This window comes from Streptomyces sp. NPDC030143 (assembly GCF_055573695.1).
On record NZ_JBVIAY010000025.1, the window covers coordinates 1 to 56,137 of the forward strand.

General features: G+C 71.4%; 53 protein-coding genes and 1 tRNA gene (1 of these 54 cut by a window edge). 35 read left to right on the top strand and 19 right to left on the bottom strand.

The window, feature by feature from the left end:
* Nucleotides 1-2: 2 nt before the first annotated feature.
* A tRNA-Arg gene (locus ACZ4YY_RS31245) sits at nucleotides 3-74 on the bottom strand.
* Between the two features lie 159 nt (nucleotides 75-233).
* Here ACZ4YY_RS31245 and ACZ4YY_RS31250 point away from each other — a divergent pair.
* The 25 genes from ACZ4YY_RS31250 to ACZ4YY_RS31370 all read left to right on the top strand — a co-directional run bounded on the left by ACZ4YY_RS31250 (nucleotide 234) and on the right by ACZ4YY_RS31370 (nucleotide 26,614).
* Nucleotides 234-671 (top strand): response regulator, encoded by a 438-nt coding sequence (locus tag ACZ4YY_RS31250; RefSeq protein WP_468298010.1) that lies wholly within the window; start codon nucleotides 234-236, stop codon nucleotides 669-671.
* A 134-nt stretch (nucleotides 672-805) separates the two neighbouring features.
* On the top strand, nucleotides 806-1,846 hold the full coding sequence (gene nrtL / locus ACZ4YY_RS31255; RefSeq protein ID WP_468298012.1) for an ArgS-related anticodon-binding protein NrtL: 1,041 nt from the start codon (nucleotides 806-808) through the stop codon (nucleotides 1,844-1,846).
* A gap of 14 nt (nucleotides 1,847-1,860) precedes the next feature.
* Nucleotides 1,861-3,252, top strand: a complete 1,392-nt coding sequence (lysA, locus tag ACZ4YY_RS31260) for a diaminopimelate decarboxylase (protein WP_468298014.1) — start codon at nucleotides 1,861-1,863, stop codon at nucleotides 3,250-3,252.
* A gap of 233 nt (nucleotides 3,253-3,485) precedes the next feature.
* Entirely contained in the window at nucleotides 3,486-4,775 is a 1,290-nt protein-coding gene (locus ACZ4YY_RS31265) for a homoserine dehydrogenase (protein ID WP_468298165.1), read from the top strand.
* Between the two features lie 6 nt (nucleotides 4,776-4,781).
* Nucleotides 4,782-5,840, top strand: a complete 1,059-nt coding sequence (thrC, locus tag ACZ4YY_RS31270) for a threonine synthase (protein WP_468298016.1) — start codon at nucleotides 4,782-4,784, stop codon at nucleotides 5,838-5,840.
* 239 nt (nucleotides 5,841-6,079) lie between these two features.
* The gene (gene thrB, locus ACZ4YY_RS31275; protein WP_468298018.1) at nucleotides 6,080-7,009 is read left to right on the top strand and encodes a homoserine kinase; all 930 of its coding nucleotides are present in this window, start codon (nucleotides 6,080-6,082) and stop codon (nucleotides 7,007-7,009) included.
* A 402-nt stretch (nucleotides 7,010-7,411) separates the two neighbouring features.
* On the top strand, nucleotides 7,412-9,400 hold the full coding sequence (rho, locus tag ACZ4YY_RS31280; RefSeq protein WP_468298020.1) for a transcription termination factor Rho: 1,989 nt from the start codon (nucleotides 7,412-7,414) through the stop codon (nucleotides 9,398-9,400).
* Nucleotides 9,401-9,821: 421 nt separating this feature from the next.
* Nucleotides 9,822-10,979, top strand: coding sequence for an LCP family protein (locus tag ACZ4YY_RS31285; RefSeq protein ID WP_468298021.1), 1,158 nt, complete (start codon nucleotides 9,822-9,824; stop codon nucleotides 10,977-10,979).
* Between the two features lie 160 nt (nucleotides 10,980-11,139).
* Entirely contained in the window at nucleotides 11,140-11,364 is a 225-nt protein-coding gene (rpmE, locus tag ACZ4YY_RS31290; RefSeq protein WP_031039396.1) for a 50S ribosomal protein L31, read from the top strand.
* Between the two features lie 108 nt (nucleotides 11,365-11,472).
* Nucleotides 11,473-12,540, top strand: coding sequence for a peptide chain release factor 1 (gene prfA, locus ACZ4YY_RS31295; RefSeq protein WP_468298023.1), 1,068 nt, complete (start codon nucleotides 11,473-11,475; stop codon nucleotides 12,538-12,540).
* A gap of 81 nt (nucleotides 12,541-12,621) precedes the next feature.
* The gene (gene prmC, locus ACZ4YY_RS31300) at nucleotides 12,622-13,461 is read left to right on the top strand and encodes a peptide chain release factor N(5)-glutamine methyltransferase (RefSeq protein ID WP_468298167.1); all 840 of its coding nucleotides are present in this window, start codon (nucleotides 12,622-12,624) and stop codon (nucleotides 13,459-13,461) included.
* Nucleotides 13,462-13,516: 55 nt separating this feature from the next.
* Nucleotides 13,517-14,164, top strand: a complete 648-nt coding sequence (locus ACZ4YY_RS31305) for an L-threonylcarbamoyladenylate synthase (RefSeq protein WP_468298025.1) — start codon at nucleotides 13,517-13,519, stop codon at nucleotides 14,162-14,164.
* Nucleotides 14,161-14,841, top strand: a complete 681-nt coding sequence (locus ACZ4YY_RS31310; protein WP_468298027.1) for an arsenate reductase/protein-tyrosine-phosphatase family protein — start codon at nucleotides 14,161-14,163, stop codon at nucleotides 14,839-14,841. The genes ACZ4YY_RS31305 and ACZ4YY_RS31310 overlap by 4 nt, the downstream gene beginning before the upstream one ends.
* Nucleotides 14,842-15,270: 429 nt before the next feature.
* Nucleotides 15,271-16,509, top strand: coding sequence for a serine hydroxymethyltransferase (locus ACZ4YY_RS31315; RefSeq protein WP_468298029.1), 1,239 nt, complete (start codon nucleotides 15,271-15,273; stop codon nucleotides 16,507-16,509).
* A 129-nt stretch (nucleotides 16,510-16,638) separates the two neighbouring features.
* On the top strand, nucleotides 16,639-17,952 hold the full coding sequence (locus tag ACZ4YY_RS31320; protein ID WP_468298031.1) for an MraY family glycosyltransferase: 1,314 nt from the start codon (nucleotides 16,639-16,641) through the stop codon (nucleotides 17,950-17,952).
* A 304-nt stretch (nucleotides 17,953-18,256) separates the two neighbouring features.
* On the top strand, nucleotides 18,257-18,691 hold the full coding sequence (locus ACZ4YY_RS31325) for a hypothetical protein (RefSeq protein WP_468298034.1): 435 nt from the start codon (nucleotides 18,257-18,259) through the stop codon (nucleotides 18,689-18,691).
* A 273-nt stretch (nucleotides 18,692-18,964) separates the two neighbouring features.
* Entirely contained in the window at nucleotides 18,965-19,735 is a 771-nt protein-coding gene (gene atpB, locus ACZ4YY_RS31330) for a F0F1 ATP synthase subunit A (protein WP_468298169.1), read from the top strand.
* Between the two features lie 77 nt (nucleotides 19,736-19,812).
* Nucleotides 19,813-20,046, top strand: coding sequence for an ATP synthase F0 subunit C (gene atpE / locus ACZ4YY_RS31335; RefSeq protein ID WP_031485821.1), 234 nt, complete (start codon nucleotides 19,813-19,815; stop codon nucleotides 20,044-20,046).
* Nucleotides 20,047-20,087: 41 nt separating this feature from the next.
* A complete protein-coding gene (locus ACZ4YY_RS31340) occupies nucleotides 20,088-20,636 on the top strand; it encodes a F0F1 ATP synthase subunit B (protein WP_468298036.1) in 549 nt (182 codons plus the stop codon).
* Nucleotides 20,633-21,448, top strand: coding sequence for a F0F1 ATP synthase subunit delta (locus tag ACZ4YY_RS31345; protein WP_468298038.1), 816 nt, complete (start codon nucleotides 20,633-20,635; stop codon nucleotides 21,446-21,448). Before ACZ4YY_RS31340 ends, ACZ4YY_RS31345 begins: the two co-directional genes overlap by 4 nt.
* 119 nt (nucleotides 21,449-21,567) lie before the next feature.
* A complete protein-coding gene (gene atpA, locus ACZ4YY_RS31350; protein WP_468298040.1) occupies nucleotides 21,568-23,157 on the top strand; it encodes a F0F1 ATP synthase subunit alpha in 1,590 nt (529 codons plus the stop codon).
* 21 nt (nucleotides 23,158-23,178) lie between these two features.
* Nucleotides 23,179-24,096, top strand: a complete 918-nt coding sequence (locus ACZ4YY_RS31355) for a F0F1 ATP synthase subunit gamma (RefSeq protein ID WP_468298042.1) — start codon at nucleotides 23,179-23,181, stop codon at nucleotides 24,094-24,096.
* Nucleotides 24,096-25,532 carry a F0F1 ATP synthase subunit beta gene (atpD, locus tag ACZ4YY_RS31360; protein WP_468298043.1) on the top strand — a complete coding sequence of 479 codons (1,437 nt, stop codon included), beginning with the start codon at nucleotides 24,096-24,098 and terminating at the stop codon, nucleotides 25,530-25,532. Before ACZ4YY_RS31355 ends, atpD begins: the two co-directional genes overlap by 1 nt.
* A gap of 116 nt (nucleotides 25,533-25,648) precedes the next feature.
* The gene (locus ACZ4YY_RS31365) at nucleotides 25,649-26,023 is read left to right on the top strand and encodes a F0F1 ATP synthase subunit epsilon (protein WP_189942660.1); all 375 of its coding nucleotides are present in this window, start codon (nucleotides 25,649-25,651) and stop codon (nucleotides 26,021-26,023) included.
* Between the two features lie 144 nt (nucleotides 26,024-26,167).
* Nucleotides 26,168-26,614 (top strand): DUF2550 domain-containing protein, encoded by a 447-nt coding sequence (locus ACZ4YY_RS31370; protein WP_468298045.1) that lies wholly within the window; start codon nucleotides 26,168-26,170, stop codon nucleotides 26,612-26,614.
* Between the two features lie 68 nt (nucleotides 26,615-26,682).
* Here the strand turns inward: ACZ4YY_RS31370 and ACZ4YY_RS31375 are convergent, their stop codons facing one another.
* From ACZ4YY_RS31375 to ACZ4YY_RS31385, 3 genes are all read right to left on the bottom strand, one after another.
* Entirely contained in the window at nucleotides 26,683-28,506 is a 1,824-nt protein-coding gene (locus tag ACZ4YY_RS31375; RefSeq protein WP_468298047.1) for a glycosyl hydrolase family 18 protein, read from the bottom strand.
* A 115-nt stretch (nucleotides 28,507-28,621) separates the two neighbouring features.
* On the bottom strand, nucleotides 28,622-29,263 hold the full coding sequence (locus tag ACZ4YY_RS31380) for a response regulator (RefSeq protein WP_468298049.1): 642 nt from the start codon (nucleotides 29,261-29,263) through the stop codon (nucleotides 28,622-28,624).
* A complete protein-coding gene (locus ACZ4YY_RS31385; RefSeq protein ID WP_468298051.1) occupies nucleotides 29,260-30,444 on the bottom strand; it encodes a sensor histidine kinase in 1,185 nt (394 codons plus the stop codon). The genes ACZ4YY_RS31380 and ACZ4YY_RS31385 overlap by 4 nt, the downstream gene beginning before the upstream one ends.
* Nucleotides 30,445-30,596: 152 nt before the next feature.
* On the opposite strand from ACZ4YY_RS31385, the gene ACZ4YY_RS31390 reads away from it, so the two are divergent.
* Together ACZ4YY_RS31390 and ACZ4YY_RS31395 are read left to right on the top strand one after the other, a co-directional pair.
* A complete protein-coding gene (locus tag ACZ4YY_RS31390) occupies nucleotides 30,597-31,193 on the top strand; it encodes a hypothetical protein (protein ID WP_468298053.1) in 597 nt (198 codons plus the stop codon).
* A gap of 52 nt (nucleotides 31,194-31,245) precedes the next feature.
* On the top strand, nucleotides 31,246-31,458 hold the full coding sequence (locus ACZ4YY_RS31395) for a DUF5708 family protein (RefSeq protein WP_468298055.1): 213 nt from the start codon (nucleotides 31,246-31,248) through the stop codon (nucleotides 31,456-31,458).
* On the opposite strand, the gene ACZ4YY_RS31400 is transcribed toward ACZ4YY_RS31395, so the two are convergent.
* Nucleotides 31,391-31,963, bottom strand: coding sequence for a cob(I)yrinic acid a,c-diamide adenosyltransferase (locus ACZ4YY_RS31400; protein ID WP_468298057.1), 573 nt, complete (start codon nucleotides 31,961-31,963; stop codon nucleotides 31,391-31,393). The genes ACZ4YY_RS31395 and ACZ4YY_RS31400 overlap by 68 nt on opposite strands.
* A gap of 428 nt (nucleotides 31,964-32,391) precedes the next feature.
* Here ACZ4YY_RS31400 and ACZ4YY_RS31405 point away from each other — a divergent pair, with 428 nt between their 5' ends.
* Both ACZ4YY_RS31405 and ACZ4YY_RS31410 read left to right on the top strand, forming a co-directional pair.
* Nucleotides 32,392-32,715 (top strand): STAS domain-containing protein, encoded by a 324-nt coding sequence (locus tag ACZ4YY_RS31405; protein WP_468298059.1) that lies wholly within the window; start codon nucleotides 32,392-32,394, stop codon nucleotides 32,713-32,715.
* 245 nt (nucleotides 32,716-32,960) lie between these two features.
* Entirely contained in the window at nucleotides 32,961-35,474 is a 2,514-nt protein-coding gene (locus tag ACZ4YY_RS31410; protein ID WP_468298061.1) for an ATP-binding protein, read from the top strand.
* A gap of 69 nt (nucleotides 35,475-35,543) precedes the next feature.
* Here the strand turns inward: ACZ4YY_RS31410 and nucS are convergent, their stop codons facing one another.
* On the bottom strand, nucleotides 35,544-36,215 hold the full coding sequence (gene nucS / locus ACZ4YY_RS31415; protein ID WP_468298063.1) for an endonuclease NucS: 672 nt from the start codon (nucleotides 36,213-36,215) through the stop codon (nucleotides 35,544-35,546).
* Between the two features lie 250 nt (nucleotides 36,216-36,465).
* On the opposite strand from nucS, the gene ACZ4YY_RS31420 reads away from it, so the two are divergent.
* A complete protein-coding gene (locus ACZ4YY_RS31420) occupies nucleotides 36,466-36,858 on the top strand; it encodes an SCO5389 family protein (RefSeq protein WP_468298065.1) in 393 nt (130 codons plus the stop codon).
* An 83-nt stretch (nucleotides 36,859-36,941) separates the two neighbouring features.
* On the opposite strand, the gene ACZ4YY_RS31425 is transcribed toward ACZ4YY_RS31420, so the two are convergent.
* On the bottom strand, nucleotides 36,942-37,970 hold the full coding sequence (locus ACZ4YY_RS31425) for an LLM class flavin-dependent oxidoreductase (protein WP_468298067.1): 1,029 nt from the start codon (nucleotides 37,968-37,970) through the stop codon (nucleotides 36,942-36,944).
* Nucleotides 37,971-38,194: 224 nt separating this feature from the next.
* On the opposite strand from ACZ4YY_RS31425, the gene ACZ4YY_RS31430 reads away from it, so the two are divergent.
* Nucleotides 38,195-38,527, top strand: coding sequence for an ATP/GTP-binding protein (locus ACZ4YY_RS31430; RefSeq protein WP_468298069.1), 333 nt, complete (start codon nucleotides 38,195-38,197; stop codon nucleotides 38,525-38,527).
* 15 nt (nucleotides 38,528-38,542) lie between these two features.
* On the opposite strand, the gene ACZ4YY_RS31435 is transcribed toward ACZ4YY_RS31430, so the two are convergent.
* The 7 genes from ACZ4YY_RS31435 to mce all read right to left on the bottom strand — a co-directional run bounded on the left by ACZ4YY_RS31435 (nucleotide 38,543) and on the right by mce (nucleotide 48,365).
* Nucleotides 38,543-39,415: an ABC transporter permease gene (locus tag ACZ4YY_RS31435; RefSeq protein WP_468298072.1), complete on the bottom strand. Its 873-nt coding sequence runs from the start codon at nucleotides 39,413-39,415 to the stop codon at nucleotides 38,543-38,545.
* Complete coding sequence (locus tag ACZ4YY_RS31440; RefSeq protein WP_468298074.1) at nucleotides 39,412-40,683, bottom strand: ABC transporter ATP-binding protein; 1,272 nt, start codon at nucleotides 40,681-40,683, stop codon at nucleotides 39,412-39,414. Before ACZ4YY_RS31440 ends, ACZ4YY_RS31435 begins: the two co-directional genes overlap by 4 nt.
* Nucleotides 40,684-40,793: 110 nt before the next feature.
* A complete protein-coding gene (locus ACZ4YY_RS31445; RefSeq protein WP_468298076.1) occupies nucleotides 40,794-41,564 on the bottom strand; it encodes an ABC transporter permease in 771 nt (256 codons plus the stop codon).
* Nucleotide 41,565: 1 nt separating this feature from the next.
* Nucleotides 41,566-42,516 (bottom strand): ABC transporter ATP-binding protein, encoded by a 951-nt coding sequence (locus tag ACZ4YY_RS31450; RefSeq protein ID WP_468298078.1) that lies wholly within the window; start codon nucleotides 42,514-42,516, stop codon nucleotides 41,566-41,568.
* 140 nt (nucleotides 42,517-42,656) lie between these two features.
* Entirely contained in the window at nucleotides 42,657-43,592 is a 936-nt protein-coding gene (locus ACZ4YY_RS31455; protein ID WP_468298081.1) for a cellulose-binding protein, read from the bottom strand.
* A 182-nt stretch (nucleotides 43,593-43,774) separates the two neighbouring features.
* Nucleotides 43,775-47,689, bottom strand: coding sequence for a polarized growth protein Scy (gene scy, locus ACZ4YY_RS31460; protein ID WP_468298083.1), 3,915 nt, complete (start codon nucleotides 47,687-47,689; stop codon nucleotides 43,775-43,777).
* A 235-nt stretch (nucleotides 47,690-47,924) separates the two neighbouring features.
* Nucleotides 47,925-48,365: a methylmalonyl-CoA epimerase gene (mce, locus tag ACZ4YY_RS31465; RefSeq protein ID WP_468298085.1), complete on the bottom strand. Its 441-nt coding sequence runs from the start codon at nucleotides 48,363-48,365 to the stop codon at nucleotides 47,925-47,927.
* A gap of 150 nt (nucleotides 48,366-48,515) precedes the next feature.
* On the opposite strand from mce, the gene ACZ4YY_RS31470 reads away from it, so the two are divergent.
* Both ACZ4YY_RS31470 and meaB read left to right on the top strand, forming a co-directional pair.
* Complete coding sequence (locus tag ACZ4YY_RS31470) at nucleotides 48,516-49,730, top strand: acetyl-CoA C-acetyltransferase (RefSeq protein WP_468298087.1); 1,215 nt, start codon at nucleotides 48,516-48,518, stop codon at nucleotides 49,728-49,730.
* A gap of 46 nt (nucleotides 49,731-49,776) precedes the next feature.
* Nucleotides 49,777-50,733 carry a methylmalonyl Co-A mutase-associated GTPase MeaB gene (meaB, locus tag ACZ4YY_RS31475; protein ID WP_468298171.1) on the top strand — a complete coding sequence of 319 codons (957 nt, stop codon included), beginning with the start codon at nucleotides 49,777-49,779 and terminating at the stop codon, nucleotides 50,731-50,733.
* Nucleotides 50,734-50,867: 134 nt separating this feature from the next.
* On the opposite strand, the gene ACZ4YY_RS31480 is transcribed toward meaB, so the two are convergent.
* Entirely contained in the window at nucleotides 50,868-51,500 is a 633-nt protein-coding gene (locus tag ACZ4YY_RS31480; protein WP_468298089.1) for a PepSY domain-containing protein, read from the bottom strand.
* Between the two features lie 131 nt (nucleotides 51,501-51,631).
* Between ACZ4YY_RS31480 and ACZ4YY_RS31485 the strand changes: the two genes are divergently transcribed.
* Together ACZ4YY_RS31485 and ACZ4YY_RS31490 are read left to right on the top strand one after the other, a co-directional pair.
* Nucleotides 51,632-52,300 carry a response regulator transcription factor gene (locus ACZ4YY_RS31485; RefSeq protein WP_468298091.1) on the top strand — a complete coding sequence of 223 codons (669 nt, stop codon included), beginning with the start codon at nucleotides 51,632-51,634 and terminating at the stop codon, nucleotides 52,298-52,300.
* Complete coding sequence (locus ACZ4YY_RS31490) at nucleotides 52,297-53,733, top strand: sensor histidine kinase (RefSeq protein WP_468298093.1); 1,437 nt, start codon at nucleotides 52,297-52,299, stop codon at nucleotides 53,731-53,733. Before ACZ4YY_RS31485 ends, ACZ4YY_RS31490 begins: the two co-directional genes overlap by 4 nt.
* A 58-nt stretch (nucleotides 53,734-53,791) precedes the next feature.
* Here ACZ4YY_RS31490 and ACZ4YY_RS31495 read toward each other — a convergent pair whose 3' ends face one another.
* From ACZ4YY_RS31495 to ACZ4YY_RS31510, 4 genes are all read right to left on the bottom strand, one after another.
* Entirely contained in the window at nucleotides 53,792-54,268 is a 477-nt protein-coding gene (locus tag ACZ4YY_RS31495) for a MarR family winged helix-turn-helix transcriptional regulator (RefSeq protein WP_468298095.1), read from the bottom strand.
* A 93-nt stretch (nucleotides 54,269-54,361) separates the two neighbouring features.
* Nucleotides 54,362-55,156: an AIM24 family protein gene (locus ACZ4YY_RS31500; protein ID WP_468298097.1), complete on the bottom strand. Its 795-nt coding sequence runs from the start codon at nucleotides 55,154-55,156 to the stop codon at nucleotides 54,362-54,364.
* Nucleotides 55,153-55,803: an AIM24 family protein gene (locus ACZ4YY_RS31505; protein ID WP_468298099.1), complete on the bottom strand. Its 651-nt coding sequence runs from the start codon at nucleotides 55,801-55,803 to the stop codon at nucleotides 55,153-55,155. Before ACZ4YY_RS31505 ends, ACZ4YY_RS31500 begins: the two co-directional genes overlap by 4 nt.
* A 1-nt stretch (nucleotide 55,804) precedes the next feature.
* Nucleotides 55,805-56,137, bottom strand: partial view of an AIM24 family protein gene (locus ACZ4YY_RS31510; RefSeq protein ID WP_468298173.1) — the 3' portion only. 300 nt of this gene lie beyond the right edge of the window; only the last 333 of its 633 coding nucleotides appear in the window; its start codon lies beyond the right edge, outside the window; its stop codon occupies nucleotides 55,805-55,807.

The following is a 56,137-nucleotide window of genomic DNA, read 5'->3' on the forward strand; positions in this document are numbered from 1 at the left end:
GGTGCCCCCGGCAGGATTCGAACCTGCGCACACGGCTCCGGAGGCCGTTGCTCTATCCCCTGAGCTACGGGGGCGTGTCGGGCGCGTTGCTCGCGGCGACGGGTAGAACACTACCAGCTCCGGCGGGGTGATCAGGAACGGGTTTGGGGCGGTGGGAGGGGAGTGGGTGCCCGCAGGGGGTGGAAGTGGGGAAAACCCGGACGCGGTGGCCGGTGCGGACCTACTCTCGAGTTGTGCCAGGCGCGTCGGGCCGGGTGCTTGTTGTCGACGACAACAAGGTCATCCGGCAGCTGATCAGGGTCAATCTCGAGCTGGAGGGCCTCGAGGTCGTGACCGCGTGCGACGGTGCCGAGTGTCTGGATGTCGTTCGTCAGGTGCGGCCCGATCTGGTGACCCTCGACGTCGTGATGCCCCGGCTGGACGGGCTGCGGACCGCCGCACGGCTGCGTGCCGATCCCCGTACCCGCGACCTTCCCCTCGCCATCATCAGCGCCTGTACGCAGTACGAGATCGAGGCCGGCCTCGACGTCGGCGTCGACGCTTTCCTGCCCAAGCCCTTCGAACCCGCGGAACTCGTCAGTCTCGTGCGCAAGCTGATGGAGGGCGCGCGGGGGAGGGCGGGAGACGAAGGCGTCCCAGTGGCCAACGGCAACGGCCCGGCCGTCGAGTAGGTCGGGCAGGTCGAGCGGCAGCGGCCCGGTCGTCGGGCAGCGGGGCGGACCGAGCGCGCCCCGCCCCGTCCACATCCCGGGACCTCCTCAAACCGGCTCGCTTACCCACCCCCCTCCTCCCCTACGCTTGTCCCGTGACCCCCGTCGAGCTCTCCCGGACCGTGCTGCACGCAGTGCGGCGTGCTGTGGATGCCGGGGAGCTGAGTGTGGCCGTGCCCGAGCGGGTGGTCGTGGCGCCGCCGGGGCCCGGGGGGTGCGGTGACTACGCCACCAGCGTCGCCCTCCAGCTCGCCCGGCCCGCCGGGCGGCCGCCGTTGCAGGTCGCCGAGGTGCTGCGGCCGTATCTCGTGCGGGCCGACGGCGTCACCGGCGTCGAGATCACCGGGCCGGGGTTCCTCAACATCAGTCTCGACCGGTCCGCCGCCGGCTCCGACCTCGTGGAGCGGGTGCTGCGGGAGGGATCGCGCTACGGCCACTGCGACGCCCTCGCCGGGCGGATCTTCGCGCTGCGCGTGCCGTACGAGGTGCGCGCCGAGGTCCTGGCCGACGTGCTGACGCGGATCGTCGGCTCCCAGGGCGGGCGCGTCGAGGTGGAGCACCAGGGACCGCCGCACGGGTCGGCGGGGCGGCTGCGGGCCGCTGGGACGAGCCTGCGGCCGGTACCGGCGCCCGAGGACCCCACCCCGCTCGGACCCGACGCCGCGCGCTGGGCCCTGCTCCATCCCGCCCCCCACGACCGGCCCCGCATCAGCGCCGACCACCTCGTGCAGCGCGAGAGCAACCCGCTCTTCCGGGTGCGGTACGCCCACGCCCGCACCCGTGCCGTCGCTCGCAACGCCGCCGACCTGGGGTTCACGGCCGTCATCGCCGAGGAGTGCGACCTCGGGGCGTCGGACGGCAGCGGGCCGCTGCTCGCGCTCCTCGCGGACCATCCCCGCGTCCTCGCCACCGCGCTCGCGGGCACTGAGCTCGACGCCTGTGCCCCCTCCCGCCTGACCCGGCATCTGCTCGCGCTCGCCGACGTCACGCTTCCCTACCTCCTCACGGTGCTGCCCCGGGGGGCGGAGAAACCCTCGGCCGCCCACCGGTCCCGGCTGGCTCTCGCCGAAGCCGTCGGGACGGTGCTGGCCGGCGGCCTGTCCCTGCTCGGTATCGACGCACCCGACCATCTCTGAAAGAGCACGCCCAGATGAGCCGTTCCGCACACCCCGCCGGGCCCCGCCACGCCGACGTCCTCCCCGAGGGGCACTACTCCGCACCGCCCGCCGACCTCAACGCGCTCGACGCCAAGGTGTGGGCGCAGACCGTCACCCGAGGGCCCGACGGCGTCGTCCGCGTCGGCGGGCTCGACGTCACGCAGCTCGCGGAGGAGTTCGGCACCCCCGCCTACGTCATGGACGAGGCCGACTTCCGGGCCCGGGCGCGCGCCTGGCGCAGCGCCTTCGGGACCGAGGCCGACGTCTTCTACGCCGGCAAGGCGTTCCTGTCCCGGGCGGTCGTGCGCTGGCTGCACGAGGAGGGCCTCAACCTCGACGTCTGCTCCGGCGGCGAGCTCGCCACCGCCCTCTCCGCCGGCATGCCGGCCGACCGCATCGCCTTCCACGGCAACAACAAGTCCGCGCAGGAGATCCGCCGGGCCATCGACGCCGGCGTGGGGCGCATCGTCCTCGACTCCTTCCAGGAGATCGTGCGGGTGGCCCACATCGCGCAGTCGCTCGGCCGGCGGCAGCGCGTGCAGATCCGGATCACCGTCGGGGTGGAGGCGCACACGCACGAGTTCATCGCCACCGCCCACGAGGACCAGAAGTTCGGCATCCCGCTGGCCGGGGGGCAGGCCGCCGAGGCCGTGCGGCGGGCGCTCCAGCTCGACGGGCTCGAGCTCATCGGGATCCACTCCCACATCGGGTCGCAGATCTTCGACATGTCCGGCTTCGAGGTCGCCGCGCACCGGGTCGTGGGGCTGCTGAAGGACATCCGTGACGAGCACGGCGTCGAGCTGCCCGAGATCGACCTCGGCGGCGGGCTCGGGATCGCGTACACCAGCGACGACGATCCTCGCGAGCCGCACGAGATCGCCAAGGCGCTGACCGAGATCGTCACGCGCGAGTGCGAGGCCGCCCGGCTGCGCACACCGCGCATCTCCGTGGAGCCCGGGCGTGCCATCGTCGGGCCGACCGCCTTCACGCTCTACGAGGTCGGCACGATCAAGCCGCTCGACGGGCTGCGCACGTACGTCTCCGTCGACGGCGGCATGTCGGACAACATCCGGACCGCGCTGTACGACGCCGAGTACAGCGTCTCCCTCGTCTCCCGCACCTCCGACGCCGCGCCGATGCTGGCGCGGGTGGTGGGCAAGCACTGCGAGAGCGGTGACATCGTGGTGCGGGACGCCTTCCTGCCGTCGGACGTGGCACCGGGTGACCTGATCGCCGTACCGGCCACCGGCGCGTACTGCCGTTCCATGGCCAGCAACTACAACCACGTGCCGCGGCCGCCGGTGGTCGCCGTGGCCGACGGACAGGCGCGGCTCATCGTGCGGCGCGAGACGGAGGAGGACCTCCTGCGGCTCGACGTCGGCTGAGGAAGGCCGGAAAGCGTTCTCGCCCGACATCTCCCAGGCCGACGGGAGACCCGGGTGAAAGCTCTCGGGAAAAGGCCTTCGGCAAGGGGCCGGGAAAAGGGCGGAAGATCTCCTGTCCGTTCCCCCTCGGGAAATGAAATAGATGTCTCACGATCCGGACCAGGGACAGAAACTGCGGTCCGGTGAGTGAGACTGGTGCAACCGTAGACGGTATGAGGAAACGAGGTCGGATGATGCGTACGCGTCCGCTGAAGGTGGCGCTGCTGGGCTGTGGAGTGGTCGGCTCAGAGGTGGCGCGCATCATGACGACGCACGCCGACGACCTCGCCGCGAGGATCGGGGCGCCCGTCGAGCTGGCGGGTGTCGCCGTGCGGCGGCCCTCCAAGGTCCGCGAGGGCATCGACCCCGCCCTCGTCACCACCGACGCCACCGCCCTGGTCAAACGCGGGGACATCGACGTCGTCGTCGAGGTCATCGGCGGGATCGAGCCCGCCCGCACCCTCATCACCACCGCCTTCGAGTACGGCGCATCCGTCGTCTCCGCCAACAAGGCGCTCCTCGCCCAGGACGGCGCCGCGCTGCACGCCGCCGCCGAGGAGCACGGCGAGGACCTGTACTACGAAGCCGCCGTCGCCGGTGCCATCCCGCTGATCCGCCCGCTGCGCGAGTCCCTCGCCGGCGACAAGATCAACCGGGTGATGGGCATCGTCAACGGCACCACCAACTTCATCCTCGACAAGATGGACTCCACCGGCGCCGGGTACCAGGAGGCGCTCGACGAGGCCACCGCCCTCGGGTACGCGGAGGCCGACCCGACCGCCGACGTCGAGGCGTTCGACGCCGCCGCCAAGGCCGCCATCCTCGCCGGGATCGCCTTCCACACGCGCGTGCGTCTCGACGACGTCTCCCGCGAGGGCATGACCGAGGTCACCGCCGCCGACTTCGCCTCCGCCAGGGAGATGGGCTGCACCATCAAGCTGCTGGCGATCTGCGAGCGGGCCGCGGACGGGGCGTCCGTGACCGCGCGCGTGCACCCGGCGATGATTCCGCTGACCCACCCGCTCGCCTCCGTGCGCGGTGCGTACAACGCCGTCTTCGTGGAGTCCGACGCGGCCGGGCAGCTGATGTTCTACGGGCCCGGAGCCGGCGGCTCGCCGACCGCCTCCGCCGTCCTCGGCGACCTCGTCGCCGTCTGCCGCAACCGGCTCAGCGGGTCCACCGGACCGGGGGAGTCGGCGTACGCCGCACTGCCCGTGTCGCCGATGGGGGACGTCGTCACCCGCTACCACATCAGCCTCGACGTCGCGGACAAGCCGGGTGTTCTCGCCCAGGTGGCCACCGTGTTCGCCGAGCACGACGTGTCGATCGACACGGTTCGCCAGCAGGGCAAGGACGGCGAGGCCTCCCTCGTCGTCGTCACCCACCGCGCGTCCGACGCCTCCCTCGCCGGGACCGTCGAGGCGCTGCGCAAGCTCGACACCGTGCGGGGTGTCGCCAGCATCATGCGGGTTGAAGGAGAGTAAGCAGCAATGACCCACCAGTGGCGCGGAATCATCGAGGAGTACCGGGACCGGTTGCCGGTGTCCGACAGCACGCAGGTCGTGACGCTCCGTGAGGGCGGCACGCCCCTCGTGCCCGCGCAGGTGCTCTCCGAGCGCACCGGCTGCGAGGTCCACCTCAAGGTCGAGGGCGCGAACCCCACCGGGTCCTTCAAGGACCGCGGCATGACCATGGCCATCACCCGGGCCAAGGAGGAGGGCGCGAAGGCCGTCATCTGCGCCTCCACCGGCAACACGTCCGCCTCCGCCGCCGCGTACGCGGTGCGCGCGGGCATGGTGTCGGCCGTCCTCGTCCCGCAGGGCAAGATCGCGCTCGGCAAGATGGGCCAGGCCCTGGTGCACGGCGCGAAGATCCTCCAGGTCGACGGCAACTTCGACGACTGCCTCACGCTGGCCCGCTCGCTGAGCGACAACTACCCCGTGGCGCTGGTCAATTCGGTCAATCCGGTGCGTATCGAGGGGCAGAAGACGGCCGCGTTCGAGATCGTGGACATGCTCGGCGACGCCCCCGACATCCACGTCCTGCCGGTCGGCAACGCGGGCAACATCACCGCCTACTGGAAGGGCTACACGGAGTACGCCGCCGACGGCGTGGCGGACAGGACGCCCCGTATGTGGGGCTTCCAGGCCTCCGGCAGCGCCCCGATCGTGCGCGGCGAGGTCGTCAAGGACCCCGCGACGATCGCGACGGCGATCCGCATCGGCAATCCCGCGTCCTGGCAGTACGCGCTGGCCGCGCGGGACGAGTCCGGCGGCCTCATCGACGAGGTGACGGACCGTGAGATCCTGCGCGCCTACCGGCTGTTGGCCGCTCAGGAGGGCGTCTTCGTGGAGCCCGCCTCCGCCGCGTCCGTGGCCGGTCTGCTCAAGGCCGCCGAACAGGGCAGGGTCGACCCGGGCCAGCGGATCGTCTGCACCGTCACCGGCAACGGTCTGAAGGACCCCGACTGGGCCGTCGCCGGCGCACCGCAGCCGGTCACCGTGCCCGTCGACGCGGTCGCCGCGGCCACCCGGCTCGGCCTCGCCTGACCCGTCCACCCGGGGTTCCCCTCGCGAGGGTGCACAGGGGGCTTACGACACGCATCGTGCGCCTCCTGTGCGCCCTATGTCGCCACAGAACCTTCCTTCGATAGGCTGTAGGGAACCCGCCCGCCGCATATGCCTCGCTCGCATGTGCCGAGTGCAGTGCCGCACCGGCGGCCCAGGGTCTCCCCGTACGTATCGAATGTCATTCGACAGTTCCGCAGCTCAAGGAGAGTCAACGAGCGATGGCCGGTCCAGCGTTCCGCGCCGCCGCCGTCCGGGTGCGCGTCCCCGCCACCAGCGCCAACCTCGGCCCGGGCTTCGACGCCCTCGGCCTCGCGCTGGGGCTCTACGACGACGTCGTCGTCCGGGTGGCCGACTCAGGGCTGCACATCGACATCGCGGGCGAGGGCAGCGAGACGCTGCCGCGCGACGAGAAGCACCTCCTCGTCCGCTCCCTGCGCACCGCCTTCGACGTCCTGGGCGGCCAGCCGCGCGGCCTGGAGATCGTCTGCGCCAACCGCATCCCGCACGGCCGCGGCCTGGGCTCCTCCTCGGCCGCCATCTGCGCCGGCATCGTGGCCGCCCGCGCCGTGACCATAGGCGCGGAGGCCAAGCTCGACGACGCGGCCCTCCTGGAGCTCGCCACCGAGATCGAGGGCCACCCGGACAACGTCGCGGCCTGTCTGCTCGGCGGTTTCACGCTGTCCTGGATGGAAGCCGGCGCCGCCCGGGCGATCAGGATGGAGCCCTCCGGTTCCATCGTTCCGGTGGTTTTCGTGCCCGGAAAGCCGGTCCTGACCGAGACCGCGCGCGGTCTGCTCCCGCGCACCGTGCCGCATGTCGACGCCGCCGCCAACGCGGGCCGCGCCGCCCTGCTCGTCGAGGCCCTGACCAGGCGTCCCGAGCTGCTGCTGCCCGCCACCGAGGACCGTCTCCACCAGGAGTACCGCGCGCCCGCCATGCCGGAGAGCGCCGCGCTGGTGGAGCGCCTGCGCGCCGACGGCATCCCGGCCGTCATCTCCGGCGCCGGGCCCACCGTCATGGCGCTGGCCGACGCCGGCACCGCCGACAAGATCGAGGCCCTCGCGGGCCCCGAATGGGCCGCCAACCGGCTCGACCTGGATCTTCAGGGTGCGAGCGTGCTTCCGCTCGCCCCGTCCGGTGACATTTAGCGCACGGTTGCCGGATTTCGAGAGGGGGAATGTTTGTTGGATCCGGTAGTGTTAATCTCAAGTCTGCACCCGACCTCACCATGGCGAGGTGCTTCGTGTCCCCGTCAGGGACAGACATTCTTCCGGGAGCTCCCCAAGCCGCACTGCGTTCCGTACGTCGTATTTGGGCAGTACGCCGTACAGCGACGCTGAGCGGTCCGACGGGCACGCTCCGGAATCGGTGCGACCACGCCGCGTGACACTGGATGCCACGGCTCGTCGAGGAAGCGCCATCACCAGATATCTCTTCCGCCGTTTTGGCGGACCACCGCCCCGGCTTCGCCACATCAAGGACCGAAGTCGGACAGCACAACCGGTCGCCGAGCCAGACAGGCCGACGTCCGCTCCAGGGAAGGACCCTTCGTGAGCGACACCACCGATCTGATGGGCGCACGTGTCGAGGAGACCGCTGCCGCGCCCTCCACGGACGCCTCCGCGCCTGCCACCGGTGCCGGCTCGCGGCGGCGCCGCGGTACCGGCCTCGAGGGCATGGTGCTGGCCGAGCTGCAACAGGTCGCATCCGGCCTCGGTATCAGGGGTACCGCGCGTATGCGCAAGAGCCAGCTGATCGAGGTCATCAAGGAGGCGCAGGCCTCGGGCGGCGCGCCGGCCGCGAAGGCCGAGGCCGCCCCCGCCGAGACCAAGCCGAAGCGCCGCGCCACCTCCAAGGCGCGCACCGGCGAGGCCGGCGAGAAGAAGGCGGACGCCGCCGCGTCCGAGGCCGCCGCCGAGAAGGCCGTGGCCCAGCAGCAGATCGAGATCCCCGGCCAGCCGGCCGGCGGGAACGACGCCCCCACCGAGCGCCGCCGTCGCCGCGCCACCGCCGAGGCGGGCAGCCCCGAGACCGTCACGGCCGAGGCGAAGGCCGCGCCCAAGGCGGAGGCCCCGGCCGAGCAGGCCGCGGCGCCGCAGGGCGAGTCCAAGTCCGACGCCGACGGTGGCGAGGGCCGCCGCCGCGACCGCCGTGAGCGCAGCCGCGACCGCGAGCGCGGCGACCGCCGCGGCAAGGGCGACGACCAGCAGGGCCAGGGCGGGCAGCGCCAGCAGCAGAACCAGCAGCAGAGCGGCGGCCGTCCGGACCGGAACGCCGGTCCGCAGGACGACGACGACTTCGACGGCGGCCGCCGTGGCCGTCGCGGCCGCTACCGCGACCGCCGTGGCCGCCGTGGCCGCGAGGAGATGGGCGCCCCCGAGCCGCAGATCACCGACGACGACGTCCTGATCCCCGTCGCGGGCATCCTCGACATCCTCGACAACTACGCCTTCATCCGGACCTCCGGCTACCTGCCGGGCCCGAACGACGTGTACGTCTCCCTCGCCCAGGTCCGCAAGAACGGCCTGCGCAAGGGCGACCACCTCACCGGTGCCGTGCGCCAGCCCAAGGAGGGCGAGCGCCGCGAGAAGTTCAACGCGCTGGTGCGCCTGGACTCGGTCAACGGCATGGCGCCCGAACACGGCCGCGGCCGCCCCGAGTTCAACAAGCTCACCCCGCTCTACCCGCAGGACCGTCTCCGCCTGGAGACCGACCCGGGCGTGCTGACCACCCGGATCATCGACCTCGTGTCGCCGATCGGCAAGGGCCAGCGCGGTCTGATCGTGGCCCCGCCGAAGACCGGCAAGACCATGATCATGCAGGCGGTCGCCAACGCGATCACCCACAACAACCCCGAGTGCCACCTGATGGTCGTCCTGGTCGACGAGCGTCCGGAAGAGGTCACCGACATGCAGCGGTCGGTCAAGGGCGAGGTCATCTCCTCGACCTTCGACCGCCCCGCCGAGGACCACACCACGGTCGCCGAGCTCGCCATCGAGCGGGCCAAGCGCCTGGTGGAGCTGGGCCACGACGTCGTCGTCCTGCTCGACTCGATCACGCGTCTGGGCCGCGCCTACAACCTGGCCGCGCCCGCCTCCGGCCGCATCCTCTCCGGTGGTGTCGACTCGACCGCCCTGTACCCGCCGAAGCGCTTCTTCGGCGCGGCCCGCAACATCGAGGACGGCGGCTCGCTGACCATCCTCGCCACCGCGCTGGTGGACACCGGGTCCCGCATGGACGAGGTGATCTTCGAGGAGTTCAAGGGCACCGGCAACATGGAGCTCAAGCTCGACCGCAAGCTCGCCGACAAGCGCATCTTCCCCGCGGTGGACGTCGACGCGTCCGGTACCCGCAAGGAAGAGATCCTGCTCGGCAACGAGGAGCTGGCCGTCGTCTGGAAGCTGCGCCGGGTGCTGCACGCCCTCGACCAGCAGCAGGCGATCGAACTGCTCCTGGACAAGATGAAGCAGACGAAGTCGAACGGCGAGTTCCTGATGCAGATCCAGAAGACGACGCCGACGCCGGGCAACGGCGACTGACGTTCCCCGTTCCGTGCGAAAGGGCCGCTCCTCCCCGGGGCGGCCCTTCTCGTGTCCCGTGGCCGGTGCTGCGATCTTCGCCACAAGATCCTCGGTGAGTTCGACGCGCGCGTGGGCCGTTTGCAACCCTTTCCCGAGTTTCGCCGTCTGAGGGGACGGAGTGACGATGGTGCGGTAAGGGGTCCTTTGCCCTATGAGCGCCTGATCAGGCCGCGTGGTCCGGTGCCGTGCACCGCAAGGCGCCGGAGAGTCCTGGTAGCGGAGCCACCAGGGCTTTCCGGCAACGAGGCGAGGTGCGGTAGCGGACCGGGCGGCCCAGGCGGGCACAGCGCAAGGACCACTGAGGGGCTGACCGGACATACCGACGGCCTGACCCTGACCGCAGAGGGGTAACCGACCGGAGACGAGAGCCGAGGAGCACATGTCCGCCGAGAGCACGCCGGAGCCCCCCATACGGGCAGTGGCCGGCACCCATGACGAGTCCGGCACCGATGGGGGCGGCCGCCGTCGCGCGAAGGGCCGGCGCCGCAAGCCGAAGGGCCGCGGCAGAGGCCTGCTGGTCGCGGCCTGGACCGCGGCCGGCATCGTCGTCCTAGGCGGCACCGGAGCCGGCTACCTCTACTTCAAGCTCAACGGCAACATCAAGAGCGTCGACATCGACCAGGCCCTCGGCACCGACCGGCCCACCAAGGTCGACAACGGCTCGGAGAACATCCTCGTGCTCGGCTCGGACACCCGCTCCGGCTCCAACAAGAAGCTCGGCGGGGGCGAGGACGACGGCAGCGCCCGCTCCGACACCGCGATGGTCATCCACGTGTACGAGGGCCACCGGAAGGCCAGCGTGGTGTCCATCCCGCGCGACACTCTCATCGACCGCCCCGCGTGCACCGACACCCGGGGCACCACCCACGACGCGGCGCACGACGTGATGTTCAACTCCGCGTACAGCACGGGCGGCGCGGCCTGCGCGGTCAAGACCGTCGAGTCGATGAGCGGGGTCCGCATGGACCACTACCTGGAGGTCGACTTCTCCGGCTTCCAGAAGCTGATCGACGAACTCGGCGGCGTCGAGGTCACCACCACGAAGGACATCGACGACCCCGACAGCCACCTGCGGCTGAAGGCCGGCACCCACCGGCTCGACGGCGAGCAGGCCCTCGGCCTGGTCCGCACCCGGCACGGTGTCGGCGACGGTTCCGACCTCGGCCGCATCCAGCTCCAGCAGGCCTTCGTCAAGGCCCTGGTCGAACAGGTCAAGAGCGTCGGCCTGCTCAGCGGCGGCGACAAGCTGTACGCCCTGGCCGACACCGCCACCAAGACCGTCACCACCGACTCCGACCTGGGCTCGCTCAACGCCCTCATGTCCTTCGCCGACGGCCTCAAGGGCATCGGCGCCTCCGACATGAACATGGTCACCATGCCGGTCCGGTACGACCCCGCCGACCCCAACCGCGTCCTCGTCCAGCAGGCCAAGGCGCAGCAGGTCTGGACGGCCCTCGAGAACGACCGGCCCATCCCGAGGACGGCCACCGCGGGCACGGCCACGGGCGAGGCCCAGGGCGTGGTCGACGCCCCGTGAGGGCTTCGGGCATCGGCGCGAGGGGCCCCCGGGAATAGACGACGCCCGCCCCCGGTTTTGGGGGATGGCGCCAGTCCTGGCAGACTGGTACGTCGGCTCCGGTTCACGCTCCCGTATCCCGCGGCTGCGACCCGGCGCCCTCCCGAACCTAGGAGACACCTTGAAGCGCGACATCCACCCCGAGTACGTCGAGACGCAGGTCAGCTGCACCTGTGGCGCGTCGTTCACCACCCGCAGCACCATCGAGTCCGGCACCGTCCGGGCCGAGGTCTGCTCCGAGTGCCACCCGTTCTACACGGGCAAGCAGAAGATCCTCGACACCGGTGGCCGTGTGGCCCGCTTCGAGGCCCGCTTCGGCAAGGCCGCCGCCGGCTCCAAGAAGTAGCGAGCCCCATTTCGCCGGTCCACGGTCACGCCCCCTCACCGGGCGTACCGGGACCGGCGTTTTTGGTCGCCCGCCCTTCCCTTTTCGTCCGCAGTACAGGAGCCAGAGATGTTCGAGGCCGTCGAGGAACTCGTCGGTGAGCACGCCGACCTGGAGAAGAAGCTCGCCGACCCGTCGGTCCACGCCGACCAGGCCAACGCGCGCAAGCTGAACAAGCGGTACGCCGAGCTGACCCCGATCGTCGCCACGTTCCGCTCCTGGAAGCAGACCGGCGACGACATCGACACCGCGCGCGAACTCGCCGCCGAGGACCCCGACTTCGCCGCCGAGGTCAAGGACCTGGAGAAGCAGCGCGAGGAGCTCACCGAGAAGCTCCGCCTCCTGCTCGTCCCGCGTGACCCCAGCGACGACAAGGACGTCATCCTCGAGGTCAAGGCGGGAGCGGGCGGCGACGAGTCCGCCCTGTTCGCCGGCGACCTCCTGCGGATGTATCTGCGCTACGCCGAGCGCGTCGGCTGGAAGACCGAGATCATCGACGCCACCGAGTCCGAGCTGGGCGGCTACAAGGACGTCCAGGTCGCGGTCAAGACGCGCGGTCAGACCGAGCCCGGCCAGGGCGTGTGGGCGCGCCTGAAGTACGAGGGCGGCGTGCACCGCGTGCAGCGCGTACCGGCGACGGAGTCCCAGGGCCGTATCCACACCTCGGCGGCCGGTGTCCTCGTGACCCCGGAGGCCGAGGAGGTCGACGTCGAGATCAACCCGAACGACCTGCGCATCGACGTCTACCGGTCCTCGGGACCCGGCGGCCAGTCCGTCAACACCACCGACTCCGCCGTGCGCATCACGCACCTGCCCACCGGAGTCGTCGCCTCCTGCCAGAACGAGAAGAGCCAGCTCCAGAACAAGGAGCAGGCACTGCGTATCCTGCGCTCGAGGCTGCTCGCCATGGCGCAGGAGGAGGCGGAGAGGGAGGCCGCCGACGCCCGCCGCAGCCAGGTCCGCACCGTCGACCGCTCCGAGAAGATCCGCACCTACAACTTCCCGGAGAACCGCATCTCGGACCACCGCGTCGGCTTCAAGGCGTACAACCTGGACCAGGTGCTGGACGGCGACCTCGACGCGGTGATCCAGGCCTGCGTCGACGCGGACTCGGCAGCCAAGCTCGCAGCCGCGTAAGAGGCGTACCCACGGACGACCAGGACACGGAGGACTTGCGTGCAGCAATCTTTTGGGGGGCGACCCCCAAGCCCCCGCAGCCTGCTGCTCGCTGAGGTAGCTCAGGCCACCCAGCGGCTGGCCGACGCCGGCGTGCCCTCGCCGCGCACCGACGCGGAGGAACTCGCCGCGTTCGTGCACGGCGTCAAGCGCGGTGAACTCCACTCCGTGAAGGACTCCGACTTCGACGCCCGGTACTGGGAGGTCATCGCCCGGCGCGAGCAGCGCGAGCCGTTGCAGCACATCACCGGGCGGGCCTACTTCCGCTACCTGGAGCTCCAGGTCGGGCCGGGCGTGTTCGTCCCGCGCCCGGAGACGGAGTCCGTGGTCGGCTGGGCCATAGACGCCGTACGGGCCATGGACGTCGTCGAGCCGTGCATCGTCGACCTGTGCACCGGCTCCGGCGCCATCGCGCTGGCCCTCGCCCAGGAGGTGCCGCGCTCCCGCGTGCACGCCGTGGAGCTGTCCGAGGACGCCCTGGTGTGGACGCGCAAGAACGTGCAGGGCTCCCGGGTCGACCTGCGCCAGGGCAACGCCCTGGACGCCTTCCCGGACCTCGACGGCCAGGTCGACCTGGTCGTCTCCAACCCGCCGTACATCCCGCTCACCGAGTGGGAGTACGTCGCCCCCGAGGCGCGGGACTACGACCCGAACATGGCGCTGTTCTCCGGCGAGGACGGCCTCGATCTCATCCGCGGCCTGGAACGGACCGCGCACCGGCTCCTGCGCCCGGGCGGTGTCGTCGTCGTCGAGCACGCCGACACCCAGGGCGGACAGGTGCCGTGGATCTTCACCGAGGAGCGGGGCTGGGCCGACGCGGCCGACCACCCCGACCTCAACAACCGCCCGCGCTTCGCGACCGCCCGCAAGGCACTGCCGTGAGCGCCGGCCCGACTTCTTCATCCGAGCAGTACGTGCACGAGGAGGCCCGCTAGATATGGCACGGCGATACGACACCAATGACGCGACCGACCGTGTGACCGGTCTGCGCGAAGCCGCGTCCGCCGTCCGCCGTGGCGAGCTGGTCGTCCTCCCGACCGACACGGTGTACGGCATCGGCGCCGACGCGTTCTCCAAGGAGGCCGTCGGCGACCTGCTGGGGGCCAAGGGCCGGGGCCGCGACATGCCCACGCCCGTCCTCATCGGCTCCCCGAACACCCTGCACGGCCTCGTCACGGACTTCTCCGAGCTGGCCTGGGAGCTGGTCGACGCCTTCTGGCCGGGCGCGCTCACGCTCGTCGCCCGGCACCAGCCGTCCCTCCAGTGGGACCTGGGCGAGACCCGCGGTACGGTCGCCGTCCGCATGCCCCTGCACCCGGTCGCCATCGAGCTGCTGACGGAGGTGGGGCCCATGGCTGTCTCCTCCGCCAACCTCACCGGCCACCCGGCGCCGGAGAACTGCGACTACGCCCAGGAGATGCTCGGCGACTCCGTCTCCGTCTACCTCGACGGCGGGCCCACCCCCGGCAACGTGCCCTCCTCGATCGTCGACGTCAGCCGGGAGGTGCCCCTGCTGCTGCGCGCGGGCGCGATCTCCGCGGACGAGCTGAGGAAGGTCGTACCCGACCTCGAGGTGGCGAATTGACAGCCCCTGACGCGGGGCGCGGCATAGGCAACGGGGTACGTGCTGCGGAGGAGACGACGACGTTCGGCTTTCCGCGCGACACCTTCCGCATCCTCCACGTCAGCACCGGCAACGTCTGCCGCTCGCCGATCACCGAGCGGCTGACCCGGCATTTCGTGTCGCAGCGGCTCGGGGTGCTGGGCGGGGGGCTGATCGTGGAGAGCGCGGGCACCTGGGGCCACGAGGGCGCGCCGATGGAGGCCAACGCGGAGACCGTGCTGGCCGACTTCGGCGCGGACGCCTCCGGCTTCACCGGCCGGGAGCTGCTCGACGAGCACGTCATCATGGCCGACCTGGTGCTGACCGCCACCCGGGACCACCGGGCCCAGGTGATCTCCATGGGCCACTCGGCGGGGCTGCGCACCTTCACGCTGAAGGAGTTCACCCGTCTGGTGAACGCGATCGACCCGGCCACCCTGCCGCCGTTGGAGGACGGCGTGGTGATGCGCGCCCGCGCCCTGGTGCGCGCGGCGGCGGCGCTGCGCGGGTGGCTGCTGGCGCCCACGGCCGAGGCGGACGAGGTGTACGACCCCTACGGGGCGCCGCTGCCCTTCTTCCGGTCCATCGGGGACGAGATACACCAGGCGCTGGATCCCGTGGTCACGGCGCTGACCGGGGTGCCGGCAAGGACCCCTTAGGGCTCCGAACAGAAGGGGAGGGGGAGCGGGGCTCCCCGTTTCGTTCGGAGCTCTCAGGGGGTGTTTCGAACGTCCCGCACAACACCCGCGGCGCCCGGCACGCCCTTTCCCCGCACCGGCCGAAAGCCCCAGTACATCCAGTACGAGCGCTTTCGTCCGGCACGCCGAGAGCACGCACCGGACACCCGCGGGCACCGCACAGGACTTTCGAAACACCCCCTGGTGCCGGTCGTGGCGGTCGCGGGCGTGGAAGGCGTCCCGGGCCTACATTGGACGTACGTCACCACGGCGAGCGAGCCGAAGGGGCGCGTGGGTGTCGAGAGGGCGCACGGGCGAAGGCCGAAGGGGCCGGGCACGGCCGCCCCGCCGACACCGGCTCGGGCGCCCCGGAGGTGAGCCGCCGACACACCACGTCGCCCGGAGCCCGTCATGTCGCTCGCTCACGCCCTGGAGGCCGACGTCCTGCGTCGGCAGGACCCGCAGCTGGCCGAGATCCTGCTCGGGGAGCGGGAGCGCCAGGCGTCGTCGCTGCAGTTGACCGCCGCGGAGAACTTCACCTCGCCGGCCGTGCTGGCCGCGCTCGGCTCGCCGCTGGCCAACAAGTACGCCGAGGGTTACCCGGGCGCCCGGCACCACGGCGGCTGCGAGTTCGTCGACCTCGCCGAGCGTCTCGCCGTGGAGCGGGCGAAGGCGCTGTTCGGTGCCGAGCACGCCAACGTGCAGTCCCACTCGGGCTCCTCGGCCGTGCTGGCGGCGTACGCCGCGCTGCTGCGCCCGGGGGACACCGTGCTCGCCCTCGGCCTGCCCTACGGCGGTCACCTCACGCATGGTTCGCCCGCGAACTTCTCCGGGCGCTGGTTCGACTTCGTGCCCTACGGCGTGGACGCCGAGACGGGGCTCATCGACCACGAGCAGGTGCGCACGCTGGCCCGCAGCCACCGCCCCAAGGCGATCGTGTGCGGGTCCATCGCCTACCCCCGCCACATCGACTACTCGTTCTTCCGCGCGGTGGCCGACGAGGTCGGCGCCTATCTCGTCGCGGACGCCGCCCACCCCATCGGGCTCGTCGCCGGCGGAGCGGCGCCCTCCCCGGTGCCGTACGCCGACGTCGTGTGCGCCACCACGCACAAGGTGCTGCGCGGGCCCCGTGGCGGGATGATCCTGTGCGGCGGCGAGCTGGCGGAGCGGGTGGACCGGGCCGTCTTCCCGTTCACGCAGGGCGGCGCGCAGATGCACACCATCGCCGCGAAGGCGGTCGCGTTCGGCGAGGCGGCAACACCGGCGTTCGGCGTGTACGCCCATCAGGTGGTCGCCAATGCGAGGGTTCTGGCCGCCGCCCTGGAGGCGGAGGGGCTGGTCGTCACCACGGGCGGTACGGACACCCATCTGATCACCGCCGATCCGGCGCCCCTCGGTGTCGACGGGCGCACCGCCCGTGGCCGGCTGGCGGCGGCCGGGATGGTGCTGGACTGCTGCGCGCTGCCCCACGCCGACGCCCGCGGGCTGCGGCTGGGCACGGCCGCGGTGACCACGCAGGGCATGGGGGAGGGGGAGATGACCCGCATCGCCAAGCTGCTGGCGGGGGTGCTGCGCGAGGGGTCCGACGCCCGGGGGACCCGCGAGGACGTACGGGAACTGGCCACGGCGTTTCCGCCGTATCCCCGCTGAACCAGGGTAGGCGGCCACCGGTACACAGCCACACGTGCAACCATCGTGGCTACCCGGAAGTCCTCACCCGTATGCGGCCATCGCTAGGGTGTGGGGCTGAGATGGCCAGCGAGACCTGTGGGGAAGCCCGTGCGTGAATACCTGCTGACGCTCTGCATCACGGCCGCGGTGACGTATCTGCTGACAGGGCCGGTACGGAAGTTCGCGATCGTGGCCGGAGCGATGCCGGAGATCCGGGCACGTGACGTGCACCGGGAACCCACTCCGCGGCTCGGCGGGATCGCGATGTTCTTCGGACTGTGCGCGGGCCTGCTGGTCGCCGACCACCTCACCAACCTCAACCAGGTCTTCGAGAAGTCGAACGAGCCGCGTGCGCTGCTCTCCGGTGCGGCGCTGATCTGGCTGATCGGCGTCCTGGACGACAAGTTCGAGATCGACGCGCTGATCAAACTGGGTGGCCAGATGATCGCCGCGGGTGTGATGGTCATGCAGGGTCTGACGATCCTGTGGCTGCCGATCCCGGGTGTCGGGACGGTCGCGCTGACCCAGTGGCAGGGCACTCTGCTGACGGTGGCGCTGGTCGTCATCACCATCAACGCGGTCAACTTCGTCGACGGCCTCGACGGCCTCGCCGCGGGCATGGTGTGCATCGCGGCGGGCGCGTTCTTCCTGTACGCCTACCGCATCTGGTACGGCTACAACATCGAGGCGGCCGCCCCGGCGACGCTGTTCTCGGCGATCCTGATGGGCATGTGTCTGGGCTTCCTGCCGCACAACATGCACCCGGCGCGGATCTTCATGGGCGACTCGGGCTCGATGCTGATCGGGCTGGTGCTGGCCGCGGGCGCGATCTCCGTCACGGGGCAGGTCGACCCGGACGTGATGAACCTGTTCTCCGGTTCGGAGCGCAACACCGTGCACCAGACGGTGCCGGTGTACATCCCGCTGCTGCTGCCGCTGACGATCATCGCGATCCCGGCCGCCGACCTGATCCTGGCCATCGTGCGCCGCACCTGGCGCGGTCAGTCGCCGTTCGCGGCGGACCGCGGGCACCTGCACCACCGGCTGCTGGAGATCGGCCACTCGCACAGCCGCGCGGTGCTGATCATGTACTTCTGGTCGGCGCTGATCGCGTTCGGGGCGCTGACGTACTCGGTCAACTCCGCGTCCATGTGGATCGTCCTCGGGGTCGTGATCCTCAGCGCGCTCGGGCTGGTGCTGCTCCTGCTGCCGCGCTTCACCCCGCGTGCACCCCGCTGGGCCGAGGCCTTCGTGCCGCCGCGCTACCGCCGCCGGGGCGCCGCCCGGCCGGCGCCCGCGGTGGCGGAGGCCGCCGGGGCCGGCGCCGAGGAGCAGCCGGAGTCCCGCACGCCGGTGGCCGTGGGGGTCTCCGGGGCCAACGGGGCGACCGCGGTGGGTCCCCGTTCGCGTGCGGCAAGGTAAGAATCTGACGAGAGCATTGCCAAGTCGTGGGGAAACGTCGTCGGGGCAAAGTGCCCCAATACCAGACAACTCGGCTCGGTTATTGCACAGACGCGCACTGTCACTCTCATGTGTGACAGTCGGCACACCCATCAGGTAAAGACCTCATCAAATAGTTTGTGATACGGTTCACGAGAACCCCGGATAGAACCGAAGGACCGTAGTGCGACGGTCCATTGGTGTGAGGTCTTCACCTCCCTCGGACCGGGACTACGCTCGTCCATGACGACACCCCTGCCCCCCTTGTGAAAGCGGAGTTGCCGCCATGCCGTCCAACGACGTCCGGATTCTGGCCCAGGCTGCCGTGCCCACGGCTGCCGTCGGCGCGATCGCCGCCGTCGTCAGCGGTGTGGTCGTCGGCGGCAAGGGAGCGGTCGGTGCCGGCGTCGCGACGGTGCTCACGGTCCTCTTCATGGGAATCGGGCTCTACGTTCTGCAGCGCACCGCCAAATCGCTTCCGCATCTGTTCCAGATGATGGGCCTGATGCTCTACGCGGCGCAGATCCTGCTGCTGTTCATCTTCCTGACGGCGTTCAAGAACACCACGCTGTTCCATCCCAGGGCCTTCGCGATCACGCTCATCGGCACCACGCTCGCGTGGATCGCCGCACAGACGCGTGCCCACATGAAGGCCAAGATCCTCTACGTCGAACCCGAACCCTCGGGCAACAGGCCCGAGAAATCGGGGCACTCGTCGTGAGGAGTAGGGCCGGGATAAGTGCGTGTGAGAAGTCCTGCTATCGTCCGGTGCCAACTGCGGCATCGCGGGCGCGGGCATCTGAGCTGACGCCTGCTCAATCGCGAGGCTCGATGCCCCCCAGCCGCCCCCACATCCGTAACACCAGTCCGGTGCCGATCCGCGGCTGCGCGCCGCGCCGACACAACGAGGTTGCCGTACCCATGCGTCATGCCGAAGGAGTCCGCGGTGAGTGCTGACCAGACCCAGCTCGCCTTTGACTGGAGCTGTCGGATCATGTCCGACAACGGCTGCGGCTTCCCGGCTCCGGGCCTGCACTCGTTCCTCTTCAAGCCGATCGCCACGGTCGGGGGGTTCGAGTTCAACAAGGTGATGCTGCTCGCGCTCATCACCACCCTCCTGGTCGTCACCTTCTTCACCCTCGCCTTCGGCAAGGCGAAGGTGGTGCCGGGCAAGCTGCAGATGATCGGCGAGGCCGGCTACGACTTCGTGCGTCGCGGCATCGTCTACGAGACCCTCGGCAAGAAGGAGGGCGAGAAGTACGTCCCCTTGATGGTCTCGCTGTTCTTCTTCATCTGGATCATGAACATCTGGTCCGTGATCCCGCTGGCGCAGTTCCCGGTGTCGTCGATCATCGCCTACCCGATGGTGCTGGCCGCCATCGTCTACGTGGTGTGGGTCTCGCTGACCTTCAAGCGGCACGGCTTCGTCGGGTTCTTCAAGAACGTCACCGGCTACGACAAGGAACTCGGCCCGGTCCTCCCGCTGGTCATGGTCATCGAGTTCTTCTCGAACCTGCTGGTCCGCCCGTTCACGCACGCGGTCCGACTCTTCGCCAACATGTTCGCCGGCCACCTGATGCTGGTCATGTTCACGGTCGCCTCCTGGTACCTGCTGAACAGCTGGATGGTCCCGGCCGCCGGCGTCTCCTTCGTCATGACCATGGTCATGATCCTCTTCGAGCTCTTCGTGCAGGCAGTCCAGGCGTACGTCTTCGTCCTGCTCGCCTGCTCGTACATCCAGGGCGCTCTCGCCGAGCACCACTGAGCCCCTGCGCTCCACAAGCCCCCAGAACGTCCGGTGGCCAACCCCCGCCGGTCCATGAAAGAGAAGGAAGAATCAGCATGGCTGCCCTTGAGACCCTCGCCGCCGTCGAAGGCAACATCGGTTCCATCGGCTACGGCCTCGCCGCCATCGGCCCCGGCGTCGGCGTCGGCATCATCTTCGGCAACGGCACCCAGGCTCTGGCCCGCCAGCCCGAGGCCGCCGGTCTGATCCGTGCCAACCAGATCCTCGGCTTCGCCTTCTGTGAGGCGCTTGCCCTCATCGGCATCGTCATGCCGTTCGTCTACGGATGATCGAGCCCTGACGAGCGAACCTTTCAACGAAAGGCAATGATGTGATCGCCAACCTGGTACAGCTGGCGGCCGAGGAGGAGCAGAACCCGCTCGTCCCGCCGGGCCCCGAGCTGCTCGTGGGCACCATCGCCTTCGCCATCGTGTTCTTCTTCTTCTGGAAGAAGCTGCTTCCGAACATCAACAAGGTTCTGGAAGAGCGCCGCGCGGCGATCGAAGGCGGTATCGAAGAGGCCGACGCCATGAAGGTGGAGGCCCAGAGCGTGCTGGAGCAGTACAAGGCTCAGCTCGCCGAGGCCCGGCACGAGGCCGCGCGTCTGCGCCAGGAGGCGCAGGAGCAGGGCGCCGCGCTCATCGCCGAGATGCGTGCGGAAGGCCAGCGGCAGCGCGAGGAGATCGTCGCCGCCGGTCACGCCCAGGTCGAGGCCGACCGCAAGGCCGCCGCGTCCGCGCTGCGGCAGGACGTCGGCAAGCTCGCCACCGACCTGGCCGGCAAGCTCGTCGGCGAGTCCCTCGAGGACCACGCCCGCCAGAGCCGTGTCATCGACCGCTTCCTCGACGACCTCGAGGAGAAGGCCGAGGCGTCGCGATGAACGGAGCGAGCCGCGAGGCCCTGGCAGCCGCACGCGAGCGTCTCGACGCGCTGACGGACTCCACGTCCGTGGACGCGGCGCAGCTCGCCACCGAGCTGGCGGCCGTCACCGCGCTGCTCGACCGCGAGGTGTCGCTGCGTCGGGTCCTCACCGACCCGGCGCAGGCCGGCGAGGCCAAGGCCGGGCTGGCCCAGCGCCTGCTCGGCGGCCAGATCAGCGGTACGACCGCCGACCTGGTGGCCGGCCTGGTGCGCTCCCGCTGGTCGCAGTCGCGCGACCTGGTGGACGCGCTGGAGGAGCTGGCGGACACCGCCGACCTCACCGCCGCGCAGAAGGCCGGCACGCTCGACGACGTCGAGGACGAGCTGTTCCGCTTCGGGCGGATCGTCGCCTCGAACACCGAGCTGCGCGCCGCCCTGACCGACCGGAAGGCCACCGCCTCGGCCAAGGGCGAGCTGCTGCGCAGCCTGCTCGGCGGCCGGGCCGACGCGGCCACCGAGCGTCTGGTGACGCGCCTTGTGACCGCGCCGCGAGGCCGTAGCCTGGAAGCGGGACTCGAGTCCCTGTCCAAGCTCGCCGCCGAGCGCCGGGACCGCATCGTGGCCGTCGTCACGTCCGCGGTGCCGCTGACCGACGGGCAGAAGCAGCGTCTGGGCGCCGCCCTGGCGACGCTCTACGGCCGTCGGATGCACCTCAACCTCGACGTGGACCCCGAGGTCCTCGGCGGGATCCGGGTGCAGGTCGGCGACGAGGTGATCAACGGCTCCCTCGCGGACCGCATCGAGGACGCCGCCCGCCGCATGGCGAGCTAGCAGCAACCGAACACGCAGTAGTGCTTACGGCCCTGGTTGGGCCGTGCAGAGGATTCCTGGGGGTCGCCCCCAGACCCCCAAAGAAACTTCGGGCCCAACAAGGAGAGCAGGGAACCCAGATGGCGGAGCTCACGATCCGGCCGGAGGAGATCCGGGACGCGCTGGAGAACTTCGTCCAGTCGTACAAGCCGGACGCGGCCTCGCGCGAGGAGGTCGGTACGGTCACCCTTGCCGGCGACGGCATCGCGAAGGTCGAGGGCCTGCCCTCGGCCATGGCCAACGAACTGCTGAAGTTCGAGGACGGCACCCTCGGCCTCGCCCTCAACCTCGAGGAGCGCGAGATCGGTGCCATCGTCCTCGGTGAGTTCAGCGGCATCGAGGAGGGTCAGCCGGTCACCCGCACCGGTGAGGTCCTCTCCGTAGCGGTGGGCGAGGGCTACCTCGGCCGCGTCGTCGACCCGCTCGGCAACCCGATCGACGGCCTCGGCGAGATCGAGACGTCCGGCCGCCGCGCCCTCGAGCTGCAGGCCCCCACGGTCATGCAGCGCAAGTCGGTGCACGAGCCGATGGAGACCGGCTACAAGGCCGTCGACGCGATGACCCCGATCGGCCGTGGTCAGCGTCAGCTGATCATCGGTGACCGCCAGACCGGCAAGACCGCCCTGGCCGTCGACACGATCATCAACCAGCGCGACAACTGGCGCTCGGGCGACCCGAAGAAGCAGGTCCGCTGCATCTACGTCGCCATCGGCCAGAAGGGCTCGACCATCGCGTCGGTCCGCCGCGCGCTGGAGGAGAACGGCGCGCTGGAGTACACGACCATCGTCGCCGCCCCGGCGTCCGACCCGGCCGGCTTCAAGTACCTGGCGCCGTACACCGGTTCGGCCATCGGTCAGCAGTGGATGTACGAGGGCAAGCACGTCCTGATCATCTTCGACGACCTGTCGAAGCAGGCCGACGCCTACCGCGCCGTGTCGCTGCTGCTGCGCCGCCCGCCGGGCCGCGAGGCCTACCCGGGCGACGTCTTCTACCTGCACTCCCGTCTGCTGGAGCGCTGCGCGAAGCTCTCCGACGACATGGGTGCCGGCTCGATGACCGGTCTGCCGATCGTCGAGACCAAGGCCAACGACGTCTCGGCGTTCATCCCGACCAACGTCATCTCCATCACCGACGGCCAGTGCTTCCTGGAGTCGGACCTGTTCAACGCCGGTCAGCGTCCCGCGCTGAACGTCGGTATCTCCGTCTCCCGAGTCGGTGGTTCCGCGCAGCACAAGGCGATGCGCCAGGTCTCCGGCCGTCTGCGTGTCGACCTCGCCCAGTTCCGTGAGCTGGAGGCGTTCGCCGCCTTCGGTTCCGACCTGGACGCGGCGTCGAAGGCGCAGCTGGAGCGTGGTTCGCGCATGGTCGAGCTGCTGAAGCAGGCCCAGTACCAGCCGATGGCCACCGAGGACCAGGTCGTCTCCATCTGGGCCGGCACCAACGGCAAGATGGACGAGGTCCCGGTCGCCGACATCCGCCGCTTCGAGAAGGAGCTGCTGGAGTACCTGCACCGCAAGGAGCAGGGCCTCATGACCTCCATCAAGGAGGGCGCGAAGATGTCGGACGACACCATCCAGGCCATCGGTGACGCCGTCGCGGAGTTCAAGAAGCAGTTCGAGACCTCGGACGGCAAGCTGCTCGGCGAGGACAGCCCGTCCACCGCCAAGTGACGTAAGGAAGGGACCTGACTCATGGGAGCCCAGCTCCGGGTCTACAAGCGTCGCATCCGATCCGTCACCGCGACCAAGAAGATCACGAAGGCGATGGAGATGATCGCCGCCTCGCGCGTCGTCAAGGCGCAGCGCAAGGTGGCGGCCTCCACGCCGTACGCGACCGAGCTCACCCGCGCGGTCACGGCGGTCGGTACCGGCTCGAACACCAAGCACCCGCTGACCACGCAGGCCGAGACGGTCACGCGGTCCGCGGTGCTGCTGCTGACCAGCGACCGTGGTCTGGCCGGTGCCTTCAACTCCAACGCCATCAAGGCCGCGGAGAAGCTGACGGCGCGCCTCGAGGCCGAGGGCAAGCAGGTCGACACGTACATCGTCGGCCGGCGCGGTGTCGCCCACTACAACTTCCGTGAGCGCACGATCGCGGAGTCGTGGACGGGCTTCACCGACGAGCCGTCGTACGCGGACGCCAAGAAGGTCGCGGCCCCGCTGATCGAGGCCATCGAGAAGGACACGGCCGACGGCGGCGTGGACGAGATCCACATCGTCTTCACCGAGTTCGTGTCGATGATGACGCAGACGGCGCTCGACGACCGTCTGCTGCCGCTCAGCCTCGAAGAGGTGGCCGAGGAGTCGGCGACGAAGGACGAGATCCTTCCGCTGTACGACTTCGAGCCGTCGGCGGAGGACGTCCTCGACGCCCTGCTGCCCCGCTACGTGGAGAGCCGCGTCTACAACGCGCTCCTCCAGTCGGCAGCCTCGAAGCACGCCGCCACGCGGCGCGCGATGAAGTCGGCCACCGACAACGCCGGAGAGCTCATCGAGAGCCTCTCCCGGCTTGCCAACGCGGCCCGCCAGGCCGAAATCACCCAGGAAATCAGCGAGATCGTCGGTGGCGCGAGCGCCCTGGCCGACGCGACCGCGGGGAGTGACCGCTAATGACCACCACTGTTGAGACCGCGACGGCCACGGGCCGCGTCGCCCGGGTCATCGGCCCGGTCGTCGACGTGGAGTTCCCCGTCGACGCGATGCCGGAGATCTACAACGCCCTCCACGTCGAGGTCTCCGACCCGGCGAACGCCGGCGAGAAGAAGATCCTGACCCTGGAGGTCGCCCAGCACCTGGGTGACGGCCTGGTCCGCACCATCTCCATGCAGCCGACCGACGGTCTGGTCCGCCAGGCCGCCGTCACCGACACCGGCACGGGCATCACCGTCCCGGTCGGCGACTTCACCAAGGGCAAGGTGTTCAACACCCTCGGTGAGGTGCTGAACGTCGACGAGACCTACGACGGCGAGCGCTGGTCCATCCACCGCAAGGCCCCGAACTTCGACGAGCTCGAGTCGAAGACCGAGATGTTCGAGACCGGCGTCAAGGTCATCGACCTCCTCACCCCGTACGTCAAGGGTGGAAAGATCGGTCTGTTCGGTGGCGCCGGCGTCGGCAAGACGGTGCTCATCCAGGAGATGATCTACCGCGTCGCCAACAACCACGACGGTGTCTCCGTGTTCGCCGGTGTCGGTGAGCGCACCCGTGAGGGCAACGACCTCATCGAGGAGATGTCGGACTCGGGCGTCATCGACAAGACCGCGCTGGTCTTCGGTCAGATGGACGAGCCCCCGGGCACCCGTCTGCGCGTCGCGCTGGCCGGCCTCACCATGGCCGAGTACTTCCGTGACGTCCAGAAGCAGGACGTGCTGTTCTTCATCGACAACATCTTCCGCTTCACCCAGGCGGGTTCCGAGGTGTCGACCCTGCTCGGCCGTATGCCCTCCGCGGTGGGTTACCAGCCGAACCTGGCCGACGAGATGGGTCTCCTCCAGGAGCGCATCACCTCGACCCGTGGTCACTCGATCACCTCGATGCAGGCGATCTACGTCCCCGCGGACGACCTGACCGACCCGGCCCCGGCCACCACCTTCGCCCACCTCGACGCGACGACGGTTCTCTCCCGTCCGATCTCCGAGAAGGGCATCTACCCGGCCGTGGACCCGCTGGACTCCACGTCCCGCATCCTGGACCCGCGCTACATCGCGCAGGACCACTACGACGCCGCCATGCGCGTCAAGACGATCCTGCAGAAGTACAAGGACCTCCAGGACATCATCGCGATCCTCGGTATCGACGAGCTCGGCGAGGAGGACAAGCTCGTCGTCCACCGTGCCCGTCGCGTGGAGCGCTTCCTGTCCCAGAACACCCACGTCGCCAAGCAGTTCACCGGCGTCGACGGGTCGGACGTCCCGCTGGACGAGTCGATCGCGGCCTTCAACGCGATCTGCGACGGCGAGTACGACCACTTCCCGGAGCAGGCGTTCTTCATGTGCGGTGGTCTCGAGGACCTGAAGAACAACGCGAAGGAGCTGGGCGTCTCCTGACCCGGGCAGCTGCCTGAGTCGTGAGGGGGCGGGGTCGTCCCGCCCCCTCTCTCACGCCTACTAGACTTGTAACCAACACCCGGCAGACCCGCCGGGTGGTGACCCGAGGAGCCACCTTGGCTGCTGAGCTGCACGTCGCGCTGGTCGCGGCCGACCGAGAGGTCTGGTCCGGCGAGGCCACCCTGGTCGTCGCGCGCACCACGTCCGGCGACATCGGCGTCATGCCCGGTCACCAGCCGCTGCTCGGTGTGCTGGAGTCGGGCCCGGTGACCATCCGTACGAGTGACGGTGGAACGGTCGTCGCCGCGGTGCATGGCGGTTTCATCTCGTTCGCCGACAACAAGCTGTCGCTGCTGGCCGAGATCGCCGAGCTGTCGGACGAGATCGACGTCCAGCGCGCGGAGCGCGAGCTGGAGCGTGCGAAGGCGGAGGGTGACGCCACCGCCGAGCGCCGCGCGGACGTACGACTGCGTGCGGCGGCGGCGAGCTGACCCAGCTCGCCGTGTGATGACGTCCCTCAGCCGCGGCCGGCACCGGAGTGATCCGGAGCCGGCCGCGGCTGAGGCAGATTTGGATGTTTTTTCCGTTCCGTTACCTGAATTGAAGGTACCTAGGAGACGAGGAGGTCGGTGTCGATGGTCCTCGCTCTGACTGTGTGCGGAATCGTCGTGGCCCTGGTGGTACTGGGGCTGTTCGTCTTCGGGCTGCGCCGCAGACTGATCCAGCGGTCCGGCGGTACCTTCGACTGCTCGCTGCGCTGGGACGTCCCCGAGAAACCGGACACCTCCGGCAAGGGCTGGAGCTACGGTGTCGCCCGGTACAACGGCGACCGCATCGAGTGGTACCGCGTCTTCTCCTACGCCTACCGTCCGCGCCGCGTCCTGGAGCGCGCCTCGATCGAGGTGGCCGGCCGCCGCCTCCCCGAAGGGGAGGAAGAGCTGGCGCTGCTGTCGGACGCGGTGATCCTCGCCTGTCTGCACCGGGGCACCCGGGTCGAGCTGGCCATGAGCGAGGACGCGCTGACCGGTTTCCTCGCGTGGCTGGAGGCGGCCCCGCCCGGACAGCGTGTGAATGTGGCGTAGTCGCACGCACGCGCTCCCCCGGACGGGTCCGGGGGAGCGTCGAGGTCGGTCAGGTCCTTCGCACGGGGTTACGACAGGCCGTTGTCGATGGCCCTCACCAGCTCTCCGTTTCCGGTGTCACCGCTGAACTCCCAGAAGAACGCGCCGCCCAGCCCCTGGTTCTTCGCCCACGTCATCTTCCCGGCGATCGTCGACGGGGTGTCGTAGGACCACCAGTTGGTGCCGCAGTGGGCGTAGGCCGTCCCGGCGACGGTGCCGGTGACGGGGCAGGAGTTCTTGAGGATCTTGTAGTCCTCGATGCCGGCCTCGTAGGTGCCGGGCGCCGCGCCGGTCGCCGTACCACCGGGGGCGGACTGGGTGACACCGGTCCAGCCGCGGCCGTAGAAGCCGATGCCGAGCAGCAGCTTGGCGGAGGGGACACCCTTCGCCTTGAGCTTGGCGATCGCGTCGGCCGAGTTGAAGCCGGCGGCCGGGATGCCGGGGTACGAGGTGAGCGGTGAGTGCGGGGCCGTCGGGCCGTCCTTGTCGAAGGCGCCGAAGTAGTCGTACGTCATCACGTTGTACCAGTCGAGGTACTGGGCGGCGCCGCCGTAGTCGGCCGCGTCGATCTTGCCGCCGGAGGAGCCGTCGGCGGTGATGGCCGCGGTGACGAGGTAGTTCGGGCCGAACTCCGCGCGCAGCGCCTGCGCCAGGGTGCGGAAGGCGGCGGGACCGGAGGTGTCGCAGGTCAGGCCGCAGGCGTTCGGGTACTCCCAGTCGATGTCGATGCCGTCGAAGACGTCGGCCCAGCGCGGGTCCTCCACGACGGCCTTGCAGGACTTGGCGAACGCGGCGGCGTTGGCCGCGGCCTGCCCGAAGCCGCCGGAGTAGGTCCAGCCGCCGAAGGAGTACAGCACCTTGATGTGCGGGTACTTGGCCTTCAGCTGGCGCAGCTGGTTGAAGTTGCCGCGCAGCGGCTGGTCCCAGGTGTCGGCGACGCCGCTGACGGACTGGTCGGCGGTGTAGGCCTTGTCGTAGGCGGCGTAGGTGTCGTCGACGACGCACTGGCCGTTCTTGACGTTGCCGAAGGCGTAGTTGATGTGGGTGATCTTCGAGGCGGAGCCGGAGGTCACCAGGTTCTTGACGTGGTAGTTGCGGCCGTAGACGCCCCACTCGGTGAAGTAGCCGAGCTTGACCTTGCCGCCGGTGGGCGGGGGTTCGGTGGTGCCGCCGGTGGTGCGCACGGTGACCGCGCCGCTGGCGGGGCCGGTCTGGTCGGCGGTGTCGCGGGCCCGGACGGTGTAGGAGTAGTCGGTGCCGGCGGTCAGACCGGTGTCCGTGTACGAGGTCGTCGTCACGGTGGCGATCTTGGCGCCGCCGCGCAGGATGTCGTAGTTCTTGACGCCCTTGTCGTCGGTGGCGGCGCTCCAGGCCAGCTTCACCGAGGTGTCGGTGACGGCGGAGGCGGTGGGGGTGCCCGGTGCGGAGGGGGCCGCGTCGCCGGGGACCGAGGTGCCGTCACAACTGCCGCCGTTGAGCTTGCAGTGGGCGGGGGAGCCGGTGCCGGTGCCGTTGAAGCCGAAGCTGACGGAGGCGCCGGGGGCGAGGGTGCCGTTCCAGGTCTTGTTCTTGGCGGTCCAGTGGGTGCCGGAGGACGTGACGTCGGCGTCCCAGGCGGAGGTGACGGACGTGCCGGAGGGGAAGTCCCACTCGACGGTCCAGGTGGTGAGGGTGGTGGTGCCGGTGTTCTTGACGGTCCACCTGCCCTCGAAGCCGGTGCCCCAGTCCGAGGCCTTGGTGTAGGTGGCGGTCGCGGACGTCGCGGCCTGGGCGGGGCTCGCGAGACCGACCAGGCCGGCCAGGGGGAGCAGCAGGGTGGCGAACCCGGCCGCCGCTCGGTGTCTGAAGCGCATGCTGCGCCTCCTCGGGGGTTGGGGGCGCAACTGAGCCTTCACGCCCACGGTGCCGCGAGAATAGAAAGGTCTGGACCACCGGTCAATAGGTCTGGACCACCTGACCGGTGCGAGCCTAGACGCCCAACTCCTGCGCCAGAACGGCCGCTTGCACCCGGCTGCGCAGTTCCAGCTTGGCCAGCAACCGGCTGACGTGCGTCTTCACCGTCGCCTCGGCCATGTCCAGACGCTCGGCGATCCCCGCGTTCGACAGCCCCTCGCCGAGGCAGGACAGCACCTCGCGCTCACGCCGGGTCAGCGCCTCCAGCACCGCCGGGTCCGTCTTCGGCGCTCGTGGGGTACCGGCCGCGAACTCGGCGATGAGCCGCCGGGTGACGGCCGGGGCGACGACGCCCTCGCCGCGCGCCACCGTGCGGATCGCCTCGATCAGGTCCCCGGCCTCGGTGTTCTTCAGCAGGAACCCCGCCGCTCCCGCCCGCAGCGCCCCGAACACGTACGCGTCGAGGTCGAAGGTGGTCAGCACCAGGACGTCCGCGAGACGCTCCTCGACCACCGTCCTGGTCGCCGACACCCCGTCCAGGCGCGGCATCTGCACGTCCATCAGCACCAGGTCCGGCCGCAACGCGCGAGCCAGCTCCACCGCCTGCTGCCCGTCCGCCGCCTCGCCGACCACCTCGATGTCGGGCGCGCTGCGCAGGATGAGGACCAGTCCGGCGCGGACGGCGGACTGGTCCTCGGCGACCAGGACGCGGATCATGCGGGTTCTCCTTCGACGTGCTCGGCGATCGGGAGGACGGCGTGGACGGTCCACCGGGCGCCCTCCGCCCCGGCGCTGAAGGTACCGCCCAGCAGCGCCGCCCGCTCCCGCATGCCGACCAGGCCCGCGCCGGATCCCGGGGCGCCCGGGCCGCCCTCCCGGTGCCCGTACGGGCTGCTCACCCGCACGTCCAACGCCGCCTCGCACTGGACGAGGGTGACGGTGACCCGGCCGGACGAGGCGTGCTTGAGGGCGTTGGTCAGCGACTCCTGGACGATCCGGTAGGCGGCCAGCTCGACCGGGGCGGGCACCTCCGTGTGCTCGGCGCGCAGGGCGACGTCGAGGCCGTTGGAGCGGGCGTTGTCGACCAGCGCGCCCAGGCCGTCGAGGGTGGGCGCGGCGGCGGGCTCGTGGTCCCCGCTGCCGTCCCGCAGGATCCCGATCAGCCGCCGCATCTCGGCGAGCCCCTCCACGCTGTTCTCCCGGACGACCTTGAGCGCGTGCCGCGAGGTGTCCGGGTCGTCCAGGGAGAGCGCGGCCGTGGAGTGGATCGCGATGGCCGACAGGTGGTTGGCGACCATGTCGTGCAACTCCCTTGCCATGCGCGCCCGTTCGGCGACGATCGCCTGGTTGCGGTCCATCTCCGCGAGCAGCGCGGTCTGTTCGGCGCGCAGCCGGGCGGCCTCGGCGGCGTCACGGTGGTTGCGCACGATCAGACCGGTGGAGGCGGGCGCGAACGAGACGACCCCGACGGCCACCCCGATCAGCAGGGCCTCGGGCACCCGCCAGGCCGCGAACGGCACGACCGTCGCGGCCACCGTGACCAGCCCGGTCACCCACGGGATGCGCCGGGCCGAGGCGGGCGTGCCGTACAGCACGGCCGCGTACACGACGTCGGTGAACATGATCAGCGTCACCACGGTGCCCTGGGTCACCGTGTCCAGGGTGAGCGCCGCAGTGGCGGTCGGCAGGGCGACGCGCGGGGCGGCCCGGCGCAGCACCTCGCAGCCCGCCATCACGGCGAGCGGCGCCAGGACCGGCCAGCGGCCGTCCAGGAGGACGATCGGCTCGTCGGCCGGACGGGTGCCCAGCCCGATGCCCCACAGCAGCAGCCCGCCGAGCAGCCCGCCGACCGCCACGTACGCGTCGAACCGGTGCGGGCGCGGGACTCGAAGGGCCATGCCCCCATCCAACACGGCCCGCCGCCCCACCACGTGATGCCACGGAAGGGTCCCCGACTGCATCTTTCGATGTAGGGGAGGTTCGTCACCGGCGACGACGACCGAGGCCGCCGCGCACCGGAGCCTGGAAGGGTGAGGGAGAGGAGCGCACCGTGATCGTCTGGTTGATCGCCGCCTGTGAGATCGGATTCTGGGTACTGCTGGCGCTGGGTCTGGCCGTCCGCTACCTGCTGAAGTGGCGCCGTACGAGCGTGGTCCTGCTGCTGTGCGAGCCCGCGCTGGAGCTCGTCCTGTTCGTGGCGACCGCCGTCGACCTGAGGAACGGCGCCGAGCCCGGCTGGGAACACGGCCTGGCCGCCCTGTACATCGGGTACACCGTGGCCTTCGGCCACTACACGATCCGCTGGCTCGACGGCCACGCCGCCCACCGTCTGGGCGGCGCCCCGCCCCCGCCCAAGCCCCCGCGCTACGGCCGCGCCCGCGCCCGTCACGAGGCGAAGCTGTGGCTGCGGGCCGTGTACGGGGGAGCCGTCGCCCTCGGCCTGCTCCAGCTCGCCGTCTGGTACGTCGGCGACTCCGGTGACGTCAGCTCGCTGCGCGCCTTCCAGTGGGTGGCCGTGCGCACGGTCGGCATCTACGGCCTGGTCGCGCTGTCCTACACCGTCTGGCCTCGCAGGGCCCCGGCCGAGGCCGGGGCGGAAGCCGGGGGCGAGGCGTCCTCGTTCCGGAAGGAGGACGCCAGGCGATGAGGCGGGCGACCGGGAACCTGCCGGAAGGCGCCGTCACCCTCGTCGTCGCCCGGTGCTGCGGCTGTGTACCGGGGACGTCGAGGTCCCGGTCGTCACCCTCACCGGGACCGGCGTGGTCGTGAGGTGCGTCGGAGCCGCGCTCGCGGTCTCCGGCGGGTGCCGGGCGGCGCGCGGCGCGGCCGGGAACCGCCAGGACCTCAGCGCTCGCCGCCCGGCACCCACAGCACGTCCCCGACCTCCTTGTTGGCCGTGCGGGCCAGGATGAACAGCAGGTCCGACAGACGGTTGAGGTAGGTCGCGGTCAGCGGGTTCATCACCTCGCCGTGCACCTCCAGCGCGGCCCACGTGGAGCGCTCGGCCCGGCGGACGACCGTGCAGGCCTGGTGCAACAGGGCCGCGCCCGGGGTGCCGCCGGGGAGGATGAACGACCGCAGCTTCTCCAGCCGCGCGTTGAAGCGGTCGCAGTCCGCCTCCAGCTTGTCGACGTAGAACTGCTCGACCCGCAGCGGCGGGAACTCCGGGTTCTCCACCACCGGCGTCGACAGGTCGGCGCCCACGTCGAACAGGTCGTTCTGCACCCGCGTGAGGACCGCGACGATCTCCTCGTCGAGACCGCCCAGCGCGACCGCCGTGCCGATGACCGCGTTCGCCTCGTTCGCGTCCGCGTACGCGGCGATCCGCAGGTCGGTCTTGGCGACCCGGCTCATGTCCCCGAGGGCGGTGGTGCCCTGGTCGCCGGTCCTGGTGTAGATGCGCGTCAGATTGACCATGCGGCCAATCTAGACCGGCCCCCGGGCATCCGTTCCGTTCCCTTCGTCACTGCCGGCCGGGGCGGCGCCAAACGGTGCGAATCCGGCAGGAATTGACGACGTGACCGGCGTCTCACGGCCTGAGACGTGAAACGCGTTACTAACCGGTCACACAGCGCCTCACGCCCGCTAGTGTCCGGCCGAGAGCCAAGGGCAGCGCGACAGGGTCGGCGATGCTCCGGATGGCTGATGCCGGTGACATCGGACGCGGGAGCGGGCAGGGCTTCTCCAAGCACTGAATCCGCACGGGCCCCAGAGGCCTCACCCCTGCGGGTGAATTCGGTATCGGTTCGCTCACAGACGGCAACCTCCGACCGCTTCCCGCAGTCAGAGGTGGCAACACCGGACATCACACCGCGGAGCACGAGACGCACGCTTAGGGGAGCGCTATGTACATCAGGGGCGACCACGTCGAGCTGGTCGTCGGGGGCCGTCTCGACGTCCGCAGCGCGGCGGACGCCCGTACGGTCCTGCACACGGCCGTGGACGACGGCGTCGGCGACCTGGTGCTCGACCTGTCCGAACTCGACTCGTGGGACGCCACCGGCCTCGGCGTCATCATGGGCGTCCACCGCCGGGCCGGCCGCTGCGGCCGCCGCCTCGTGCTGCGCGGCGTGCCGGCCCAGATGCAGCGCCTGCTGGTGGCCACCCGCCTGCACCGCATCCTCGCCATCGAGGGCGGCATCGGAGCGGAGTCCCTGCCCCGCGTCTGACACCGGGGCGGGGAGCCGGGGGGACGGCCTGCGGCTCACCGCCCGCCGGGCGCAATCCTCACCGGACTGTGACGTCTCGGACGGCACGGCACCCCGGGCTGTCGTAGATACTGTGCGAAGGTTTACGGTTCGTCTGCCCGCCGCCCGCATCCCTCTGGCGGGCACCGGACCAGAAGCGACAGCGCAGTGTGCAGCAAGGCCGGGAGGGGCTACCGCCACACGACGCTTTTGGGGGGCTTGGACCTATGGACCCGAACACCCGGGGCCCCGAGGAGTACGGCCACGACGGCGACGGCCACACGCCGCGCCCGCGCCCGCCCAGGGATCCCCTGACACCCGACTTCGCGCAGCACACGCCTTCCCTCGCCCGCACCGTGCGCCTCGTCTGCGGCGACCACCTCCTGACCGTCAACCCCGTCGACGGCAGCGAGATCGAGCTGTGCCCGCCCACGGAGCGGCCCGAGCGGCCCGCCAAACGCACTCCCGAGGACCGCGCCGAGGCCGACCGCGCCGCCCGGCCCCCCGTCCCGGCCGGACCGGCCCGGCCCGCCCAGCCGCTCCTGGGCCGCCAGGACGAGCGCGAACAGCTCGTCCGCCTGCTCGCCCGCGGCCGTACCGTCCGCCTCACCGGCCCGGCCGGCTCGGGCCGCACCAGCCTCCTCGACCTCGTCGCCGAGGACTGCGCCGACCTCGCCCCCGACGGCGTCGTCCGCCTCACCGGCTTCCGCCGCACCCCCGAGGACCTGCTGTACGACCTCTTCCACGCCGTCTACGACGCCCCCCTGTACCGCCCCGAGGACGAGGAGCTGCGCGCCCTGGTGCGCGAGATCGGCGCGGTCGTCGTCATCGACGACCTGGAGTTCGGCGGCGCCGCCCTCGACGGACTGCTCGACGCCACCCCCGAGTGCGCCTTCCTCCTCGGCGCTACCCCCGACACCCCGGCGCACTCCGCCGACTCCGCCGTCGAGGAGGTCGTGCTCAGCGGCCTCGACCGGGCCGGCGGCGTCGAGGTGATCGAGCGGGCCGTCGGCCGCGTCCTCACCGAGGAGGAGGCCAACTGGGTCGGCGACCTCTGGTTCGAGTCCGAGGGACTGCCCCTCAGGTTCGTCCAGGCCGGCGCCCTGCTGCGCCAGCGCGACCAACTGCGCGCCGGCGCCGAGGCCGTCGACCACTTCGGCGTCTTCGAGGACGCCCGCCCGCTCCCGGTCCCCGCCGACGCGCGGACGGGGGCCGGCGAGGCCGAGGAGATACCCCTGCCCTCGCTGGGCGAGGCCGCCGCGCCCGCCCCGCTGCTCGCCGCCCGCCTGAGCGCCTCGGCCCGCACCACCCTGCGGTTCGCCGTCGCCCTCGGCGGCGAGGTCCCGCACCAGGCGCATCTGCCCGCCCTGGTCGGCGACACCCACGCCGACGCCGCCCTCGGCGAACTCGCCGCCTGCGGACTCGTCTCCCCGGTCGGCCCGCGCTACCGGCTCGCCGCCGGAGTCCAGGCCCAGTTGGAGGCCGCGGGCTACGGCGACGACACCGTCGCCCGCGCCCACACCGCCGCCCAGCACTACGCCTGGTGGGCCGGACACCCCTCCGTCACCCCCGAGCGGGTCCGCGCCGAGGCCGACGCGGTGCTCGCCGCCCTCACCGTGACCGTCCCGGCGACCACCCGCCCCGAGGAGGGCGAGGAGGCCGTCGCCGTCGAGCTGGCCCGCACCGCGGCGCCCGCGTTCGCCGCCGGGCTGCACTGGAGCGCCTGGGAGCAGACCCTGCACGAGGGCGCCGAGGCCGCCCGCCTCGCCGCACAGTCCGCCGACCGGGCCTACTTCCACCACGAACTGGGCGTCCTCGCCCTGTGCACCGGGCAGCTCGAGAGGGCCCGCTCCGAGCTGGAGGCCTCCCTCGGCCTGCGCTCGGCCCTCGCCGACAAGCGCGGCACCGTCGCCGGCCGCCGCGCCCTCGCCCTGGTCGCCGACCGCTCGGGCGACGTGCCCGGCCTGCCGGTCCTCCCCGTCGCCGAGGAGGCGTCCGAGGCCCGCCGGGAGGAGCCTGTGTCGCCGCCGCGCGGTATCACCGCGGCCCTGCCGTCGGCGCCGGCCACCGGTCCCACCCTCGTCAACCGGCCGCCCTCAACCGTCGCACCCCACCGAGGCCGGACCGGCCTGCGCCGCCTGACCCGGTACAACCTGGTCGCGGTGGGCGCGGGCGCGCTGCTCGCGGCAGTCCTCGGCACGGTGGTGACCCTCGGCGCGACCTCCGACAACGACGCCAACGACCCCTCCGGCCGGGTCGGCGTCAACCCCTCCGCCACCACCGGCGGCGACGACGGCGCCCCGGGCGCGGGCACCCCGGACGAGGACACGGGCCCCGGGGACACGGGGGAGGCGACCAGCCGTCCGACGGACCCCGGACCGGACGGGACGATGGGGACGTCCGACGACCCCACCCCGACGGACGAGGCCCGTCCGTCGGACGAGCCCAGCACCTCGCCCAGCTCGGGCAGCGGCGCGTCGTCGCCGACGCCGACCGACACGACGACGCCGGGGACGACGCCCAAGCCGTCGTCGTCGCCGTCGCAGTCGCCGAAGCCCAGCGGCTCGGCGAGCACCTCGACGTCGCCGGTGCCGTCCGAGTCGCCGTCGACCCCGAGCGGCCCCCCGGACTCCAGCGCTCCCGCCTCGGCGAGCAACTCGGTGTCCTCCGCGCCCGTGAGCCCGAGCACCGCCTCCCAGAGCGGCGCGGGCTCTCCGAGCGCGTCGGACACGGTCATCTGACGCCCGGCACCGCAAGAGGGCCGGGTCCCCCGCGGGAGACCCGGCCCTTCACCGTCGTCGTGCCGCTTCTCAGAACAGCCGCAGCTTGTCGTCCTCGATGCCGCGCAGCGCGTTGTAGTCCAGGACCGTGCAGCCGATGCCGCGGTCGGTGGCGAGGACGCGCGCCTGGGGCTTGATCTCCTGGGCGGCGAAGATGCCGCGGACCGGCGCGAGGTGCGGGTCGCGGTTCAACAGCTCCAGATAGCGGGTGAGTTGCTCCACGCCGTCGATCTCGCCGCGCCGCTTGATCTCGACCGCGACGGTCTGCCCGTCGGCGTCCCGGCAGAGGATGTCGACCGGCCCGATGGCCGTCATGTACTCGCGGCGGATCAGCGTGTAGCCCTCGCCGAGCGTCTCGATGCGGTCGGCGAGCAGTTCCTGCAGGTGCGCTTCCACGCCGTCCTTGATCAGGCCCGGGTCGACGCCGAGTTCGTGCGAGGAGTCGTGCAGGACCTCCTCCATCGTGATGATCAGCTTCTCGCCCGCCTTGTTGACGACGGTCCAGACGCCTTCCTCCTCGCCCGTGCCCTCCTTCAGCGTGCAGGGCGGCGACATCCAGTTCAGGGGCTTGTAGGCACGGTCGTCCGCGTGGATGGAGACGCTGCCGTCCGCCTTCACCAGGATGAGGCGGGGGGCGGAGGGGAGGTGGGCGGTGAGCCGGCCCGCGTAGTCGACGGAACACCGGGCGATGACGAGACGCATGGTCGGCAACGCTACTCGACACCCCGGGGACCACGCGATTCGCCCCGTAAAACAGCTGTTCGTTGGTGGCCGATACTGCGCCCAACCGTCCTTCGCTATGTGGCCGTTCTCCTGGTGCGGTCACCGCCTGTTGCCTACGGTAGAGAACGGGAGGTCGCGATGCGTGTACTCAGCGTGCCCGGCGGTCGTCGGCGGACTCCCCGTTTCTGTCAGGCAACCCCTGCGCTTCGGGGGTGCGAGAGGAGAACCCATGTCGCTCGACGTCTCACCGGCCCTACTCGAACAGGCCGAGCGAGGCGAGGTCGACGAAGCAGAATTCGTCGACTGCGTCCGGACCTCCCTGCCCTACGCATGGGAGATGATCAGCTCCCTGGTGGCCCAGCTGAAGGTGGACGGCGGCCAGTTCGCCGACAACCAGACGCCCCCGCCGGACGAGCAGGCACGCGGGCAGCTGCTGCGAGCGCTGGCGAGTGACGCGATACGCGGCGCCCTGCAGCGGCACTTCGGGGTGCGGCTGGCGTTCCAGAACTGCCATCGGGTGGCTGTCTTCCCGTTGGACACCTCGGTCGACGAGTCGCTGACCCGTTTCACCTCGGTTCGCAGTCAGGTGCTGAACCAGTCCCCGGAATTCCGGGACTGCTGAGGCAGTGAGGCTGTCGCTTGCCGCTCCTCGCGAGGGAGTCACATCGGTACGGGAGCGGCAAGCTTCCCGGTCGGCCGGGCCGTTCACCGGAGGTGGGGGAGGACCTCCGCGCCCAGCCGCCGGACGTTCTCCTCCGTGGCCGCCAGGTCGCCCGAGCCCTCCACGAGGAGGGCGAAGCGCGCGATGCCGGTCCGCTCGCTGGTCGCCGCCAGGCGGTCGACGCACAGCCGTGGCGTGCCCACCGGGTGCAGCCCGCAGAGCAGCTCGGTGTACGCCACCGGGTCCCGCATCGAGCGGGCCCGGCCGTCCACCGTCACATGCGCGTCGAGCCCCTGCTTCAGCCAGCCCGGCATCGCCTTCATCAGCGTCTCCACGGCGTCGGTGCGCCGGTCGGCGATCTGGCAGACGCCCGCCGAGACGTGGCCCGCGCCGAGGACCTCCTCCGGCGACCGCCCGGCCGCGCGCGCGTGCTGCCGCCACAGGGCGACCATCTCGGCCTTCTCCTCGTCCCCCACATGCATCCCCAGCAGCATCGGCAGCCCCCGCTCGGCGGCCAGCCGGACGCTCGCCGGTGAGGTGCAGGCGACGACGACCTCCGGGCCCTCCGTCTCCGTCAGCGCCTCCGACGGGCGCGGTACGACGGGGACTTCGCGGAAGCGGAACCGTTCCCCGTCGGCGCGGACGGACGGTTCGCGCAGCCAGCGCACCAGCAGATCGAGTGATTCGGGGAACCCCTTCTCGTACGCCTCCAGGCCCGAGCCGAACACCTCCAGGTCGACCCACGGGCCGCCGCGGCCCACGCCGAGCGAGAAGCGGCCGCCGCTCGTCAGGTGCAGCAGCGCGGCCTGTTCGCCGAGGGTGACGGGGTGGGCGGTGGGCAGCACGCTGACCGCCGTACCGACCCGGATGCGCCGGGTGCGGCCCAGCAGCAAGGCGGCGAGCGTGACCGCCGACGGGCACGTGCCGTAGGGCACGAAGTGGTGCTCGGCCAGCCAGACCGAGTCCAGGCCCGCCTGCTCGGCGACCTCGGCGGAGCGGACCGCTCGGTGCAGCGCCTCTCCCTGGCCCTGCCCCGGGAACTGGGCCGCCAACACGAAACTTCCAACACGCATGGGACTTTCCTGCTTCCTCGGCTCCGACACGGAGCTCCCCCATCCGGCATAACCGTCCGACACGTGCCGAGGACACGGTCCGGTGGGGAGATTTGCGGATTGTCTGCAGAATCGGTCCCGGCGGAGCGGCAGTTGTGGGGGTTCGACGCCCTACGGGTACCCCCTGCCGCGCCGCGTAGGCTGGACGGGAACCGTACTCCCTGTATAGCCCCGTGAGGTGTCCCGTGTCCCCGCGTCGCAACCGACCCAAGGGTGACGGCTCGTCCGGCCGGAGCCCCGAGGACGACCGCGCGAGTCGTTACGGCGGCTGGCAGTCCAGCGTCAGCTGGCAGGACGAGGAGTGGAGCGTGCGGCACGTGGCCGGCGCGAGCGCGCAGGGCAAGAGCTACCGCTGTCCCGGCTGCGACCAGATGATCCCCGGCGGTGTGCCGCACGTCGTCGCCTGGTCCGAGCACGCGGGCGTGGACGACCGCCGGCACTGGCACAAGGCGTGCTGGAACGCGCGGGACCGCCGCACCCCGGGGGTGCGGCGGTCCCGTAACGCGCCGAGGTTCTGAAACCCTCCGGGCCCCTCACACGTCCCGCTTCTCCAGCAGCGCGAAGGCGGCGGCGAACGCGGCGGCGGTCACGCCGAGCGCGATCCACAGCGGGTCCCAGCCCGACGGGCCGGTGTCCGTCAGCGAGGTGGAGTAGAAGACGCTGAGCTGATTGGGGATGGAGTACTCGAACAGGGCCTGGCGCAGGTCCTCGAGGGACTCCGCGAACATGAACAGCGCGATCACCAGCGGCGCCAGCACGAGGCCGATCATGATGGTGATGGCACCCGCCGAGTGCCGGATGATCGAGCCGACGGCCAGCGAGAGCAGACCGAGCAGCGCGATGAAGAAGGACACACCGACCGTGGCCTTCAGCCACGCGCTGCCGGAGGGCCCGTCGGAGCCGCCCAGCAGGGCCACGTCCACCATGGCCACCAGCACGGTCGACACCAGCGTCACCACGAAGGCGACCAGGAAGAACACGATCCCCTTCGCCGCGAGCACCCGGCCGCGCGACGGGCAGGCCGTCATCGTCGTGCGGATCATGCCGGTGCCGTACTCCGAGGCCGTGGTCAGCACGCCGAGCGTGATCACGCACATGCTGCCGAGGAGCAGCCCGAAGAAGCCGAACGACAGCGGGTTCTCGCCCTGCAGGTCACCCTCGTCGGTGTTGCCGGCCACCACCAGGGCGGTCAGCAGGCCGATGCCGACGACGAGCAGGACGAACACGCCGAGCGTCCACATCGTCGAGCGCACCGACCGGATCTTCGTCCACTCCGAGGCGATCGCGTTGCCCAGGTGCGCGCGCACCACGGGGATCGGCGAGGTGTAGGCGGGATACGCGGCGGACCCGGGCGCCGCCTGCCAGGCGGGCGCGGCCTGCTGGGCCGGGGGCTGGGGGGTGCTCATCGGGCGTCCTCGGTCGTGGTCGGGGCGTCGGCGGCGGGCGCGGCAGGCGCGGCGGGCGCCGGGGCGGCCGGGGGCTGGTCCTGGGGCGCGGGCGGCGTGACGGGCGCCGCGGCCGCCGGGACCGCGCCGGGGGCCGACGGGGCCGCAGGCTGCGCGGGGGCGTACGGGTTGGCGCCGGCCGGGGCGGCGGGCGGCGCGGCGTAGGGGCCGCCCGGAGCGGCCGGCTGCGGCGGCGCGTAGCCCTGCTGCGGGGGCGGCGGGGCGTACCAGCCCGGCTGGCCCTGGCCCGGTACCGGCATCGGGGGCTGCGCGCCGGGCGGCAGCGGCTGCTGGAGGCCGGCCCGCTGGTCGGTCGTGGACCGGTAGTCGACGGCGCCCTGCGTCATCCGCATGTACGCCTCCTCCAGCGAGGCCTGGTGCGGCGAGAGCTCCCACAGCCGCACGTCGGCCTCGTGGGCGACGTCGCTGATGCGGGGCAGGGGGAGGCCCATGACGCGCAGGGCGCCGTCCTGCTCGGGCAGGACCTGGCCGCCCGCCTCGGTGAGCGCGGTGGCGAGCTTCTCGCGCAGCTGCGGCTCGGTGTGCGGGGTGCGCACGCGGGCGAAGTCCGCGGAGTTGGCGGAGATGAAGTCCTTCACGCTCATGTCGGAGAGGAGCTGTCCGCGTCCGATGACGATCAGGTGGTCGGCGGTCAGCGCCATCTCGCTCATCAGGTGGGAGGAGACGAACACGGTCCGCCCCTCCGCCGCGAGCGACTTCATCAGGTTGCGCACCCAGAGGATGCCCTCGGGGTCGAGGCCGTTGACCGGCTCGTCGAACAGCAGCACCTGGGGGTCGCCGAGGAGCGCGGCGGCGATGCCGAGCCGCTGTCCCATGCCGAGGGAGAAGCCCTTGGACCGCTTCCTCGCCACGTCCTGGAGGCCGACCACGCCCAGCACCTCGTCCACCCGCCGGGCCGGGATGCCGGAGAGCTGGGCGAGGCTGAGCAGGTGGTTGCGGGCGTGCCGGCCGCCGTGCACGGCCTTGGCGTCCAGCAGGGCGCCGACGTGACGGGGCGCGTTGGGCAGCTTGCGGTAGGGGTAGCCGCCGATCGTCACCGACCCCGAGGTCGGGTTGTCCAGGCCGAGGATCATCCGCATGGTCGTCGACTTGCCCGAGCCGTTCGGCCCGAGGAAGCCGGTGACGGCACCCGGTCGTACCTGGAAGGAAAGGTTGTACACAGCGGTCTTGTCGCCGTAGCGCTTGGTCAGGCCGACTGCTTCGATCATGCTCCGCACCCATCGACAGGTTCAGGACAGCGGGGCACACGCCCCCCGTAAGGGTTAGGAGGATATCCGGGTGCTGACGGTTCCGCTCAAATGAAGGTGAGCCCAGAGCTTCACGCATCGCGTTTCTTCAGCAGAACGTACCCGCCGGCGAGGGCCGCCACCACCCACACCGCCATGATCGCGAGCCCGCCCCAGGGCCCGTACGGCGTGTCGTCGCCGACCGGGGTGACCACCTGCATGATCTTGCTGCCGGCCTGGTCGGGCAGGTACCGGCCGACCTTCTTCGTCGCGTCGACGTTGCCGAGGATGTTGGAGATCAGGAAGAAGAACGGCATGAGGATGCCCAGCGACAGCATCGGCGAGCGCAGCATCGTGGCCACGCCCATCGAGAACACCGCGATGAGCGTCATGTAGAGCCCGCCGCCGATCACCGCCCGCAGCACCCCGGGGTCGCCGATCTCCGCCCGGTGCGAGCCCAGCATCGCCTGACCGAGGAAGAACGCGACGAAGCTGGTGGCGAGCCCCACCGCGAGTGCCAGTCCGGTCGCCACCGCGATCTTGCTGAACAGGAAGGTCCCGCGCTGCGGCACGGCGGCCAGCGACGTGCGGATCATGCCGGTGCTGTACTCGTTGGAGACCACCAGCACCCCGAACACGATCATCGCGAGCTGGCCGAGGGTCATCCCGGCGAAGCTGATGAACGTCGGGTCGAAGGAGAGCCGGTCGTCGCGGTTCATCCGGTCGAACTCGTTCCTCGACAGCGCGGAGATCAGCATGCCGAGGGCGACGGTGACGACCACCGCGAGGGAGAGCGTCCACACCGTGGACGCCACGGAACGGATCTTCGTCCACTCCGACCGGATGACCTGGGTCGCCGCCATGTCAGTCCCTCCCCCGGCCGTCGCCCCACTGCGGCGCGGACGGCTGCCCGGTGTGCGCGTGGTACTCGACCGACTCCGCGGTCAGCCGCATGAACGCCTCCTCCAGCGAGGCCTGCTGCGGACTCAGCTCGTGCAGCACGATCTGGTGCCGCGCGGCCAGCTCCCCGATGGCCTCCGCCTTGCCGCCGTCGACCTCCAGCGTGCCGTTGCCGGTCTCCACGACCGTGATGCCCGCCCCGTGCAGCACGTCGAGCAGCCGCTCGCGCTGCGGGGTGCGGATCCGCACGTACGCCCGCGAGTTGCGGGCGATGAAGTCGGCCATGGAGGTGTCGGCGAGGAGCCGGCCCTGGCCGATGACGACGAGGTGGTCGGCGGTCAGCGCCATCTCGCTCATCAGGTGGGAGGAGACGAACACGGTCCGCCCCTGCGCCGCGAGCGACTTCATCAGGTTGCGGATCCAGTGGATGCCCTCGGGGTCGAGGCCGTTGACCGGCTCGTCGAACATGAGGATCCGCGGGTCGCCGAGGAGCGCGGCGGCGATGCCGAGCCGCTGCCCCATGCCCAGCGAGAACCCCTTCGCCTTCTTCCTCGCGACGGCCGACAGCCCCACCTCGTCCAGCACCTCGCGTACCCGCCGCGGCGGAATGCCGTTGCTCTGTGCCAGGCACAGCAGGTGGTTGTGGGCGCTGCGCCCCGGATGCACGCCCTTGGCCTCCAGCAGGGCGCCGATGCACGTCAGAGGGTCCTTCAGCCGGTCGTAGTGCCTGCCGTCGATCCGCACGTCCCCGGCGGTGGGCCGGTCCAGACCGAGGATCATCCGCATGGTGGTCGACTTGCCGGCGCCGTTGGGACCGAGGAAGCCGGTGACGATGCCCGGTCTGACGGTGAAGGTGAGGTTGTTGACCGCCACCTTCTCGCCGTACCGCTTGGTCAGCCCCTCGAGCTCGATCATGCGGCCCACGCTAGAACGGGGAAAAGCCCCCCGCCACCTCAGTGACGGAGGGCTCCACCGATTTTCAGCCGCCGTACGACCGCCCGTTACCGGGGCCGCCGTACGACCGCCCGTTACCGGGGCCGCCGTATGACCGCCCGTTACCGGGACTGCTGCGCCGGCACCCCGCGGGAGATCGGCTCGTCGTCGGCCGGCGTGCCGGCGGCGGCGACCGCGGCGCCCGTGAGCGTCGCGAGCATCTCGCGGACGTTCGTCAGCTGGGCGTTGATGGAGTCGCGACGGTTGGTGAGGGCCGCCAGCTCGCGCTCGGATTCCGAACGGATGCGGTCCGCCTTGGCATTGGCGTCGGCCACGATGTCCTCGGCCTGACGCTGCGCCGTCTCGACGGTCTGGCGGGCGCGGCGCTCGGCGTCCGTGCGCAGCTTCTCCGCCTCCAGGCGCAGCTGCTCCGCGCGGTGCTCGATCTCCGCGAGGCGCTTCTCCGCCTTCTGCTGACGGGACGCCAGGTCGCGCTCGGACTGCTCGCGGCGCTTGGCGAGATTCGTCTCGAAGTCGGCGGCGGCCTGCGCGGCCTTGGCGCGGGTCTCCTCGAAGAGGGCGTCGGCCTCCTCACGCTTGGACTGCGCGTCCTTCTGGGCCTCGGTGCGCAGCTGCGACGCGTCACTCTTGGCCTTCTCGACGATCCGGACGCCCTCGTCCTCTGCCTTGGCCTTGCGCTCCGCAGCGAACGATTCTGCGTCGTTGCGGACCTGCTGGGCCGCCGACTCGGCGAGCTCGCGGTGCTGCTCGGCCGCGCGACGGGCCTCCTCGCGCAGATCCTTGGCCTCCTCCTCCGCGAGACGGAGGATCTTCTCGACCCGCGCGCCGAGACCGGCATACGACGGCTCCGCGTCGCTTACCTGCGCCTGGGCGTTCTGCGTCTCGAGGTGGAGCTCCTCGATGCGCTTTTCCAGAGCGGTGATGCGGGTGAGAGCGCTGTCACGGTCGGAGACGAGCTTGGAGATCCGTTCGTCCACCTGAGCGCGGTCGTATCCACGCCGCACAAGCTCGAAGCCGTAGGGGGAAGTGTCGCTCATGGGGTTCCTGTCGAATGAGACCGGTGAGGTGATAGGGGAATCCTAGGGGCCGAAGCAGTGTGTCATCGAGCGGATGCGTGTTTGATCTGAAGAAGGACACCCCTTTTGGGTGGCTAACCGGCCGACTGCTTGCCAAAGAGTTGGTCAAAGGCCCCAGACTTCAACGTAACCCCCCCACTTGGCTAGCCGTCCGACGACTTGCCACCCGATCGAGGGGCTCCGACCGTCGCGCCGGCCTTGACGCCGCCGTCCTTGTTCGCCGCGGGCGCCTCGAAGGACTCCAGCGCCTCCAGCACGTCCTGCACCCGCGAGATCTCGGCGTTGATGTCCTCGCGCCGGCGGACCAGCACCTCCAGCTCGCGCTTGCCCTCCTCGACCGTGCGCCGCGCCTCGCGGATCGCCTCGGCCTTGAGCTCCTCGGCCTCCTTGATCAGCGCCGACTTCTTCTGCTCGGCCTCCTTGAGCAGCCCCTCGGCCTTCTTCACCGCGGCGATGCGGACCTTGCCGGCCTCCGAGTTGGCCTCCGACACCAGCTCCTTGGCCTTGGCCTGCGCCTTGGCCAGCTGCTCCTCGGCGGCCGTGATCAGCGCGTCGCAGCGGTCACCGGTCGACCTCATCGTCTCGGCGGCCTCGCGACGGGCCCGGTCGTGCAGCTCCTCGATCTCGGCGGTGATCCGGTCGCGCAGCTCCTGCGCCCGCTCCCTTATGGCGGTCGCGTCGCGGCGCGCGCCGACCAGCAGTTCGTCCGCGTCCGTACGGGCCTTCTCCACCCGCGCGTTGCCCTCGACCGTCGCCTCGGAGACCAGCCGGTCGGCCTCCCGGCGGGCCGCGCCGACCATCGAGTCGGCCTGCGCCTCCGCCTCCGCGGTCGTCTTCAACGCCTGCTGCTGCGCCTCGGTGAGGAGCTTGTCGGCCTCGGCCGTGGTCTCCGTGATGAGCGTGTCGACCTGCTCGGCCGCCTCCGAGCGCCGCTTGTTGGCGTCCTTGCGCGCCTCGTCCAGCGTGGTGTCGGCCTCCTCGCGGGCGACGCTCATCATCCGGTCGGCCTCCGCGGCCGCCTCCGCCTTGACCCGCTCGGCCTCCCGCCGGATCCGCTCGGCGTGCTGCTGCGCGGCACCCACCATCTCGGCGGCCTCGGCGCGCAGCCGCTCCGCGTCGCCGGAGGCGTCCCCGATCAGCTTCTCCGCCTTGGCGACCGACTCGGCCCGCAGCCGCTCGGCCTCCTCGACGGCCGCGGTGCGCACCCGCTCCGCCTCGGCGGCCGTCTCCGACTGGAGCCGCTCGGCCTCGGCGATGGTCTCCGTCTGCAACCGCTCCGCCTCGGAGCGCGCCTCGGTGATGAGGGTGTCGGCCTGCGTCGCCGCGTCCGACCGGATGCGGTTGGCGTCCTCGCGGGCGTCGGCCCGGGTCCGTGCGGCGGCCTGGTCGGCCTCCGCCAGGGCGTCCGAGGCCTCCGTGCGCACCCGCTGGGCGTGCGCGGAGCTCTCCGAGCGCAGCCGCTCCGCCTCCGCGATCGCCTCCTGGACGGTCCGCTCGGCGAGCGCCCGGGCGGCCTCCGTCTCCTCGCCGGCCTCGCGCCGCAGCCGGGAGGCGTCCTCGCTGGCCCGCTCGCGCTCGGCGTAGGCGTCGGCGCGGACCCGGTCCGCCTCCTCCTCGGCCTCCCGCCGGGTGCGGTCCGCCGCGTGCTCGGCGGCCGAACGCAGTCCGGTGATCTCCTCCTGCGCCTGCTCGTGCAGCCCGGCCACGGAGTCGCGCACCTGCTGCGCGTGCTGGTCGGCGGCCGACACCATCTCGGTGGTGCGCCGGTCGGCCTCCTCCACCAGCCGTTCGGCCTCGGCCTGCGCGTCCTCCACGCGCCGACGCGCAGACGCCAGCAGCTCCTCGCTCTGCTCGCGGGCCCGCTGCCGCTCCTGGTCGGCCTCCTGCCGGGCCGAGCCGAGGAGTTCCTCGGCCTCGCGGCGGCGCCGGGCGGCCTCCTCCTGGGCGGCGGCCAGCGTCTCGGACGCCTCGGCGGCCAGTCGCTCGGCGGCGGCCTGCGCCTCCGCGCGCACCCGGTCCGCGGTGTCCTGCGCCTCGGACTTCAGCCGCTCCGCCTCCGCCGCGGCCTCCGACCGCAGCCGTACGGCGACGGCCTCGCCCTCGGCGCGTGAGGCGGACGCGTCGGCGGCGGCCTCGGTGCGCAGCCGGTCGGCCTCGGCCTCGGCCTGCTGCCGGAGCGAACGGATCCGCTCGGCGGCCTCGGCCCGCAGCCGCTCGGTCTCCTCGACGGCCTCACGGCGGATCCGCGCGGCCTCCTCACGGGCGTCCGTCAGCGCCTGCTCGGCGGCTCCGAGGCGGGCCTCCGCCTCGGAGTGCAGCCGGGTCAGCTCCTCGGCGGCCTCCGCCTGCCGGGCCTCGACGGCGCGCTCGGTCTCCTCGCGCAGCTCGCGGGCGGCCCGCTCGGCGTCGGCGGTGATGCCCTCCGCCCGCTCGTCGGCCTCGGCGCGGTGCCGCTCGGCCTCCTTGCGCGTGCGCTCCAGGGTCTCCTCGGCCTGCCGGCGCAGCGCGGTGGCGCGCTCGATGGCCTCGGTGCGGACCTTCTCGCTGTCCGCCGTCGCCTTCTGGCGCAGCTCGTCGGCGTCGGCCTTGGCCTTGGACAGCAGCTCCTCGGCGGTCTTGGCCGCCTCCTCGATCTGCTGGACGGCCTCCTTGCGGGCCTCCGCGCGGATCTTCTCGCCCTCGCCGACCGCGTCGGCACGCAGCTGCTCGGCCTCGCCGCGCAGCCGGCGGGCCTCCTCCTGCAGCTCGACCGTCTTGGCGCGGTACTCCTTGGTGTCGTCCTTCGCCGCGCCCTTGAGCTGCTCGGCGATGTCGTGCGCCTCGGCGCGCAGCCGGTCCGCCTCGGCCTCGGCCTCCCGGCGGATGCGCTCGGCCTCCTCGGCGGCGGCCTTCGTGGTGCGCTGCGCGTCCTCCTGCGCCTTGTTGAGGACGTCCTCGGCGGTCTTGGCCGCCTTCGACAGCTGGGTCGCGCTCTCCTCGGCGGTGATCGTGCGGGCCTTCTCGGCGGCCTCCGCGACGATCTTCTCGGCCTCGGCACGGGCGTCGGCGACGAGCTGCTCGGCGTCCGCCTTGGTGGACTCGGCCTCCTTGGTGGCCTCGCTGACCAGCCGGGCGACCTGCTCCTTCGCCGTACGGGTGCGCTGCTCGTTGGCCGACTCGGCGCTCGCGAGCGCCTTCTCGGCGGCCGACTTCGCCTCGGCGACGAGCTTCTCCGCCTCGGCGCGGGCCTCGCGCAGCGCGGTCTCGGCCTCGGTCATGCGCTGCTCGGCGGCGCGGCTCAGCTCACCCGCCTGGCGGCGGGCCGCGTCGGACTCGGTGGCCGTGGAGGTGCGCAGCGCCTCGGCGTGGTCGGTGGCCTCCTGGGCCTGTGTGGAGGCGGCGTTCAGCAGGCGCTCGGCGTCCGTGCGGGCACGGCGCAGGAGCTGCTCGGCCTCCGCGCGGGCCGCCTCGGCCTCGCTCTGGAGCCGCTGCCGGGCCTCCGTCGCCAGCCGCTCGGCCTCGGCGCGGGCGGCGGCGAGGGCCTGCTCGGCCTCGGCGCGCGACTCGTCGAGCAGCCGGCGCGCCTGGGCCTCGGTGCGGGCGCGCAGTTGCTCGGCCCACGCCACGTTCTCGTTGACGTGCGACTCGACGGTCTGGCGGCGCTCCGCGAGCTCCTGGTCGAGCTGCTGACGCCGGGTGACCGCCTCCTGGTGCAGCTCCGCCTGGAGCCGGGCCGCCTGCTCGGCGTGTTCCTGGAGGATGCGCTGGGTCTGCGCCCGCGCCTGGCTCAGCTCGCGCTCGGCGTCGACGCGGATCTGGTCGGCCTGCATCTGCGCGTTGCGCAGCAACTGTTCGGCCTGGTAGCCGATGTCGCCGCCGTCGAACGCGGGCCGGGACATGATGGTGCGCCGCGCCTCGTGCAGCTTGGCGCGCAGCACCTCGACCTGGTAGCCGAGGTCCTCGGCGTGCTGGATCGCCTTTTCCCGCTCGGTCTTCAGCCGCTTCATCTCGGCTTCGAACCGAGTGAGGTGGTCGACGTCAGCCGCCGGCTCCCGCTCCTGGCTCTCGTAGCCCCGCACTGCGCGGTCCCATCCGTCCCCTGGTCGCAACCTTCTCCGAACGAGCTCCGTCCATCCGCCGAACGGGGCCCCCGGGGAATGGTGTCAGATCAACGGCGGAGCACGGGCTGCCGCCCCGACGCTCGTCCCCCGAAACCCGGACCCCGGCTGGGTCCTGCCGACGGGCGGCAGGACACCGGTCGCCCTGGCACGAGCGGCGACCGCCCCCAACCCTACCGGCCCATATGTACGAGGGTCAGTGCTCAGGTGACTCAACAGGGGCCGATGTGACCAGTTCCGTCAGTACTCCGTGGCAATCCTTGGGGTGCAGGAACGTGATTCGTGACCCCATGGAGCCGCGTCGCGGCTCTTCGTACAGAACGCGTACGCCCTTGGAGGCGATGTCGGCCGCGTCGGTGTCGACGTCGGCCGTGCCGAAGGCGATGTGGTGCACGCCCTCGCCGTTCTTGGCGAGCCACTTGGCGACCGTGGAGTCCTCCCGGGTCGGCTCCAGGAGCTGGAGGTAGGAGGCACCGCCGTCGGACGTATCGTTGATCTTGAGCATGGCCTCGCGCACGCCCTGCTCCTCGTTGACCTCGGAGTGGAAGACCTCGAAGCCGTAGGTGGAGCGGTAGAACTCGACGGTGGCGTCGAGGTCGTGGCAGGCGATCCCGATGTGGTCGATTCGCGTCAGCATGGATTCAGTGCAGCGCTCCGGAGGTGGTTACGCAACGTGCGAGCGATCACACCGACAGCCAGGTGACGCGATGGAGTACCGCTCAGTACATTCGAAGTAAACCCTCGTTCACTCCTCGGCCAGTGCAGGCCGGATAGGGGATCGCATCCCATGACTTCTGCAACGTCCGGAACGAACAGCACGACCTCGGTGATCGTCGCGGGCGCCCGCACGCCCATGGGGCGGCTGCTCGGCTCCCTGAAGTCCTTCTCCGGAGCCGACCTCGGCGGCTTCGCGATCAAGGCCGCCCTCGACCGTGCGGGGATCGGCGGCGACCAGGTGCAGTACGTGATCATGGGCCAGGTGCTCCAGGCCGGCGCGGGGCAGATCCCGGCCCGCCAGGCCGCCGTCAAGGCCGGCATCCCGATGAACGTCCCGGCGCTCACCGTCAACAAGGTGTGTCTGTCGGGTCTCGACGCGATCGCGCTGGCCGACCAGCTGATCCGCGCGGGTGAGTTCGACGTGATCGTCGCGGGCGGCCAGGAGTCCATGACCAACGCCCCCCACCTGCTGCCGAAGTCCCGCGAGGGCTTCAAGTACGGGGCGATCGAGATGCTCGACGCGATGGCCCACGACGGCCTGACCGACTCCTTCGAGGGCATCGCCATGGGCGCGTCCACCGAGAAGCACAACACGCGCCTCGGGATCGCCCGCGAGGACCAGGACGCCGTGGCCGCGCTCTCCCACCAGCGGGCCGCCGCCGCGCAGAAGAACGGCCTCTTCGAGGCGGAGATCACCCCGGTGGAGATCCCGCAGCGCAAGGGTGAGCCGGTCGTCCTCAGCAAGGACGAGGGCATCCGCCCCGAGACCACCGCCGAGTCCCTCGGCAAGCTGCGCCCGGCCTTCGCCAAGGATGGCACCATCACGGCCGGCTCCTCCTCGCAGATCTCCGACGGCGCGGCCGCCGTGGTCGTGATGAGCAAGGCCAAGGCGCAGGAGCTGGGCCTGGAGTGGATCGCCGAGATCGGCGCCCACGGCAATGTGGCAGGCCCGGACAACTCGCTCCAGTCGCAGCCGTCCAACGCGATCCTGCACGCCCTCAAGAAGGAGGGGCTGGAGGTCTCCGACCTCGACCTCGTCGAGATCAACGAGGCCTTCGCCGCCGTCGCGGTCCAGTCAATGAAGGACCTCGGGGTGTCCACGGAAAAGGTGAACGTCAACGGCGGTGCCATCGCCCTGGGCCACCCGATCGGCATGTCCGGCGCCCGGCTCGTGCTCCATCTGGCCCTGGAGCTCAAGCGGCGCGGCGGCGGCGTCGGCGCGGCCGCGCTGTGCGGCGGCGGCGGCCAGGGCGACGCGCTGATCGTCCGGGTGCCCAAGGCCTGAGCTTCCCCGCCCGACCCTCTCCCGTGAACTCGTGAACGGAGCTGTGATGCAGGACGTCTCCTCGCTGGTCGCCCAGGCCAGGGAAGGCCGGCCACGGGCCGTGGCCCGGCTGATCTCCCTGGTGGAGGGTGCGTCCCCGCAGCTCAGGGAGGTCATGGCGGCCCTGGCCCCGCTCACCGGCAACGCCTATGTGGTCGGTCTGACGGGCTCGCCGGGCGTGGGCAAGTCGACGTCCACCTCGGCGCTGGTCACCGCCTACCGCAGGCAGGGCAGGCGGGTCGGCGTCCTGGCCGTCGATCCGTCGTCGCCGTTCTCCGGCGGCGCCCTGCTCGGCGACCGCGTCCGGATGTCGGACCACGCCTCCGACCCCGGCGTCTACATCCGCTCGATGGCCACGCGCGGTCACCTCGGCGGCCTGGCCTGGGCCGCCCCGCAGGCCATCCGTGTACTGGACGCGGCCGGCTGCGACGTGATCCTCGTCGAGACGGTCGGCGTGGGCCAGTCGGAGGTGGAGATCGCCTCGCAGGCCGACACCAGCGTGGTCCTGCTCGCCCCCGGCATGGGTGACGGCATCCAGGCCGCCAAGGCGGGGATCCTGGAGATCGGTGACGTGTACGTCGTCAACAAGGCCGACCGCGACGGCGCCGACGCCACCGCCCGGGAGCTGAACCACATGCTGGGCCTCGGTGAGGCCCGCGGCCCCGGCGACTGGCGCCCGCCGATCGTGAAGACGGTCGCCGCGCGCGGCGAGGGCGTCGACGAGGTCGTCGAGGCGCTGGAGAAGCACCGGGCGTGGATGGAGGAGCACGGCGTCCTCGCCGACCGCCGCCGGGCCCGCGCCGCCCGTGAGGTCGAGACCATCGCCGTCACGGCCCTGCGCGAACGCATCGGCGACCTGCACGGCGACCGGCGGCTGAGCGCGCTGGCGGAGCGCATCGTGACGGGCGAGCTCGACCCCTACCGTGCGGCGGACGAACTGGTGGCGGGGCTCACCGAGGGCTGACGCCCGCCGCGGCCGCACCCGGCCGCCCGTCCCGAGAGGCGGGCGGACGGTTCGCGCGCGCGAACCGTCCGCGGTCGTGACCGAACCCGCGCGGGGCACGAGCGACCTCGTGCCCCGCACCCGGTTGTCCTCCGTCAGTCGTCGTGGTCCTGGGCGACCTCGCCCGTCCGGGCGTCGACGGTCCACTCGCCGCCCGTGCCGGTGTCCACGCTCCAGGCCGTGGCGCCGTCGTCGTCCAGGTCGACGTCGGTGACCGCGCCGTGGGCCGCCACGGCCAGCGCGGCCTCCCGGGCGTCGACGCCCGTGCCCTTCAGCGCGGCCAGTTCCGCGCGGCCGTCGTCGTCGGTGTCGCGCCGGGCGCCGAGAACCCTGCCGTCGTCCTGGGAGACGGTGACGGTGTACTCGGTGCCGTCGGACGTGACGACGTCCACGTGCCACCGGCCCGCCTCCTTGCCGTCGTCCTCGCGGTCGGCGCCGACTGCGGTGCCCGCGGTGTGCTTCAGCGCCGCGGCGATGGCCTCGGCGGCGGTCGCCCGCGCGGGGCCGGCCGCGGCGTCCGCGTCGGTGGCGTCGTCCGCGTCCGTGTCCGTGCCCTTGTCCGGGCCGTCGTCCGCGGGGATGTCGTCGTCCGTGCCGGCGTTCGCGGGCTGCACGGTGCGCGCGTCCGCCGCGCCGTCGCGGGCGTCGTCGTCCGCGAAGGCGACCGCCGTGCCCCCGCCGATCACGACGGACGCGGCGACGGCGGCGATGACGAGCTTGCGCTTCATGGTGGTTCCTCCCGAGTGGGGTCGGTTGCGTCGTTTCGTTCGCGACGGGAACCACCCTCGCCGAAGGACGCTGAGGGGAACCTGAAGCCCCCTGAAGATCACTTCAGGTTCCGTTTGCCACCCTGGTGCCCATGCGCCTGCTCATCGTCGAGGACGAGAAACGACTCGCCGTGTCCCTGGCCAGGGGCCTGACCGCCGAGGGCTACGCCGTGGACGTCGTCCACGACGGCCTGGAGGGCCTGCACCGGGCGAGCGAGGTGCCGTACGACCTGGTCGTCCTCGACATCATGCTGCCCGGCCTGAACGGCTACCGCGTCTGCTCCGCCCTGCGCGCCGCCGGCAACGACGTCCCGATCCTCATGCTCACCGCCAAGGACGGCGAGTACGACGAGGCGGAGGGCCTGGACACGGGTGCCGACGACTACCTCACCAAACCCTTCTCGTACGTCGTCCTCGTCGCCCGCGTGAAGGCGCTGCTGCGGCGGCGCGGACAGGGCGCCGGGGCCTCTCCGGTGCACGTCCTCGGCGAGCTGCGGGTCGACACCGCCGCCCGCCGGGTCCTGCTGCGCGGCGAGGAGGTGACGCTCACCGCCAAGGAGTTCGCCGTCCTGGAGCAGCTGGTGGTGCGGGCCGGCGAGGTGGTCTCCAAGGCCGAGATCCTCGACCACGTCTGGGACTTCGCCTACGACGGCGACCCCAACATCGTCGAGGTGTACGTCAGCGCGCTGCGCCGCAAGCTGGGCGCCGGGCTCATCCGGACGGTCCGCGGCGCCGGGTACCGGCTGGAGGCGGCGCGGTGAGGCGGCTGTTCGGCTCGGTCCGGTCCCGGGCCACGCTCGGCGCCACCCTCGTCGTCGCCGTCGCGCTGGTCGCCGCCGGCGCGGCCGTCCTGCTGTCGCTGCGGTCCGATCTGAGCGGCCGGTCGAGCGCGGCGGCGGAGCGCACCGCGCGGGAGGTCGCCGCCCGGCTGGCCGCCGGTCAGCCCCCCGACCGGCTCTCCCTGGACGACGACCACCCCGTCCAGGTCGTCGCCGGGGACGGCACCCTGGTCGCGGCCGGGGAGAACCTCGAGCGGATCAGCGGGACGGGGACGGACGCGGTCCGGCCCGTGCCCGCGTCGCCGGCCGCCGGCGCCGCCGGCGAGGGCTACGACGACACCGACGACGCCTCCGACGACGACCCGGGCGCGGCGCTCCGGTCCGGCGAGATCGGCGAGGACGCGTCCTACAGCGACGGCTCGGCCACCGTCGACGGCGAGAGCGCCGGCTACCGCTTCGCCGCCGTACCGGTCGAGACGCCCGAGCGCGGCACGCTCACCGTGTACGCCGGCGCGCCCCTGGCCGCCGAGCACGGCGCCGTGCGCACCGCGCTCACCGTCATGCTGATCGGCTTCCCGCTGCTGCTCGCGGTCGTCGCGGGCACGACCTGGCGGGTCACCCGACGGGCGCTCGCTCCGGTCGAGGGCATTCGCGCCGAGATGGCCGCGATCACCGCTTCCGCGGACCTGGCGCGCCGGGTGCCCGAACCGGACACCCACGACGAGGTCGCCCGGCTCGCCCGGACGACGAACGAGACGCTGGCGGCGCTGGAGACGGCCGTGGAGCGGCAGCGCCGTTTCGTCGCCGACGCCTCGCACGAGCTGCGCAGCCCCATCGCCTCCCTGCGCACCCAGCTCGAAGTGGGCGCCGCGCACCCCGGGCTGCTGGACCTGACGGGCGCCGTCGAGGACACCGTTCGGTTGCAGCACCTCGCCGCCGACCTGCTGCTGCTGGCGCGGCTGGACGCGGGGGAGCGGCCGGCGGGCGCGCGGGTGGACCTGGCGGAGCTGGCCCGCGAGGAGACGGCGCACCGGTCGGGGGTCTCCGTGGACGCCCGGCCGGTGGACGTGGCCGGATCGCGCGGGCAGTTGGGTCGGGTGCTCGCCAATCTGCTGGACAACGCGCAGCGCCACGCCCGGACGGCGGTCGCCGTGGCCGTGCGGCAGGAGGGGGAGTGGGCCGTCGTCGAGGTCGCCGACGACGGGGACGGGGTGCCCGAGGCCGACCGGGAGCGCGTCTTCGAGCGGTTCGTCCGGCTGGACGACGCGCGCAGCCGGGACGAGGGCGGGGCCGGGCTGGGGCTGGCCATCGCCCGTGACGTGGCCGTACGGCACGGGGGCACACTCACGGTGCGGTCGGGGCGGGACACACCGGCAGGCGGAGCCCTGTTCGAACTCCGCCTGCCGATCGCCTGAAAGCGGGCCCGCCGCCCCTCCGGGAGCGGATCTGCGTCCGGACGCCTGCCCGAGGGTGCTACGGGCGTCCCCGCTGCCCGCGGAGGTGGTCCGCGATGGGCTTCAGGGCCTTGTCGAGTTCGTCCAGGGCCTCGGGGGAGAGCAGGTCGATGAAGTGCCGGCGCACGGACGCCACATGGTGTGGCGCGACCTTCCTCATCGTCTCCAGGCCGTGCTCGGTCAGCACCGCGTACAGGCCGCGGCGGTCCGACTCGCAGTTCTCCCGGCGTACCAGGTCCGCGTTCTCCATGCGGGTGATCTGGTGTGAGAGGCGGCTCTTGGACTGGAGGGTCGCGGAGGCGAGATCGCTCATCCGCATCCGCACGCCCTCCGACTCGGAGAGGTTCACCAGGATCTCGTAGTCGTTCATTGTCAGGCCGAACGGCTGCAGGTCCTTCTCGAGCTGGTACGTCAACAGCCTGTTGACCTCCAGGTGGGTGCGCCAGGCGCACTGCTCCGCATCGGTCAGCCAGCGCGTGGCCGTCTCGGTCTCCATAAGTGAAGTCTACCTAAAATGTTGAAAGGTGAACTAGTGAGGGCGGTTGTGACGGTGCGCACGCGTTCGACGTCACACTCCGCAGACTACCGCTCACAGCCCGAAGCGCCGCTGGAGGTCCCCGAGCTGTCCGGGAAGGCGCGGTGCGCCGGCCGCCCCGCCGTGACCTCCCGGGTGCCCGCCCCCGGGCACCCCCGGCTCGTGCGGAACGACCCCCGTGGCCTGCTCGGCCATGAGGGCCTCGGAGGACTGGAGCAGGACCGTGCCGGCGCCGACGAACTCGAACTGGTGCTCCTCCCCGGAAGCCCCGCCCAGGCCCGTCAGCGCACGTAGACCGCCCAGCACGCCCGTCATGTACCCGTGGTCGTAGTGGTGGCACGGGGACGGGCAGTCGGCCCAGCCGACGAGCGCCTGCGGGTCCACCCGGATCGGGGGTTCCATGAACACCACCGGACCGTTTGACGCCGCCACGAACGTGCCGGTTCCGATCAGCGTCAGAAAACCCGGAACGATCGACTGCTTCAGTGACAGACTTGGCTGAAAAGCGAGCAGATTGCCCGAGCGAATGGTCAGATTGCCGTCGTCCAGGTCGTAGGAGTTCACATCGAAGGCCCGGTTGGCGAGGAGCATCTTGCCCGAGCCCTCGGCCACCACCCAGTCGCTCGCGTGCAGTGGCGAATGGAACGACGTGCGCACCAGACGGTCCAGTCGGCCGTGTCCGACGCCGTTGAAGTCGATCGAGCCGTAGTAGGCGATCATCTTCCCCTTCTGCAGGAACCACTGGCTCCCCTTGAGCTCCACGCAGAAGGTGTACGCGTTGACGTTGTCGTCGACCGGCAGCGTCACGGGGTCGAAGACGGTGGGCTGCGCGCCCGGGTAGGTGGTCACAGCTTCTCCTCCGACGCCTGGACGTACACCGTGCCGTGGCCGCTGAGCTCCAGCTGGAACGCCTCGCCGGAGCCGCGGCCCACCATGTCCCGCCAGCCCAGGGCCGTCGACAGCTTGTTGCGGACGTCGCCGTGGTGGGCGACGTAGGCCTGCGGGTCGACGTGCACCGGCCGCTGCGGGGTGATCGGGACCTCGAAGACCCCGCCGTGGGCCATGACGGCCACCGCGCCGTGTCCCTGGAGGGTCGTGGTGAACAGGCCCTGGCCGCTGATCTGGCCGCGGACCATGCCCATGACGCCGCCCTGCGAGCCCAGGAACATCGTGCCCTGCTGGAGGGTGCCCTCGAAGGCGAGGAGACGGTCGGCCTCGACGTACAGCGTGTCGCCGGTGAGGCGGATGACCTGGACGTGGTGTCCGCCGTGTCCGAACAGGACCGTGCCGCTGCCCTCGACCGTCATCAGCGGGGTGTCCTCGTTGGCCAGGCGACGGCCGATCATCGACATCACCCCGCCCTGGCCGCCCTGGAGGTTGGGCGTGAAGGACACGTCGCCCCGGTAGGCGAGCATCGCGCCGCGCTGACTGAACAGCCGCTGCCCGGGCACCACGGTCGCCTCGACCATCTTGGAGTTGATCTCACGGAAGGGCATGTCACACATCTCCCGCGATCGTGTTCCGCTCGCTCGGCTGGACGTACACCAGGCCGTCCCCCTCGAAGCGGATCTGGAAGGCCTCGCCGCCGCCCTCGCCCATGAACGTGCGGAACGTCACACCGGCCTGGAAGGACTGACGGACGTCGCCCTGGTGCGCGATGTACGCGCCCGGGTCGACCGTCAGCGGGTACTGCGGGCTGACCCGGAGCACCACCGCCGGCCCGTCGGAGGTGATGGCCGCCTGTCCGGTCCCCTCCACGGTCGTCGTGAACAGCCCGTTGCCCTGGGAGGCGCCGCGCAGGCCGGTGAAACTCGTGCCGGTCCGCAGGCC

Bases quoted from the DNA above. Each gene is read 5' to 3' on its own strand.
- lysA (WP_468298014.1), top strand. From the start codon at position 1,861: ATGAGCCGTTCCGCACACCCCGCCGGGCCCCGCCACGCCGACGTCCTC.
- ACZ4YY_RS31265 (WP_468298165.1), top strand. From the start codon at position 3,486: ATGCGTACGCGTCCGCTGAAGGTGGCGCTGCTGGGCTGTGGAGTGGTC.
- thrC (WP_468298016.1), top strand. From the start codon at position 4,782: ATGACCCACCAGTGGCGCGGAATCATCGAGGAGTACCGGGACCGGTTG.
- thrB (WP_468298018.1), top strand. From the start codon at position 6,080: ATGGCCGGTCCAGCGTTCCGCGCCGCCGCCGTCCGGGTGCGCGTCCCC.
- ACZ4YY_RS31285 (WP_468298021.1), top strand. From the start codon at position 9,822: ATGTCCGCCGAGAGCACGCCGGAGCCCCCCATACGGGCAGTGGCCGGC.
- prfA (WP_468298023.1), top strand. From the start codon at position 11,473: ATGTTCGAGGCCGTCGAGGAACTCGTCGGTGAGCACGCCGACCTGGAG.
- ACZ4YY_RS31305 (WP_468298025.1), top strand. From the start codon at position 13,517: ATGGCACGGCGATACGACACCAATGACGCGACCGACCGTGTGACCGGT.
- ACZ4YY_RS31315 (WP_468298029.1), top strand. From the start codon at position 15,271: ATGTCGCTCGCTCACGCCCTGGAGGCCGACGTCCTGCGTCGGCAGGAC.
- ACZ4YY_RS31325 (WP_468298034.1), top strand. From the start codon at position 18,257: ATGCCGTCCAACGACGTCCGGATTCTGGCCCAGGCTGCCGTGCCCACG.
- atpB (WP_468298169.1), top strand. From the start codon at position 18,965: ATGTCCGACAACGGCTGCGGCTTCCCGGCTCCGGGCCTGCACTCGTTC.
- atpE (WP_031485821.1), top strand. From the start codon at position 19,813: ATGGCTGCCCTTGAGACCCTCGCCGCCGTCGAAGGCAACATCGGTTCC.
- ACZ4YY_RS31345 (WP_468298038.1), top strand. From the start codon at position 20,633: ATGAACGGAGCGAGCCGCGAGGCCCTGGCAGCCGCACGCGAGCGTCTC.
- atpA (WP_468298040.1), top strand. From the start codon at position 21,568: ATGGCGGAGCTCACGATCCGGCCGGAGGAGATCCGGGACGCGCTGGAG.
- ACZ4YY_RS31355 (WP_468298042.1), top strand. From the start codon at position 23,179: ATGGGAGCCCAGCTCCGGGTCTACAAGCGTCGCATCCGATCCGTCACC.
- atpD (WP_468298043.1), top strand. From the start codon at position 24,096: ATGACCACCACTGTTGAGACCGCGACGGCCACGGGCCGCGTCGCCCGG.
- ACZ4YY_RS31370 (WP_468298045.1), top strand. From the start codon at position 26,168: ATGGTCCTCGCTCTGACTGTGTGCGGAATCGTCGTGGCCCTGGTGGTA.
- ACZ4YY_RS31375 (WP_468298047.1), bottom strand. From the start codon at position 28,506: ATGCGCTTCAGACACCGAGCGGCGGCCGGGTTCGCCACCCTGCTGCTC.
- ACZ4YY_RS31380 (WP_468298049.1), bottom strand. From the start codon at position 29,263: ATGATCCGCGTCCTGGTCGCCGAGGACCAGTCCGCCGTCCGCGCCGGA.
- ACZ4YY_RS31385 (WP_468298051.1), bottom strand. From the start codon at position 30,444: ATGGCCCTTCGAGTCCCGCGCCCGCACCGGTTCGACGCGTACGTGGCG.
- ACZ4YY_RS31400 (WP_468298057.1), bottom strand. From the start codon at position 31,963: ATGGTCAATCTGACGCGCATCTACACCAGGACCGGCGACCAGGGCACC.
- ACZ4YY_RS31405 (WP_468298059.1), top strand. From the start codon at position 32,392: ATGTACATCAGGGGCGACCACGTCGAGCTGGTCGTCGGGGGCCGTCTC.
- ACZ4YY_RS31410 (WP_468298061.1), top strand. From the start codon at position 32,961: ATGGACCCGAACACCCGGGGCCCCGAGGAGTACGGCCACGACGGCGAC.
- nucS (WP_468298063.1), bottom strand. From the start codon at position 36,215: ATGCGTCTCGTCATCGCCCGGTGTTCCGTCGACTACGCGGGCCGGCTC.
- ACZ4YY_RS31420 (WP_468298065.1), top strand. From the start codon at position 36,466: ATGTCGCTCGACGTCTCACCGGCCCTACTCGAACAGGCCGAGCGAGGC.
- ACZ4YY_RS31425 (WP_468298067.1), bottom strand. From the start codon at position 37,970: ATGCGTGTTGGAAGTTTCGTGTTGGCGGCCCAGTTCCCGGGGCAGGGC.
- ACZ4YY_RS31435 (WP_468298072.1), bottom strand. From the start codon at position 39,415: ATGAGCACCCCCCAGCCCCCGGCCCAGCAGGCCGCGCCCGCCTGGCAG.
- ACZ4YY_RS31440 (WP_468298074.1), bottom strand. From the start codon at position 40,683: ATGATCGAAGCAGTCGGCCTGACCAAGCGCTACGGCGACAAGACCGCT.
- ACZ4YY_RS31445 (WP_468298076.1), bottom strand. From the start codon at position 41,564: ATGGCGGCGACCCAGGTCATCCGGTCGGAGTGGACGAAGATCCGTTCC.
- ACZ4YY_RS31450 (WP_468298078.1), bottom strand. From the start codon at position 42,516: ATGATCGAGCTCGAGGGGCTGACCAAGCGGTACGGCGAGAAGGTGGCG.
- ACZ4YY_RS31455 (WP_468298081.1), bottom strand. From the start codon at position 43,592: ATGAGCGACACTTCCCCCTACGGCTTCGAGCTTGTGCGGCGTGGATAC.
- mce (WP_468298085.1), bottom strand. From the start codon at position 48,365: ATGCTGACGCGAATCGACCACATCGGGATCGCCTGCCACGACCTCGAC.
- ACZ4YY_RS31470 (WP_468298087.1), top strand. From the start codon at position 48,516: ATGACTTCTGCAACGTCCGGAACGAACAGCACGACCTCGGTGATCGTC.
- meaB (WP_468298171.1), top strand. From the start codon at position 49,777: ATGCAGGACGTCTCCTCGCTGGTCGCCCAGGCCAGGGAAGGCCGGCCA.
- ACZ4YY_RS31480 (WP_468298089.1), bottom strand. From the start codon at position 51,500: ATGAAGCGCAAGCTCGTCATCGCCGCCGTCGCCGCGTCCGTCGTGATC.
- ACZ4YY_RS31485 (WP_468298091.1), top strand. From the start codon at position 51,632: ATGCGCCTGCTCATCGTCGAGGACGAGAAACGACTCGCCGTGTCCCTG.
- ACZ4YY_RS31495 (WP_468298095.1), bottom strand. From the start codon at position 54,268: ATGGAGACCGAGACGGCCACGCGCTGGCTGACCGATGCGGAGCAGTGC.
- ACZ4YY_RS31505 (WP_468298099.1), bottom strand. From the start codon at position 55,803: ATGCCCTTCCGTGAGATCAACTCCAAGATGGTCGAGGCGACCGTGGTG.